Source organism: Alkalihalobacillus bogoriensis ATCC BAA-922 (assembly GCF_000621445.1).
GTDB lineage: Bacteria > Bacillota > Bacilli > Bacillales > Bacillaceae_F > Bacillus_AO > Bacillus_AO bogoriense.
Genome location: NZ_JHYI01000034.1, coordinates 1 through 53,484, shown reverse-complemented (window position 1 = coordinate 53,484; position 53,484 = coordinate 1). Strand labels below are relative to the sequence as shown.

The 53,484-nt window shown below is 37.6% G+C and carries 41 protein-coding genes, 1 rRNA gene and 1 pseudogene; 29 read left to right on the top strand and 14 right to left on the bottom strand.

Translation table 11 applies throughout. The features are described 5' to 3' along the window. The 3 genes and pseudogenes from T323_RS26695 to T323_RS0113330 all read right to left on the bottom strand — a co-directional run. Positions 1–208 (bottom strand): annotated as a pseudogene (locus tag T323_RS26695) (IS110 family RNA-guided transposase); the annotation flags it as partial. A gap of 372 nt (positions 209–580) precedes the next feature. After that, a complete protein-coding gene (locus T323_RS0113335) occupies positions 581–5,077 on the bottom strand; it encodes a glutamate synthase-related protein (RefSeq protein WP_026673741.1) in 4,497 nt (1,498 codons plus the stop codon). Between the two features lie 413 nt (positions 5,078–5,490). After that, entirely contained in the window at positions 5,491–6,780 is a 1,290-nt protein-coding gene (locus T323_RS0113330) for a glutamate-1-semialdehyde 2,1-aminomutase (RefSeq protein ID WP_026673740.1), read from the bottom strand. 149 nt (positions 6,781–6,929) lie between these two features. On the opposite strand from T323_RS0113330, the gene T323_RS0113325 reads away from it, so the two are divergent. The 4 genes from T323_RS0113325 (at position 6,930) to T323_RS0113310 (ending at position 10,686) form a co-directional block, all read left to right on the top strand. Further along, entirely contained in the window at positions 6,930–7,940 is a 1,011-nt protein-coding gene (locus tag T323_RS0113325; RefSeq protein WP_026673739.1) for an ABC transporter ATP-binding protein, read from the top strand. Beyond that, positions 7,930–8,724, top strand: coding sequence for an ABC transporter permease (locus tag T323_RS0113320; protein ID WP_026673738.1), 795 nt, complete (start codon positions 7,930–7,932; stop codon positions 8,722–8,724). The genes T323_RS0113325 and T323_RS0113320 overlap by 11 nt, the downstream gene beginning before the upstream one ends. 4 nt (positions 8,725–8,728) lie before the next feature. Next, positions 8,729–9,514 (top strand): ABC transporter permease, encoded by a 786-nt coding sequence (locus T323_RS0113315; protein WP_026673737.1) that lies wholly within the window; start codon positions 8,729–8,731, stop codon positions 9,512–9,514. A gap of 266 nt (positions 9,515–9,780) precedes the next feature. Further along, complete coding sequence (locus tag T323_RS0113310) at positions 9,781–10,686, top strand: cation diffusion facilitator family transporter (protein WP_035178654.1); 906 nt, start codon at positions 9,781–9,783, stop codon at positions 10,684–10,686. Between the two features lie 53 nt (positions 10,687–10,739). Here T323_RS0113310 and T323_RS0113305 read toward each other — a convergent pair whose 3' ends face one another. Continuing rightward, positions 10,740–11,153 (bottom strand): PH domain-containing protein, encoded by a 414-nt coding sequence (locus tag T323_RS0113305; RefSeq protein WP_026673735.1) that lies wholly within the window; start codon positions 11,151–11,153, stop codon positions 10,740–10,742. 352 nt (positions 11,154–11,505) lie between these two features. On the opposite strand from T323_RS0113305, the gene T323_RS0113300 reads away from it, so the two are divergent. Further along, entirely contained in the window at positions 11,506–12,651 is a 1,146-nt protein-coding gene (locus tag T323_RS0113300) for a tetratricopeptide repeat protein (RefSeq protein WP_026673734.1), read from the top strand. A gap of 201 nt (positions 12,652–12,852) precedes the next feature. Here the strand turns inward: T323_RS0113300 and T323_RS0113295 are convergent, their stop codons facing one another. The 3 genes from T323_RS0113295 to T323_RS28435 all read right to left on the bottom strand — a co-directional run bounded on the left by T323_RS0113295 (position 12,853) and on the right by T323_RS28435 (position 14,334). Next, on the bottom strand, positions 12,853–13,140 hold the full coding sequence (locus T323_RS0113295) for a hypothetical protein (protein WP_026673733.1): 288 nt from the start codon (positions 13,138–13,140) through the stop codon (positions 12,853–12,855). Between the two features lie 304 nt (positions 13,141–13,444). Then, entirely contained in the window at positions 13,445–14,074 is a 630-nt protein-coding gene (locus tag T323_RS26690; protein ID WP_035178651.1) for a VC0807 family protein, read from the bottom strand. Positions 14,075–14,163: 89 nt separating this feature from the next. Next, positions 14,164–14,334 (bottom strand): MerR family transcriptional regulator, encoded by a 171-nt coding sequence (locus T323_RS28435; protein WP_084309275.1) that lies wholly within the window; start codon positions 14,332–14,334, stop codon positions 14,164–14,166. Positions 14,335–14,492: 158 nt separating this feature from the next. Here T323_RS28435 and T323_RS0113280 point away from each other — a divergent pair, with 158 nt between their 5' ends. The 7 genes from T323_RS0113280 (at position 14,493) to T323_RS0113255 (ending at position 19,829) form a co-directional block, all read left to right on the top strand. Next, positions 14,493–15,965, top strand: coding sequence for a methyl-accepting chemotaxis protein (locus tag T323_RS0113280; protein ID WP_026673731.1), 1,473 nt, complete (start codon positions 14,493–14,495; stop codon positions 15,963–15,965). A gap of 144 nt (positions 15,966–16,109) precedes the next feature. Continuing rightward, the gene (locus T323_RS0113275) at positions 16,110–16,823 is read left to right on the top strand and encodes a 4'-phosphopantetheinyl transferase family protein (RefSeq protein ID WP_026673730.1); all 714 of its coding nucleotides are present in this window, start codon (positions 16,110–16,112) and stop codon (positions 16,821–16,823) included. 187 nt (positions 16,824–17,010) lie between these two features. Beyond that, positions 17,011–17,601 (top strand): hypothetical protein, encoded by a 591-nt coding sequence (locus T323_RS0113270; protein WP_026673729.1) that lies wholly within the window; start codon positions 17,011–17,013, stop codon positions 17,599–17,601. Between the two features lie 148 nt (positions 17,602–17,749). Further along, positions 17,750–17,869, top strand: coding sequence for a DUF3953 domain-containing protein (locus T323_RS29765; RefSeq protein WP_373279336.1), 120 nt, complete (start codon positions 17,750–17,752; stop codon positions 17,867–17,869). A 142-nt stretch (positions 17,870–18,011) separates the two neighbouring features. Continuing rightward, the gene (locus T323_RS0113265) at positions 18,012–18,362 is read left to right on the top strand and encodes a PadR family transcriptional regulator (RefSeq protein WP_026673728.1); all 351 of its coding nucleotides are present in this window, start codon (positions 18,012–18,014) and stop codon (positions 18,360–18,362) included. After that, entirely contained in the window at positions 18,349–19,167 is an 819-nt protein-coding gene (locus T323_RS28865) for a permease prefix domain 1-containing protein (RefSeq protein WP_026673727.1), read from the top strand. The genes T323_RS0113265 and T323_RS28865 overlap by 14 nt, the downstream gene beginning before the upstream one ends. A gap of 230 nt (positions 19,168–19,397) precedes the next feature. Then, positions 19,398–19,829, top strand: a complete 432-nt coding sequence (locus T323_RS0113255) for a DinB family protein (protein WP_026673726.1) — start codon at positions 19,398–19,400, stop codon at positions 19,827–19,829. Positions 19,830–20,050: 221 nt separating this feature from the next. Here T323_RS0113255 and T323_RS0113250 read toward each other — a convergent pair whose 3' ends face one another. From T323_RS0113250 to T323_RS0113235, 3 genes are all read right to left on the bottom strand, one after another. Continuing rightward, complete coding sequence (locus tag T323_RS0113250) at positions 20,051–20,581, bottom strand: GNAT family N-acetyltransferase (RefSeq protein ID WP_026673725.1); 531 nt, start codon at positions 20,579–20,581, stop codon at positions 20,051–20,053. Positions 20,582–20,793: 212 nt separating this feature from the next. Further along, entirely contained in the window at positions 20,794–21,318 is a 525-nt protein-coding gene (locus T323_RS0113245; RefSeq protein WP_026673724.1) for a GNAT family N-acetyltransferase, read from the bottom strand. A gap of 492 nt (positions 21,319–21,810) precedes the next feature. Beyond that, positions 21,811–22,437: a Type 1 glutamine amidotransferase-like domain-containing protein gene (locus tag T323_RS0113235; RefSeq protein WP_026673722.1), complete on the bottom strand. Its 627-nt coding sequence runs from the start codon at positions 22,435–22,437 to the stop codon at positions 21,811–21,813. 832 nt (positions 22,438–23,269) lie between these two features. Here T323_RS0113235 and T323_RS0113225 point away from each other — a divergent pair. Further along, entirely contained in the window at positions 23,270–24,046 is a 777-nt protein-coding gene (locus T323_RS0113225; RefSeq protein ID WP_026673721.1) for a hypothetical protein, read from the top strand. Positions 24,047–24,214: 168 nt separating this feature from the next. Beyond that, positions 24,215–24,610 carry a DUF3888 domain-containing protein gene (locus tag T323_RS0113220; RefSeq protein ID WP_245613727.1) on the top strand — a complete coding sequence of 132 codons (396 nt, stop codon included), beginning with the start codon at positions 24,215–24,217 and terminating at the stop codon, positions 24,608–24,610. A 102-nt stretch (positions 24,611–24,712) separates the two neighbouring features. On the opposite strand, the gene T323_RS0113215 is transcribed toward T323_RS0113220, so the two are convergent. Continuing rightward, positions 24,713–25,096 (bottom strand): RidA family protein, encoded by a 384-nt coding sequence (locus T323_RS0113215; RefSeq protein WP_026673719.1) that lies wholly within the window; start codon positions 25,094–25,096, stop codon positions 24,713–24,715. 107 nt (positions 25,097–25,203) lie between these two features. Between T323_RS0113215 and T323_RS0113210 the strand changes: the two genes are divergently transcribed. From T323_RS0113210 to T323_RS0113195, 4 genes are all read left to right on the top strand, one after another. Continuing rightward, positions 25,204–25,542, top strand: coding sequence for a winged helix-turn-helix transcriptional regulator (locus tag T323_RS0113210; RefSeq protein ID WP_026673718.1), 339 nt, complete (start codon positions 25,204–25,206; stop codon positions 25,540–25,542). A 149-nt stretch (positions 25,543–25,691) separates the two neighbouring features. After that, positions 25,692–26,186, top strand: coding sequence for a hypothetical protein (locus T323_RS0113205; RefSeq protein WP_026673717.1), 495 nt, complete (start codon positions 25,692–25,694; stop codon positions 26,184–26,186). Positions 26,187–26,340: 154 nt separating this feature from the next. Then, positions 26,341–26,805 (top strand): hypothetical protein, encoded by a 465-nt coding sequence (locus T323_RS0113200; RefSeq protein WP_026673716.1) that lies wholly within the window; start codon positions 26,341–26,343, stop codon positions 26,803–26,805. Positions 26,806–26,918: 113 nt separating this feature from the next. After that, positions 26,919–27,158, top strand: coding sequence for a hypothetical protein (locus T323_RS0113195; RefSeq protein WP_026673715.1), 240 nt, complete (start codon positions 26,919–26,921; stop codon positions 27,156–27,158). Positions 27,159–27,374: 216 nt separating this feature from the next. Here T323_RS0113195 and T323_RS26685 read toward each other — a convergent pair whose 3' ends face one another. Beyond that, positions 27,375–30,455 (bottom strand): efflux RND transporter permease subunit, encoded by a 3,081-nt coding sequence (locus T323_RS26685; RefSeq protein ID WP_051556522.1) that lies wholly within the window; start codon positions 30,453–30,455, stop codon positions 27,375–27,377. Positions 30,456–30,507: 52 nt separating this feature from the next. Next, the gene (locus T323_RS0113185; protein ID WP_026673714.1) at positions 30,508–31,134 is read right to left on the bottom strand and encodes a TetR/AcrR family transcriptional regulator; all 627 of its coding nucleotides are present in this window, start codon (positions 31,132–31,134) and stop codon (positions 30,508–30,510) included. A 499-nt stretch (positions 31,135–31,633) separates the two neighbouring features. Between T323_RS0113185 and T323_RS0113175 the strand changes: the two genes are divergently transcribed. From T323_RS0113175 to perR, 9 genes are all read left to right on the top strand, one after another. Continuing rightward, on the top strand, positions 31,634–32,353 hold the full coding sequence (locus T323_RS0113175; RefSeq protein ID WP_026673712.1) for a thioesterase II family protein: 720 nt from the start codon (positions 31,634–31,636) through the stop codon (positions 32,351–32,353). A 20-nt stretch (positions 32,354–32,373) separates the two neighbouring features. Then, positions 32,374–46,518 carry a type I polyketide synthase gene (locus T323_RS26680; protein WP_035178644.1) on the top strand — a complete coding sequence of 4,715 codons (14,145 nt, stop codon included), beginning with the start codon at positions 32,374–32,376 and terminating at the stop codon, positions 46,516–46,518. A 177-nt stretch (positions 46,519–46,695) separates the two neighbouring features. Next, entirely contained in the window at positions 46,696–47,787 is a 1,092-nt protein-coding gene (locus tag T323_RS26675; RefSeq protein WP_051556521.1) for a saccharopine dehydrogenase family protein, read from the top strand. A gap of 100 nt (positions 47,788–47,887) precedes the next feature. Continuing rightward, on the top strand, positions 47,888–48,559 hold the full coding sequence (locus tag T323_RS0113160; protein ID WP_026673711.1) for a TIGR00266 family protein: 672 nt from the start codon (positions 47,888–47,890) through the stop codon (positions 48,557–48,559). A 78-nt stretch (positions 48,560–48,637) separates the two neighbouring features. Beyond that, complete coding sequence (locus T323_RS0113155) at positions 48,638–49,033, top strand: potassium channel family protein (protein ID WP_035178661.1); 396 nt, start codon at positions 48,638–48,640, stop codon at positions 49,031–49,033. Between the two features lie 100 nt (positions 49,034–49,133). Next, positions 49,134–49,601 (top strand): thioredoxin-dependent thiol peroxidase, encoded by a 468-nt coding sequence (gene bcp / locus T323_RS0113150; RefSeq protein WP_026673709.1) that lies wholly within the window; start codon positions 49,134–49,136, stop codon positions 49,599–49,601. A 69-nt stretch (positions 49,602–49,670) separates the two neighbouring features. After that, positions 49,671–50,621 carry a D-2-hydroxyacid dehydrogenase gene (locus T323_RS0113145; protein WP_026673708.1) on the top strand — a complete coding sequence of 317 codons (951 nt, stop codon included), beginning with the start codon at positions 49,671–49,673 and terminating at the stop codon, positions 50,619–50,621. A gap of 23 nt (positions 50,622–50,644) precedes the next feature. Continuing rightward, a complete protein-coding gene (locus T323_RS0113140) occupies positions 50,645–50,938 on the top strand; it encodes a cyclic-di-AMP receptor (protein ID WP_026673707.1) in 294 nt (97 codons plus the stop codon). Between the two features lie 190 nt (positions 50,939–51,128). After that, on the top strand, positions 51,129–51,560 hold the full coding sequence (perR, locus tag T323_RS0113135; protein WP_026673706.1) for a peroxide-responsive transcriptional repressor PerR: 432 nt from the start codon (positions 51,129–51,131) through the stop codon (positions 51,558–51,560). A gap of 27 nt (positions 51,561–51,587) precedes the next feature. Here the strand turns inward: perR and T323_RS0113130 are convergent, their stop codons facing one another. Continuing rightward, a complete protein-coding gene (locus T323_RS0113130) occupies positions 51,588–51,932 on the bottom strand; it encodes a YgzB family protein (RefSeq protein ID WP_026673705.1) in 345 nt (114 codons plus the stop codon). Positions 51,933–52,086: 154 nt separating this feature from the next. Between T323_RS0113130 and T323_RS0113125 the strand changes: the two genes are divergently transcribed. Then, a complete protein-coding gene (locus T323_RS0113125; RefSeq protein ID WP_026673704.1) occupies positions 52,087–52,956 on the top strand; it encodes a nucleotidyltransferase-like protein in 870 nt (289 codons plus the stop codon). 273 nt (positions 52,957–53,229) lie between these two features. Continuing rightward, a 16S ribosomal RNA gene (locus T323_RS0113120) occupies positions 53,230–53,484 on the top strand; the annotation flags it as partial.

The following is a 53,484-nucleotide window of genomic DNA, read 5'->3' as shown; positions in this document are numbered from 1 at the left end:
GATAGATTGGATAGCCCGTAGGACCAGCTTCATAACAGACTTTTAAGTCTTCAGGATTTCCTAACGTTTTCATTAATTTTCGAATAGCCTCTGGAGTATTTGGAATCTCCCCACGATACCATGGCTTTTCTCTACCCGGGTATGCAATTGCAACTGCAATATTTTCCTTAGACACGTCTAAACCTACATATTTTGTGTTATCATTCATAGTAATGGCTCCTTTTCGTAATGTAGCTCTGATTTTGGTTTTTTACTTTTCCAGTAAACATTCTAACCGAATTAATCTACGATTTACGAGTAAGGGGCCAGTTTTGTTCATGATAACTATTCACACGAAAACATCGATTATTAAAATTTTATCGGACATGTATTCCGCTATTTGCTTGAAAACAGGACTGTAACTTAGCTGAAAGCAAAAATAGCGGAACAGATGTCCATAAAGATTGCAAAAAAGGCTATTTTGCTATAAATAACGGAACACATGTCCAATAGGACCCGCGTTCCTCGCTCGTGCCGCGGACTAACCCCACAAAACAAAAAAAGCGCTTTGATTCCTAAAATCCAAAGCGCTTCTTCTATATTATTCTGTAGATACAGACGGATCAGCTTGTTGTTTAACTGGGATGACTTGAAGGAAGTTGTCTTCGACGTTTTCAAGTAATCCAGCAATGACTGAAGCTTCTTCTGTGTGACCGAACGCCGTTAAACGCTCTTGATATGCTGTCAGCAATTCAGTGACATCTGTAATCCCTTTATCAGAAAGGGATTCAATTTCCACTTTTGCTCCTTTCGCAATTCGGGCTTGAAGTGCTTCTTCTGTTAAGCCCATTTCTGGCTGGTGACGGAGGTAGACGACTCCACCTGTCATTCCTGCACAAATCCATGGACCAGGGTCACCGAGGACAAGACCACGGCCGTTTGTCATATATTCAAAGGCAAAGCCTTTAATATTTGCATCGGCACCGAGGTTTGCACCACTTGTTTTTACAGGTTTTGTGAGGCGGCCACCGAAAATCATATCGGCACCAGATAACCGGATACCAGCACGTGCGTCAGCATTTCCTTGAATCATAAAGATTCCTTGCTGTGCACCATAACCTGTTCCTTTACCGACAGAACCGTTATAATATTGGCCGTCTTTGCCTTTTGCTTTGAAAATCATAAATGAGCCGCCAAAGGCTGTTTTTCCGACACCGTCTTGTGCTCCGCCATCAACATGAATCGCGATACCGTCACTGTTATAAGCACCAAGACCATTACCAGGGATAGAACCATCTTTAAAGCTTAAGCTAATTTCTGGTAAGTCACGGTAGGAACCGTCAAGTTTTCCACGAACACGGTGACAAGACACACGGCTTCCTAAAATACGTTGTTCTGCTGTGACATTAGAGAATTCACGTGATTTCCCTAAATCTTCAACACGATAGTCTAAATATTCAGCGCCAGCAGCAACCGCAAGTTTTTGCTCTTCAGAAGAAGCCGCTGTTTCAAGCTGTGGCAATACAGCAACATCTTGGGCAGATAAAACATCAAGCATGTTTTGTAAGTCCATTGCTTCTGTTCCGCGTGCTTGCACAAGAAGGTCAGAGCGACCAACTAAGTCTTGTACGCGAGCAACACCAAGTGATGCCGCTAATGCTTGAACTTCTTTTCCGAATGCATTAAACATATTCATTAAGCCTTCAACAGCTAAGTCAAATTGACGAGGAACGAAACGGCGTAAGCCATGTTCTTTCGCTTGTGCTTCTGACTCAATTTGTGTCGCGATTCCAACGTGACACGTATCAAGGTGACAACCACGGCATGTTGTACAACCGACAGCGATCATCGAAAGTGTTCCAAATCCAATCCGGTTGGCGCCAAGAAGCATTACTTTGACAACATCAAGTGCACTTTTAATTCCGCCGTCAGCCCAAAGCTCGACTTTATGACGTAATCCTGACTCGATTAAGGCATTATGAGCGGCTTTAACACCAATTTCAACTGGTAATCCAACGTGTTGAAGAGCATGAACACGAGCTGCCCCTGTTCCGCCGTCAAAACCACTTAATGTAATATAATCAGCACCTGCTTTTGCAACACCGACTGCAATGGTTCCGATGTTTGGAACGATTGGTACTTTCACACACACTTTTGCTTGGTCATTGGCTGTTTTAATTTCCGTAACCATTTGCGCTAAGTCTTCAATCGAATAAATATCATGGTTATTAGAAGGAGAAATTAAGTCAGAACCAGTTGTCGCATTACGAGCAGCGGCAACTTTATCTGTCACTTTTGAGCCTGGAAGATGACCACCTTCACCTGGCTTCGCTCCTTGACCAATTTTAATTTCAATTAAGTTTGTTGAATTAATGAGTTCGGCATTCACACCAAAACGTCCGGACGCAACTTGTTGTCCACGAGTATTTGGATATTTGCCAAGCATATCTTTAATTTCTCCACCTTCACCGTTGAAGCTAATCATATTTAAACGATCAGCGGCTTCGGCATACGCGCGGAATGCAATTTCATTTTGTGAACCAAACGACATCGAGCTAATAATAAATGGCAAGCTATGGTTTTGAACAGCAAGATCAACAGATTCCGGATTAACTGAAGATGACACTTCTTTTAAATCAGTTAAATGACGAATGGAAATCGGATTGTTTTCTTCTTGTTCTTTTAATTTATCTGCATAAGCGCTATATTCACCATTGCCAGAGGCGATGTCACCGATTGCTTTCCAAATGCGAGGGAAGAAGTGGAACGTTTTTCCTGGTCTCGCCTTTTCATCAGAAAAGTCTTCACGACGGCCAACGGCATCTTCTTTCATTTTGTCAAAATTAAAGCTTAATGAATCAGAGCCTAAAAAGTTCACGATGTTTAATACATCTGACACTTCATTGTTTAACCCGATAGCTGAGAACAACCGTCCATATCCACGAAGTTCATGAATGCCAATTGTGGAAATGACTTTTTCAAGGCCTTTATTTAATGCTTCAAATAATTTTACACCTGGTGCTGCATCTTCACCTGTTACAGTCGCAAACATTAAATATGGATTAACAATGTCTGCACCTAAACCGAAAATAACAGCGATGTCATGAAGCGAACGAATAGAACCTGAACGGATTGCAATCGAACAGTCACGACGAATTTGTTTTTCTGTTAACCCTTGGTCAATAGCAGAAACAACAAGATGTGGGTCAAGCCATAAATGATTGTCACTATGTGCTTGTTCATCATCTAATACGATTAATTGTGCACCGTTTGCAATCGCTTCAGCGGCATCGTCAACAAGGCGTTGTAAAGCTTCAGCGACCGTTTCATTTTCACCAAATGTTGCGGATAAAATATGAGAAGCTTGTAAATCTTCATAATACGAAACAACTTGGTTATAAGACGGCTGTTCACCAGCTTCTGCTAGTTTCGCACCAGCTGCTCCTTCAAGTACGATTGGAGACACTAATTCTAAGTTTGTATGGTCTGTTTCATGGTCAAATAATGATGGACGCTTACCTAAAATGACACGAGTGGAGAAATGCTCCATTTCACGGTCACGGTCGATCGCCGGGTTAGTAACAACAGCAACACTTTCTTTAATAAAATCTGCAATGTTTTTGCGACCTTGGTGAAGTGTTGCAAGTGGTGCATCGTATCCTAGGGAACGAATCGGCTCTACGCCTTTATCTGCCATTTGCTCAACCATTTGAATATGCTCACGATCCCAGCCAAAAGCAGAATAATGACCATTCGTCACTTTTAATGGTAACGAAGTAACGGTATTTTTTTCGTCTTTCATTTGTGGTGTACTTAAACGCTTACGACTTCCTTCGACATTCACACGCTCACTCATGCGATTAAACACAAGCTCTTGGTACACGTCTTGGAAAATAACTTGTAAGCTATCTTCTTTCCATTGCAAACCGACTTTTTCTCCTGGTGCAAGAGGTTTTGGCTCAGCAACAAACTCGCTCGACGATACAATTCCTTGCTCAGATGCAAAGTAAAAAGAAGATTCTGTTTCTGTCATCCACACAGGACGTAAGCCTAATGCGTCAACACTAAATGCCGCTTCATCTCCGAAACGAGAAATGATTCCAGCAGGGCCTTGGGCAAAATGACCCCAAGCTTCACGTACATACGCATATAAATCTTGAAGATGATCTGGCATTCCCTTAATTTCGTTCACGATAGGAGGGAAGAGAACATCTAACGCTTCGAATAAGCTGAAATTGTGACGGTAAATTAATGTTTCAATCACACGGTTTAAATCTTGAGAGTCACTCGCGCCATCTACAAGTGGAATATCTAGCATTCTTGCTTCATCTCGTAGCTTTGCAATCGTGTTAATTTCCCCGTTATGTCCGATAATGCTAAACGGTTGAACACGGAAGAAATTTGATAATGTGTTTGTAGAATAACGATTATGACCAAGTGTCATTGTTGATGCGACAAGTGGGTTCGCTAAATCATGGTAATAGCGAGGTAACACATCGCCTGCACCCATTACTTTATAAATCGCATAGTAATTGCTTAATGAAGCAACATGAACTAATTTATTTTCTTCAATGTCAATAACAAGTTTAAAGAGTGTTTCATTTAATTGAGAAAGTTCAAAGGCTGGCAATAGTGCCACTTGCCAGAAAACAGGCTCTTCTTTTCTTCCTAATGGACCAAGTGCATCGGTGTTTGTGACGTTGTCTGTTTCATACACAAGGTCGAATCCACAGGATGCCATTTTTGCTTTTATTTCTGTTTTTGTTGCTTGAGCATTGGCTGTTTGGTCAATAAAGAAATGACCAACAACAAAATCAGGACGGTCAGCAATGGAAGCATCTTGATTTGCTTCTGTTAATTTTTCTTTCCACACTGCTTTTGGAATATCAATGTGAATACCAACCCCGTCACCTTCTTCATTAATAAAACCAGCGCGGTGATTCATCGTAATTAAGGCGTTAATACAGTCATCGATGTTTTTCTTTGTTGGGATCCGTTTTTTCTCCATGACGGAGACAATACCACAGCTATCATGTTCAACATGCTTTTGAAAATCTCTAAATGTACTTGGACTCCAGTTTCTCATCTGTTTGGTCATTGGTATGACCGTCACCTCCCGATTAATAAAAGTCTGTTCGAAAAGTCGGCAAAGCAGAATCATTGTGAAAAAATCTGACACTATTAAGCTGCAAGTAGCCAGGGTCGCTCTAGGTTACGTCTGTTTGTTAACTTTTCGAACACCCTTTGTTTGTAACGCAGCGTATGCATAGATAAAAAGAATCTGACAACTATTTGAAATTGTCAGAACTTTATAACATAATAACATGTTCACTGAATAAAATCAATTATTTTTATTCACATGAATGGTGGAATTATCCAATATTATAAAGGAAAAAGGAAAGAGAAAATGCTATATTTACAAAGAAGTTGTAAGCGTTTACATGATGTGAGAGTATAAAAAATGCAGGGGAGTGAATTCTTCCCTGCACTGTATACTTGCATAAATATACATTATTTTAATTGGCTAAAGGCATGTTTAACAGCTTGTAATGCTTCTTCAATATCTTGTTCTGTATGCGCGATCGTAATAAACCAAGCTTCGTATTTAGATGGCGCTAAGTTAATGCCTTGAGCAAGCATCAGTTTGAAAAAACGAGCAAACATGTCGCTATCACTATTTTCTGCTTGTTCATAGTTCGTTACTTTTTCAGTATTAAAATAAATCGTTAACGCACCTTTTAGTCGATTCACCGTAATCGGAACATCATATGCTTTTGCATGGGCAAGTATGCCTTGTTCAAGGTGAGCACCGAGTTTGTCTAATTTTTCATAGACACCAGGTTCTTGCAGTACTTCTAAACAAGCAATCCCCGCGCTAATCGATGCAGGATTTCCCGCCATTGTGCCTGCTTGATAAGCAGGGCCAAGTGGAGCAACTTGTTCCATAATCGCTTGCTTCCCACCGTAAGCTCCAATCGGTAATCCGCCCCCGATAATTTTCCCTAACGCCGTTAAATCAGGTTCGACTTGAAGATAATTTTGGGCACCACCATACATAAAGCGGAAAGCTGTAATCACTTCATCATAAATGACAAGTGCCCCTGCTTTATGGGTTACTTCATTCACTTCTTCAAGAAAGCCTGGGAACGGCTCTACAATCCCGAAGTTTCCAACAATCGGTTCAACTAGCACCGCAGCAATTTCTTCGCCCCATTTTTCCATTGCTTCTTTAAATGCACTAATATCATTAAAAGGAACGGTAATCACTTCTTTTGCGATGTTTTGCGTTACCCCAGCAGAGTCCGGCGTCCCAAGGGTAGATGGACCAGACCCAGCCGCAACTAAAACAAGATCAGAATGACCATGATAACACCCAGCAAACTTAATAATTTTATCACGTTTCGTATAAGCACGAGCAACGCGAATAGTCGTCATAACCGCTTCAGTCCCAGAATTGACAAAGCGGACTTTTTCTAATGAAGGAATTGCTTGCTTTAACATTTTCGCAAACTGATTTTCAAGTCTTGTTGGTGTACCGTATAATGTTCCGTTTTCCGCCGCTTTCGTAATGGCTTTTGTAATATGTGGGTGAGCATGTCCCGTAATAATCGGTCCATATGCCGCTAGAAAGTCAATATAACGATTGCCATCTACATCCCAAAAGTACGCCCCATTTGCTTTTTCCATAAAAATTGGTGCCCCACCACCAACCGCTTTAAACGAGCGTGACGGACTGTTGACCCCACCAAGAATGTGCTCGGTCGCTTCTTCGTATAATAATTCAGATTGTTTTACATTCATTCGTTTTGAAGGCCTCCCTTTTATGTACCCCTGTTTCTTCCTATTTATTTTAGCATGTCATTCCAATTAGGAAAAATCGGAGGCGTTCGTCTTGTAGAAATCGTGTTTTTCCGATAAACTATCAAAGTCAAAATACCGAGGTGACGAGAATGAATATGATAGAAGTAAAAACATTACGAAAAGAATTTAAACAATACTCAAGCCGGTCTGGATTATCAGGGGCATTTCGCGATTTATTCACACGAAATTATAAAATTTTTTCTGCCGTCAACGATATTTCGTTTTCTATTCCAAAAGGGGAAATGGTCGGCTATATCGGGGAAAATGGGGCAGGGAAATCAACAACCATTAAAATGCTAACAGGCATTTTAACACCGACATCAGGAGAAGTCATTGTAAATGGAATGAACCCACATAAACAACGAGAGCAATTCGTGCGTACGATAGGTGTTGTGTTCGGACAACGTTCCCAGCTATGGTGGGATATTGCCGTGCAAGAATCATTCCGTCTTTTAAAAAAAGTTTACAATGTACCTGATGAACAGTATGAAACCCATGTAAAAGAAATCATTGAAACATTAGAGTTAGGGCCGCTTCTAGATAAACCGGTCCGCAAACTGTCACTAGGACAACGAATGCGTTGTGAACTAGCCGCAGCTCTCATTCACAATCCACCATTATTGTTTTTAGATGAACCAACGATTGGGTTAGACGTATTAGTCAAACTGAAAATTCGTGAATTTTTAAAAGAAATCAATCGAAAATATCAAACTACGATTCTATTAACAACACATGATTTAGCTGATATCGAAGCATTATGTGAACGCGTTATTATGTTAGACGAAGGAAAAATCATCTATGACGGTGGCTTAAAACAGCTACAGCAAAATTGGGGTGCAGGAAAAGAAATTCAATTTAATTTTCAAGCTGAAATTTCAAAAGAAACTTTAGAACAACAATCAACAGGACTCACAGTTGAGTGGAAAAAAGGCGAAAATAGCAATCAGTGGATTGCGGTTACAGAAAATGACAAAGATGTCTCCCTTATCATTAGTCGAATCGCAGCCGAGTGGACGATTCTTGACATGAAAATCGACCAAGTCTCAACAGAGGAAATTATTCGTAACATTTATGAAGAAGGTGTCTTTCATGTCAGGTAAATACCTTGAAATGATTCGGATTCGCTTCTTAATGATGTTAGCGTATCGAACAAATTATTACAGCGGAATTTTAATTTATTCGATTAATATCGCAGCGTATTATTTCCTTTGGACCGCGATTTACGGAAGCCAAGAAGAAATTCAAGGATTATCGGTCGTGCAAATGACGACTTATGTCGCTGTCGCATGGATGGCGCGGGCGTTTTATTTTAACAATATCGACAGAGAAATTGCCCAAGAAATAACCGAAGGAAAAGTGGCGATCGAAATGATCCGCCCGTATAGCTACTTGGGCATGAAAACGATGCAAGGGCTAGGGGAAGGCATTTTTCGACTGTTGTTCTTCTCAGCTCCGGGATTACTCATTGTATGGCTCATTTTCCCAATCGAATTTTCAGCAAGTTTGTCGGTGTGGGGTTTGTTTTTCGTGTCGATTTTATTTAGTTTTATGATTAACACACAAATCAACTTAATTACCGGAATCCTTACGTTTTTCTTATTTAATAATAATGGCTTAATTCGCGGGAAACGTGTTGTCATTGACTTGTTCTCAGGGTTATTGTTACCAATTAGCTTTTACCCGTTATGGGCCCAAAACGTCATGACGTTCTTACCGTTCCAGGCGATTAGCTATATTCCAAGTATGATTTTCACCGAAGGCTTTGTCGGAGCAGAAGTTTGGGCGGCGTTAGCGACTCAACTCGTGTGGACGCTTATTTTATTTATTCCAATTCAAATCTTATGGGTAGTTGCGAAAAAGCAGCTTATCGTGCAAGGAGGCTAAGCACATGTATTATTTTTCAATGTTCTTTCAATACGCCTCACAATATTTAAAAACGAGATTAACGTATCGCGTTGATGCTGTTGTTGAAATTTTATCCGACTTATTATTTCAAGCCGTGAACCTCGTCTTTATTCTTGTCGTTTTCGGCCATACCCAATTTTTAAGCGGCTGGAACCGCGAGGAAATCATTTTTATTTACGGATTCTTTTTAGTTCCATTTGCGATTTTTCAAGCGTTTTTTAATATATGGGACTTTAACGAACGGTATATCGTAAAAGGAGAAATGGACCGAATTTTAACACGACCGATTCACAGTTTGTTTCAAATTATATTAGAACGAATGGAGCTTGAATCGTTATTCGGTGTCATTACTGGTATCGCAATTATGGTGTACGCCGCTATGCATTTAGATTTAACCTTCACATGGTATGACCCGTTTGTTTTTATCGTCTTTGTATTAGGCGGAGCATTTATTTACGCAAGTATTTTCATCATGATTGCAAGCATCTCCTTTTGGTCAGATAGCCGTACTGACATCATGCCGATGATGTACAATATCGGCAACTACGGCCGATATCCGGTTGATATTTACAATCAAGTCATTCGCTTTGTCCTCACATGGATCTTGCCGTTCGCCTTTGTTGGTGTGTATCCTGCTGCTTACTTTCTAGGACGAGAAGAATGGTATGTATTTGCGTTCTTAACGCCAGTGATGGCTGTCATCTTTTTTGTGATATCGATAAAATTATGGAATAAAGGCGTCACAAAATATCGCGGCGCTGGGAATTGAGTGAGAAAGCTGAGCCTTATGGGTTCGGCTTTTCTTTTTCGAGGACACTGAAGCCGTTATTTGTGAACTTTACTAGCGATTCAGAAAATAAGCGGCCACCAGCGCCGTTATTTTACAAAAGTTTCCTACTGGCAAAAAAATAGTCTATGTTCAGGTTAGTTTACCACCGTTATATTAGTTGTTTTCGCTTAAAAACGTTGCTCTAGACCCACACGATAGTCATTTGCTAGGATGAAAAAGTAGAATACTAAATGGTGGTGTCGATGATGGAAAACAATCGTTTCAAGCAAGCGGAGACAGCAACTTGGATCGGAATTATAGCAAATGGAATGTTAGCGATTATGAAAGGAATCATTGGATGGATAGCAGGAAGTCGAGCATTAATAGCCGATGCGGCTCATTCGGCGTCCGATGTAGCCGGTTCATTTGCTGTACTAGCTGGGTTGAAAACCGCAAAAAAGCCACCGGATAAAGACCATCCGTATGGTCATGGCAAGGCTGAAAACATTGCGACAATTGTTGTGGCGATTTTATTAATTGTTGTCGGGCTGGAAATTACGCTTTCTTCACTTAAGCTATTTTTCGAAGAAGCACCAGTGGCCCCAAAAGGCATTGCCTTACTTGCCATTCTCATATCGATTCTCGTAAAAGAAATTTTGTTTCAATATAAATATCGTTTAGCGAAAAAAATCAACAGCCAGGCTTTACTAGCTGAAGCATGGCATCATCGTTCTGATGTCCTTTCTTCTGTTGCAGCTTTTATTGGAGTGTTTGGAGCGATGCTCGGTCAGTATTATCAAATCCCAGTTCTCTTATATTTTGACCCTCTTGCTGGACTAATTGTAGCTGTCATCGTCATCAAAATTGGCTTTTCTCTAGCCAAGCAATCAAGCTCAGTAATGATGGAACAAGTGTTAGAACAAGAGGAAGTCCAACCGTTTTACGAAACTGTCTCAATGATAGAAGGCGTCAAAAACATAGATGAGATTTTAGCAAGAACACACGGGCATTACGTCGTTGTTGATATTAAAGTCGCTGTTGATGCAAACTTAAGTGTTGCAGAAGGCCATATGATTTCAAAGCAAGTCAAAGAGAAGCTACTAACCGATCATGATAAAATTAAGAAAGTGTTTGTTCATATTAATCCGTATCAACGTGAAGTTGTATTGTAGTTTGGATGAAGAAAGAGCCTGAATCGTGTGAAGTGATTCGGGCTTTTTCTGTTTTAACGAGTAGATTGGTCGAATGTAATCGTAGGATTTCTCTTTAAGAGATGTTCAATGAATTCTTGTTGATTTATTGGTGAAATCTGAACCGTTCGATAGGGCGAATATTGGATTTCAATTTTCTCCATTGATAAAGCCGGGGCCGTAAATGGATTTTTTGTTAAACGAATCTGTTCAATATCCGTTATCTTAACAAGTGATTTAATCGGGCCACATTTAATGAATAGCGTTTCCGCTTCAATCGTGTAACCGGTCTGAAACCAAATCCAGCCTAGGAATATCGCACATATGACCGGAATGAGCATCCCCCAAATCGTAATTTCAGCAACAAAAATTGGCGGAAAAACAAACGCAAGTATATATACCCATATGAGAACCGTCATCCAGGCATCTTTTTTCGATGGAAAATACATAGATGGAACCCTCCTTATATATGTTGTACGGAAAAGGGGATGGAAACGTTTCAATCTGGATTGATAGTTTTCTCACGGACATCTGTTCCGCTATTTTTAGAAAAAACATCGATTCACAAAAGTTATCGGACATCTGTTCCGTTACTACTTGAAAAATCGCTGTTTTCGTCACCAAATAGATCAAGTAACGGAACAAATGTCCGAACGGGGGGTGAAAACTTGAGTTTCTGATGAATTAGCGGAATAGATGTCTGTTACAAATAGCAACTTCTGTTTTTTAAATAAAAAAACAATTCCCTTTTCCTATATTTGGTATAAAATGAAAATATCGATAAAGAAGGAGGGAAAGCGCTTGAAGACTAGAAATCTTGTTCTTCTAATACTAGGGGTACTCACTGGTCTTTTTATTATTTTTACAACAACGGTTTTTGGCATTTATTATGTTATTAAAGAAAAAGGACTTGAAATGGTGGTCTCTATTTCGACTGAAGAAAAAATAGAAAGGGATTCATATTCAATTCATCATTCTGTCAGCGAGGACCGTGTGAAGGAAATAGAAGAAGCGTTAGCAAGTATGTTTGAATTAGGAGAAACATGGTTTGGACAAGTAGACATGAATGAAAAACTAATTATTAAAATGGTAAGCAATGATGAAAAGTTGTTAACCGCGAGTCGGACTGGTGAATACGACATCATACAAAATGCCATTAGGATTAATCAAAACTTAAATCAGGAATCTTTTTATGGGACACTAGCACACGAAGTTGCACATGCTTATACACAAGGGTACATATATAACAAAGAAAAAGTAATGATGTCAGATGTTCTCCCGTTATGGTTTATTGAGGGAATCGCGGATACATTTTCTTATCAATTGTATGATCGTTATTACAGTGATTCACCATACGAAGAATGGAATGAGATTGTATCGTTTCATAGCATTCCGAATGAGGCGGTCGGATTTAGCCATTATGAGTTGTCACGTTTTGCTGTGGAACACCTAGTCTCTGAATATGGGATATCAATCATTACCGATATTATCGACGAGACGCTCGAAACAAATGATTTTGAAGCTGTTTTTAATGAGAAGACAGATTATTTGCTATCAGACTATCATGAACTATTTGAATTTGAAGAAGATGAATATGAAACTATTTTAAAGCTACTTGAACAGAAAGAGGATGACAAAGCGGAAAAGGAAATCGTAAAGGTATTGGAAGAAAAACCAGGGTATTTTATGGGGGCATCCTTTTTTTATTCGCAGTATATTTCTATATTAGAAGAACAAAATCGACATGAGGAAGCGTTAGAAGCTGTACAAAAACTATTAAAACATGATTACACCCCAATATCATTATTAAGAGCTTCAAAAATTGCGGTTAATTCCGATAAGGACCTTGCATTAGAATACGGAAAACAAGCTTTACATCGAGCTGAAGTAAGTGGGTATGAGTTGGGGCTGTATCAAAAGTGGTTGAAGGATTTGAGTGAGGAGTAGGGGATTTCGTAACGGACACCAGTTCCGCTAATCATGCAAAATCAATGATTTTTACAACCCGTTCGGACATCTGTTCCGTTACTTACCGAAAATCAAACTGAAAAGTTGAGAATTTCGTAAAGTAGCGGAACGAATGTCCGATAGGTTCGAGAAAACTAGTGTTTTTGGCAATTTAACGGAACAGATGTCCGATACGAATTTCTAACTATATAAACTTGGTAAAACCACAAGCAGTACCAATAAAAGAACAGCAACAAACAAACCTATTCCTACTAAAAGAATCCACCAATGATATTTGTTCTTCATTTGAAAAATGTAATTCCCCAGCCAAAACAAATATAAGAAACCAAGTAAACTAAACATTTTTGGATTAAATGGTGAAATTGCCCCCGCAGAAGGGTTGGAGAACAAAGCGACTGTTACAATCCCTAGTACAACAAAGAAAATAATATTCACAAGATGTATTAAGATTGACCAAGATGTTTTCAAAATACAACCTCCTAATAGTTTTATATATGAGGACTATATTTTAAATCAATATTATTGTAAATATGATAAGTGGCCTAATAATGATGACGGTTTGCTTGCTAAGTGTCATCGTAACGGACATCAGTTCCGCTAATCATGCAAAAACAGTGATTTTTACAACCCGTTCGGACATCAGTTCCGTTATTTGCTAAAAGTCAGTCTGGAAAGTAGAGATTTTCGTGTAATAGCGGAACGGATGTCCGATAGGTTCGAGAAAACTAGTGTTTTTGGCAATTTAGCGGAACAGATGTCCGAACACATGACTTCACGCCGCTTCCCCAGAAAGATACTTGTTCACCTTTGACCCCACATACAAAAAACTAGCAATAATCAAACCGGTAAACAGCCATCCACTAATTTGCAAATAAATAAGCATATAATGATAGCCATCAACACCATAAACGGACAAAAGCCATGCTTTTCCGCCATTTTGGACGACTCCTCGTAACACAAATAATAAGGTAATGCCTTGATATAGCCGATAAAATGTTTTTTGCGAAAATAGTTGAATGCTTTCTTTTTTCGATATACCTTGCAATGCTGCGACATCCGCGGCAAAGTATAGGGCCAATGGTCGCCTAAAGAAAATTGATAGTAGAAACAAACTCGCAAAGACGAAGCCAACATAAACTTGATTCCATAACATCGTTTCGGCGGTGCTAGATATAAGGTTGATAGTTGTTGTAACTAGAAGGGAACTAATAATAAAGAAACCTAGTAAATTAAATTGTCGATATTTTACAAAACGAAATCCGGTGTACACAATGCCTGGGACGGTTGATAAGAGCAGTGCATAATAATCACCAAGTGGTTCGCGTCCATATGTCCAGATGAAATATGGAATGACAAAATAACAAAGAATGTCGAGTAACATCGTTGCTTTCGATTGTTTCATGCTTGTTCACCTTGATAACAATGAATTATCGCCCTTTCAATAAACTTAACAACGTCTTTCTGGAATGGATAGAATCCAAATCAATTGAACTATCTCTTCAAGTATTGAATCATATGTAATGTTGCTAATGCCTGTTCCTCATACAGTCGATGACCTTCTTCACTTTTGGCAGAAGGCGTTAATAAGCCAATTTCATAATAATAACGCACTGTGCGCACAGTTACTCCGTTCAACTTTGCTAATTTACCAATCGTATACAAAAGCATCCCCATCTTTTTTTTGACGTCTCTCTATTATATAATCCTACCGTAACGGAAGATTCAACAAAAGTTAATTAATAAAACTAATTGACGAAACTGACATTTACTAGGATAATAGACCTATACAATAAAATAAAACATATAGGTGGCGAACGAAAGTGGACAAGGAACTTATTCTTCATAAGAAAAATGTACTAGTAGTGAGGTTATTTTGGTTCTCAGTATTGTTAGGAGCCCTAGCTTCCGTTTTAGCGGGTAGTTATCAAGAAACATTTACGATTGCTGTTGTCGGTGGTGGGATTTCAGTTATTGTAACAGTCTTAGTACTAAAGAAGTGGGCGACGGAATATGTTCAGTATATTTCCGCTGTTGGCTTAGCAATTTTAGTTTATTTTTTTGCGATTACAACACCAAATTTAAATTCAATGATTCTTATTTTTTATACGATTGCGATTATTTCTTTGTATCATAATTTTAAATCAATTATTTTTAGTGGCTTATTAGGAATGAGCTTAAGCTTCTTTTTATACACAAACTATCAAGTTGAAGTATTCAGCGGGATGGGGTCAGTTGGCTATATCTTTTTAAATATATTATTCGTTCTTATTATTACGATTTTAGCGTTCCAAACAAAAATGGGTGAAAAGTTGCAGCGTGAAACTGAAGAAAAAGGAAATGCAGCTGTAGCCGTTCAAGAAAATCTTCAAAATGTTGTCGATGAAATTCACCGCTCAGTCGATTCTTTAACGAATGTTGGTGACTCGCTTGACCGCAACATTGCGGAGTCACGTGAAATTTCAAACGAACTTTCCCAAACATTCCAAGAAGTTTCAAGTGGCATATCCTCACAAACAAATAGTGTGAATGATATTAGTGCTTCGATCCAAGAAATTGATTCAAAAGTCACAACGTCGAATGAAAGTTCGAAGCATGTCATTGATTTGGCGAAACAAACGACAGAGCTGACAAGCGAAGGAAATGAAGAAATTAGTCGTTTGAATGTAAAAATTAATCAAGTGAGTGAAACGATAGAACATGTTGGCGATTTAATGAAGGGCTTGCAAGAGCAAAGCAAAAACATCGGGAGTATCCTTTTGCAAATCGGTGAAATCTCAGACCAAACAAATTTACTTGCTTTAAATGCATCGATTGAAGCAGCAAGAGCAGGTGAACACGGAAAAGGCTTTGCCGTTGTTGCAAGTGAGGTAAGAAAGCTAGCGGAAATGACGAGAAGCTCAGCAGACGAAGTCGAACAAATGATTACAGGTATGGTGGAAAAAACAAATCAAGTTTCTTCGTTTGTCGCTGATGGGCAAGCAGAAATGAAAGAAGGCTTGCAGTCTACTGAACGTGCAAATCAAGTATTCACTGGAATTTTACAACAAGCAAAAGAAGTAGAAACACAATCAAAGCAACTAACCGATATGTTGCAATCACTTCAAAAAGATACAAATGTCATTGTAAATGAGTCAGTGTCAATTGCAAATGTCACGGACCAATCAAGTGCCGCGGTTCAGCAAGTTCTAGCCTCTGTTGAACATCAAAATGAGCGAATGGAAACATTGGCATCAAACTTCACAGAGCTAATGACCGTGACCAAACAATTAGAACAAGTTATGACAAAAAAATAATAGAATTCCCCCAATATCCTACTGTGAAAAAAGCAGTAGGATATTCTCATTTATTTGAAATTGAATCGTTTCTATCATTGTTTTAACAGTGTCTCATGTTATATTATTTACGCAATCACAGAAACGAAAAAATGGAGAAGAATGATGACAAAAAAATTCTTGTACGCGTTGCAAATACCAGAAGCAATAGAGCAATCGGAATATGAATGGCTGCTACAACAAGTCTCTGCCAAAAAAAGAGAAAAAGTCGAGCGCTATAGCCATATACAAGATTCCTATCGTAGTTTATTAGGTGAACTCCTTGTGCGCTCATTCATTACTGAACATTACCAAATAAATAATAGCCAAATTTCTTTTACATATAATCAATATGCCAAACCAGAGCTTGCTCTTAATCTCCCGTTTTCTTTTAATCTTTCCCACTCAGGTTGCTGGGTTGTCTGTCTTTGTTCACCACACACACCATCTCCAGTAGGGGTAGATATTGAAAGGATAAAAAACGTCAATCTCGATATCGCTCGGCGCTTTTTTACAAACATAGAATATGAGGATTTAATAAGCCGACATGAATCAGAACGAGTTCCTTATTTTTACACGTTATGGGCGTTAAAAGAAAGTTATATTAAATATACAGGAAAAGGTCTTTCCGAGCCGCTAGATTCATTTTCGTTTCGTATTGATCGTAATCAGATTGAGTTTGAGAGCCATCAAAAAATGGAGGAGAAGCCTTTGTTTTCCTTATATAATCTTGATCCAAACTATAAATTAGCCGCTTGTGCGGAAAACGATCTCCCGAAACATGTAGTGAAGGTAACGTATGATGAATTTAAGTTGAGATACATAATGGAAAGTCGATAGGAGAAACCATCATGGTAGACTGCTCATAAACAATTACGAGGAAGCTTTCGGTATTCTTGTTCCACAAACGGTGAGTTCGGTTGTAACCTTAGAAATATAAAGTAAATCAATGATAAGTAAAACAACACCGCTATAGGAAGGGATTAATGGAACAGCATTGTACGCAAAAGGGAGAGGTGTTCTAAGTATGTTTTCTAATGAACAATTACAAGCCTTAATTAAAGGGGAAATTGTTGGGGATACATATCCCTATGATACAAATAACGAGCAAGAAATTGAAGCCCATATTAGACAGTTATTCTATACAATTAACCGTATTCCAAATCTAGTATGCGAAGCTGAGTGGAATCATTTTGGCAGTGGGTACGCTTCCTTTGTTGAATTTTTTTGTTATCGACAAGAAGATGTTACAGTCGTCGAAGAGAAGTTTGGTTTCAAAGGGGTTGAGACAAATGGAATTATTCTTGATATTTGTCGCTTAGCCCCTGTAGCAATCATGGGCGAAGATGACAGATATAAAAAAATCTGTATTGAAACCAATGAAGTAGTGAGTGGAGCATACGGTACTTTACTTGATGGTGCAAATCGATTAGTTGTTAATGAGAATTTTCAAAGTATGGCAGAACAATTGAAAAAATCATTAATAGAGTTTGGTTATGTACTACTAGAAGCTGAAAAATTAAATCAATCTCTGTCATTTCAAACAAAAATCCCAACAATCTATCGAAAGCCTAATCAGTATAAAGTGATGGATGCCATTTTCTATTGGGAGGATTAAGGCAGATATAGATATAAAATGTCTACAAGAAACGGGAGATTTACTGAACAAAGAAACATTTAGAGGTGTTTGTGTTTCAGTTATTTAGGAGGATAAAGGTGAAATTATGCATTAGCATTTACTGGATTTCTTTATCGGCTTATAGTTTATTAACGAGGGATATGGAGTACTGCTACACACACTATTACTCATTGAAATTCAAGAGAAACGCAAAGTAACAGGGATTTTTGCTTTTGTTTCTTCTGAGTTTGTTTTTTTGTCAGTATAAATGATTTATTAAACTAAACCAGCTAATAGTAAAAAGATTAAAGCTGTCATAACGACAGTTTTAATCTTTTTATATTTTAATGAAATAATACCTCGCTTTATTAGGTAATGTATTTTATAATCAATTTAGGAGGTGGACAAATTTGGAAGTTAATAAAGAAGTTTTAAAAGGTCATATAGATACATTGATACTTTCACTTTTACATAGTAGAGATATGTACGGCTATGAGATAGCGAAATTAGTCCGAGAGAAAAGTGAAGAGCAATTTGAATTGAAGGAAGGTACGCTATACCTTTCATTAAAGCGATTAGAAAAAAATAAATGGATTTCTTCTTACTGGGGTGACGAACAAGGACCAGGAGGAAGAAGAAAATATTATAAACTAACCTCTTTAGGTAAAGAAGGCTTTGAAGAAAAGCGAAAGGAATGGCAATTTGTAAAAAAAATGATCGATTCGTTTATAGAAGGGGAGGAAAAATATGAAACAAATTGAAGCGTTTGTTAATGATGTTTACCATAGTGTTGGTGGAAATAGAGAAGAGATAGAAGAGTTAAAAGCGGAAATGAAAAATCATTTACTAGAAGCTGTTCTTGAGCTGAAGAATGAAGGAAAAACGGAACAACAAGCAATTGATATTGCTATTGAACGATTTGGCGGGGAAAAAGAAATGCGTTCAGTTGTCGAGCAATTATTTCGAACACAAAAAGTATTCGCTAAACGAGTGCTTTATATAGCATTAACATTCTTTGCTCTTACTTCTATTGTTTGTGGGGTTTTATGGATGCTTGATGAAGCACATATGAACGAAAATTTAATTGTTGCTAAAGAAATAATCAATAGGTTAGAAGGGCAAGAGGCCATTTCGGAAAATACGAAAGCAGGAATATTTACCCTAGTTGAAGACAAAAGCCAAATCTTAAATCTTCAAATTTATAAAATGGCTGAGGTTGAAAGGGTTTCAGAAACTGGTTCTGTTTCGTATCATAGGAACGAGTCTATACCAGCTTACGAATATGGAGTTTTCAATTCTCTTAGTAAACCAAATTGGATGTTAATTGATTTGGGTTATTCATTAGGAAGTACGGAATGGTATGTGCAAATGGAATCAGTAACACTTTTTGGTTTTATCCCATTCATTTTTATTGCAGGTCTTGCCATTTATGCAACGTTGTTTACGATTTGGACAACAATTAATGCGTATCATCATAGACGATTACATGCTGGTTGGGTCATTGCCTTTTCTTTATTGAACGTTGTTGGTTATTTGATTTATGTTTTAGCGGGAAAAAGGAAGTAACGGCTTAATAATGGGAATAATAATTTTTAAGGTTATACCGAAGTGAAACCATTCCCTAGACAGTTTATTTCAGGGGATACGCTCACAAGAGATGATTTTCCAAAAGAAACGGGATCGTTTAATATCAAGTTCTAATCATTAAAAGAGTAAATTCGGCATTCAACTAACATGATAATACAAACGAGCAGGAATCTTTAGAAGTACGTTACATCATGCAAAGGGGGATAAATATGGATACCAATGGGCTTATATACGCTGCAAAAATGACTAACGTATTAGCAAAAGAAATTCCAGAAAGTAAATGGGATATCAAACTAGTACAAGAATTAGGGACGTTAAGAAAGTTCTTTAAACATATGGTTCGTGTAAGGGATGTTTATCGTGATGGGTTGAAAACTGGAAATATTCAATTTCCTGGTGTTTTGACATCAGATGAAAAAAGTTTAATAGATGAATTAGAACGAAGTATGGAAGAATTAGTTTTTGAATTTAAACAAACAAAATTTGATTCTATACAAATGGGAACAGAGTACCTATCTATAATGGAATTATTAGCTACGGTAATTCAACATGAGGGTATTCATCAAGGACAATACTATGTTGCACTTAAACAGGCAGGATTTGAATTACCTAAACAGTGGACTCAGGATTGGAGTTTGTAATCCTTAAAAAAATCTTGTGAAAGATAACCTAATTGGGCGTTCCTGTTATAGAGGGAGCGTTTTTTTATTAGGTCAAGTAAATTAATCAAGTGCCTATGTTGTAAATCTTCATTAGTTGGAACTGAACTCTATAACCTTATTTTCGCAGCTCTGGTAGTCCAGTATACTCTCTCGTTTTTACTCTCCGTTTGTTTAGTTAAGTATTTTACATCCGAATTCAATTACTCATTTACTAATTTTATTGAATCATCAATATTAAAAGCAACTTGAACAATTTGTTCTTCTCCATTTTTCTCAAATTTCTTATATTCTTGCATCCCTATTTTTTTTGCTACCTTTTGTGATGGAATATTTTTGACGGTGGTGTATGAAAATACTTTTGGATAATTTAATATCTTAAATGCATAATCTTTACAAGCATTAGCGGCTTCTGTTGCATAGCATTTATTCCAATAGTCTTTTATAATGTGAAATCCTATCTCAGGTACTGTTTCTTTCTCAATAATTTGCATTGTGATTCCACAATCTCCTATGAACTTATCTTCATCTTTTAAAATTACAGCCCATAAACCATGGTTATATCTTTTATAATTATCAATATTCCATTTAATCCACTTTTCCACCTTGTCTTTACTAAATGGTTCAGGATAGAATTGCATAGATTCTGGTTCAGAAAGAACCTTAGATAACGATTCTGTATCTTCTAAGACCAGTTCCCTTAAATACAGTCTCTTCGTTTCAATTATTTTCAAGATTATCATTCCTTATCTACTTTTCGTAAATGTAACATTATATGTTATTTATTGTAACTTATTGGATAAAGGGGTTATTATTTTCTTTTTCTTGTACTAATCTACTCCTTTGGTAACTAATCACTATAATTTCAACATTAATTTCCTTTTCATTGAAAAAATTTCGTTCCTGCCTTATTGCGGAAACGCACTACGTTAGTTCAATAAAAAAATTAAAATATATTTTTTATATCTTCCCAACCATACACAAGCTCAGAAAGTTTTTTCCCTGCAATATCGATTTCAACAGCATCTATTTTTTTTGCACCATGTGCTTCGTAAAAAAGACGAGAAATGTTATCTTTTAACACAAGAACAAGCATTGAATTTAGTCCCATTCCTTTAATTTCATCTACGATTTGTTTTAGAAGTGCTTTTCCAATACCTTTCCCTTGATACTCTTTTAAAATATAAATTGCATATAACTCCCCATCATAGCCATTATATTTACCACTTCTTTCTTTACCTCCAGAAGAAAAGCCAACAATTTCCCCTTCATTGTTTTCTGCTACATATACACCGCTATTAGGAATCTCATTTAACCATACTTGTTCACGTCTTTCATAAGTTAAATTTCTTAAGTAATCGTCGGGAACAATATTTGCATATGTTGTTTTCCAACTGTCAACATGGACTTTACCTATACCTTTAGCATCTGTAGTAACTGCTTTTCTAATTTTAAATAACTCTTTATCCATATATTTTGCCCCTATCTACCAAAATAACTATTATTTTTTTAGTGAACAAACCTGCTCGTTACTTTAATAAGAATCAAAGCTTATGTTAAAAGATGATAAACTTTGCCAAATGGCGAGACCTAAAAAGAAAATGATTATTATCAAAGAGAACCAAGAGTAACCGTTCCATTTATCTATTAATATATTGTGAATAAAGAATAACAAAACACATATCAACGTAACCATACCCACCATTGATAATATAAGAAGAGTTAAATACATAAGCAATCCCCTTTTATGTAACTGTACTATTCCACTGTTCCTATTCATTAACAACCGTACAACCAAAGTCCAATTCTTTACAAAGTCTTTATTAAACAATCCTGCTCCGTTAGCGTAACAAGACAAGTGATAACCTCTTAAATTATCGCACCCGTTTAGCTTAAGTATATCTTTTCACAATCCTAGCTTTAATCAGGAATGCGCACCATAGTGGAAGACCGCTTAGGTAACTCATTCAATTATAATTACTTCTCCGTCCTTTAACGCTATAAAAGGGATTTTATTATTAATCATATATTTGATTGATTTGTCTATATCCTCAGATTCTGGATGGTCCGATTTGTAATGGGGAGCAATTGCATATTCCAAAATATGTAGTCCATCCCAAATAGTATGATATTCTTCCCCATACGGTTTTTGTTCTGGGTCATCAGTTAAATGAATACCTTTTAGCGTCGGTCCAAGGATACAAACGCCAGCACTATACCCTCCATATAGAATGTTCCTATTTTCATTAAAATACTTTTTCATAATTTTATCGAAACCACTTAAATTCATAGCCTGAGCAAGAACGAAAGTATTGCCGCCCCTTACCCAGATAACATCATACTGATCAAGTATTTTCTCTAATCCATCTGGATTATGAAAATACTTTTTCAAATCTAAAATATCCACAGTAAAACCTATTCTTTGAAGGTCTGACACATCAGCTGCATCACTTTGATTCTTTCTTACTAAGTCAGTCGCAAAGTCTAATGCATTGTTGATATAAGCAACTTTTCTGTTGCAGTTTTTCGTGATTTCCATTAATTTTTGTACTTCGTTCCCAATTTTAAAAGATGATAGATAAAATTTCATATTATCCTCCTTTTTTGCTTTATATGTCCGATTATAAAACGATACGCTTTAGCTAACCTGTTCAATTGTTGAAGAAGCGACAGTACTATTCAGCTAAACCTGTTTTAATAAAGGGAAAATTGAAGCAGTCGGTATTTTTCTGTCAGCTAATGTGTGATACATGAAAATCCTTCTATATGTATTCAGCAAACCATTTTAAGAAATACTCTCAATGTAAAACACTAAGAGTGGTAAGAAATAAAATAGGACAACTAAGCCTAAAACTGTGATTGAAAATACCCATACTTTTTTTAGCTTTAGTTGTACAAAAATCGATATTATGACAAGGGTATTAAAAATGGAAATAGCTGTAAACTAAACTTCGAATGTTCTACTTGGGTCTGGTGGGGCAGGATTATATACTCCTCCCAAACCAATAATAGTTGCCAATAGGAATATTAAAACGTGTATGAAAATAACCACAATTTTAAACATCCAATTCTCTCCTTTCATATGTATTAAACTAGCCTACTGGTGTTAGTTTAACATTAATTTCCTTTTCATTACCAAAGAAAAAAGTACTCCTTTTTTGTAGGAGTAAGCCTGTTGCTTTAACAAGAGATTTTCACCTTATCTGCTTGATGTATTTTAACATTTTTTGAGAAGTGAGTACCTGCTTTTTCCAGACAACTTATATTTTTAGCATGTTTATGAATCCAAAATCTAAGAAAAAACGTAAATTATACTAACGATAAATAATTAAATGATTAAGAGATTATTACCGATTGAAAAACTGAAAAAACTTGAAGTGCATTCATAAAATCTTTGTTTAACAAATAAGGGGGGGGATTGAATGAATAGAAAATCAAAGGGAAAAATACTATTTATATTTAGTCTCATCTTTGTTAGTGTTTATCTTATTTTCGTTGTCGATTGGGTTGGATATGAAGAAATAACAGAGAATATATTTGAGCAAAATGAAGTCCAGCTTTATGAAGGGCAAGAATTAACAGGGGTCATTCATAATGTGAAGATGGAAGCCTCTGAAAGACCGTCCATGTATCCAATCTATCTTTATTACGATTTGATAAGTGAAGATATCATAACGGAATCCCCTAATCCAACAGGATTTGGCCTAATTAATGATGAAACTGAAATAATTTTTGAATCAGGGAAAATTACAAGTGAACTTGATGAGTTGTTGAGGTATCTATATTTTGGAATGAGGGTAGAAACGGTTATTTCTATAGAAGAGACATATGAAATTGAAAGAGTAAATAACGTTAACAATCCCCATTTTATTAAGCGTATGTATCTATTTGATGATTCTAAAAATAACGAAGCCGTTAGCAATGTTTTATCTGAACAACAACATAGAGTCACCTTGGTTAGTTTTTTTGACAAGAAAACTGACACACATAGTTTTCTTCAAACGATTAATCGGCTTTATCCAGGTTTGATTGGAGATGTCCAATTTTATGACGTGTTTTATGCGAATACCTTAGCGGTTTTAGAGGAGTATGATATAAAAGAGACGCCAACAGTCGCTGTGTTCGGTACTGATGGACTTCTTTATCAGACGGATGATTCAGAACAATTATATGATTATTTAAGTAAGTTAAGTAATTGATTGTTTTGTAATAACAGAAGAGTTCAGGGAAACCCACCATCGGAGAGAGATAGTAAAAGAACAGTAACGGTAGGAATTGTTTCAGCAACTTGTTTAATTTTTTGTAAGCCAAAGCAATGAGCAAGTTTGGAGAATAAGTCATTACACATTTTAGGATACTAAAATGAGGTGATAATTTTGAAAAAGTACTTTGCTCTACTTTGTGTTGTTATGGTAATGCTGATTGGTAATACCACAGTGAACGCCCAAACAATTAATGAAGCTGATACAGACTTATGTAATACGCTTAAATATGCACTAATAACTAGTCTTAGAGAACCGGTAGATAAAGCAATATTTGAAATTTATAAAGATGACAAAGTTGCACCAGAAGGACTTACATGGGCATCTTATGATACAGAACTACTTAAAATCAAACAAGTATTTGGTGTAGGTGGACTGTACGAGATAACTTTAAAAGTCCATCCTTATTATGATGCTCATAATAGCTATGGAGTAGATGAGATCGTTATAAATACACAAGGCGAATTATTAGGTTATAAGCACGTGAAAACACTCCCCTGAGTTTATTATCTTAACTGGTAATATGTATGTTACTCTAGGACAATACAACGGACCTAGAGTAACATACGTAAGCACAAGAAATAGACAATAGTAAAAGTTTACTTAATCTGCATGTGCGATAGCAGAAATTTCAATAAGCTGCTCTGGGAACGCCAAATAGGTCACTCCGATGAGACTCCCGGCCGGACGGTGTTTTTCTAGGTATTCCTTAAATATGTTGATAACTATTTCAGTATGCGCTTGCGGATTGGTTAGATAGATTTCAACATAGGCGAGATTTGACTTCGTAATACGAAACTCCTCCAATACTCGATCTATGTTATTAAGAGTTTGTCGTGTTTGCGTTTCGATATCTCCCTCACCAATGAAAACACCTTTTTCATTGTGGGAAAATTGCCCCGAAATATAAATCGTACCGTTGACACTATAACCTTGAGAAATACCATGATCCCAAAGGTCATGATTGAAGGTTTTAACATGATTCATCACTATCAATCTCCTTTATTTCAAAGTAAAGCAAGTATAAAATGAAAATAAGTAGAAAAATAGTACGCACTTTTTTGATAGGTACTTCCAGAAAGGATAGTGTCAATATGAGCATGAGTGACTTTAAAGAAAAGGGTAATATCCATGAAACCCCTTTTGGTTATACATTGTCAGTCATTGGTGGTAAATGGAAAATGTTAATTCTTTACCTACTTGCTGAAAATAAAGTAGTTCGTTTTAATGATATGAAAAGAAGGATTGGAGCCATTACCTATAAAACGTTAAGTTCACAACTTAAAGAATTAGAAGCAGCAGGAATGGTCACACGGAAAGAGTATCCGCAAATCCCACCTAAAGTGGAGTATAGTCTCACGCAAAAAGCAGAAACTCTAATCCCGATTTTGGAAAAACTATGTGAGTGGGGAGAGAAAAATCAACAACATTAATAGGATTAACAGGAATGTAAGGCCAGAAAGAATAATTGTGAGTAGTAGCTGTAAAATTAACAATGTTTGTTCGTCCACGAATAAAGACTAATAGGGGTTTTAAAGAAGAGTTTTTTTTGACTTTTTAGGTTTACTAAGGAGCGATTAATATGTATTTGTATCATACAATAATGGAACAAGATAGCCACGTCTATATAAGCCCTGAAATTGTACTAGATGAAGGATTAAACAATAGGACAGTAACGAGATGGTATACAAATGGTGGTAACCTATTTCCTGAAATTACCGACCGTTACAAACCGATAAATTCTCCGAAATGGTTGGATTTTAAAATGGCGTTAGGTGCAGATTTAGTTCCACCAACCAAACCTTATTATCGATTTTCTAATTTTAGCAATAAGATACTAGTTTTCAATGGAGAGTTATCAAGTGATTTATTTGCTTATATTGAGGATGGATATATGGAAGCAGAAGTTGGAGCAGGATATTTTACGGAAGGACTTCCTTCCAAAGAAGATTTAGTAAAACTATATTGGGAAAGTATGTTGACTATTGAAGAATACATAAATCATAAGCCATATAAGAATCCAGAAGTGTTAATATTTGAGACAGTTCCTGCAAAGTTAATTGAATATATAAAATGAACTTATTCAAGTAACGGGATACTCTCTCTCAAGCATCTGTCGCTGAACCTGTTCAACAAATTTGATAGCTTCAAGTAGGAAAAGTTATCTAACCTAATGAAAGAAGTAGGAAAGTGGAAGAAAGATATATTAAAAAGATGATAGGAGAAATACCTTGAAAAAATTTCGTGGTAAGAAAAGATACTTTCGTAATCTGTGGCAGGAAGTTAATACTTGTGATCTAAAGATCGATAATGAATCATGGTTTGACTTTTGGCATGTTCACTTAGATCTATTTGGAGTTGGCGAAAATAGTGTAAAAATTAGAAGAGAACATATTAAAGCCCATGTCACATTATACAATAAGTTATTAAAAGAACTAAAAGGATTTGAAAAACTTTACCAAACATGGATTTGCATTCACGAACAAGACCCAATGTTTGATGCGGTATATGTTCACACACCAAACCCAAATGATGGCTACTCCCCACATAAGGTGGAAGAGTTAGAGTGGGGTTGTGAGTTACCCAATAGTTTAAAGGATTTAATTGACCTTCATCACTTTGATGTTGCCTATTGTAAATCAGAAAATGAAGAAGTCTACTTTATCCAGTCAAAACAACAAGGCATTAAACTGTAAACCATTGTTGATAACTAGAGCTTTTCTGTAATAACAATTTTTATTAGCAAATATAGAAACAAATAAGTGATTTACAAGCATTGTTCAAAAAGTGGGGAGGTTCCGGTAATCAAATGGGAATATTTATCATGATTTTATTAGTATTTTCACTGGTTATTAGTTTTTTCTTATTTCTTATTTATAATGATAAGAAATCTGAAACAGAAATGATTGCTTTTTCAATCCTTTTGGTGTTGACTGGCTTTGTGTTTTATTACATTGACTCGCATGGGATGTTTGGATTTTATATTGGTTTAGGATTAGTGTTAGTAGGATTCTTTTTGGGAAGTATGCGTTTTCTGTTTAAAACCTAACTTAGCGGAATAATGGTGGGGAATTTACAGGTGAATGCATTAAATTTTGAAACTAAGTCAGTGTATTAGCAAAACTAGCAAATATGAAAAAGGTAAGAAGAACAAGTTCTTCTTACCTTTTCCTGTGATTTGATTTGTGTTTTACTGTTTCCCCTTCACATCTAACCATGTTAAGAGAAAAATACGGTCAGCAATTATTGATCTCCACTCCAAAAACTAAAATTGTTCCGTCTCATTCCTATCGTGAGTAGAAGTCGCAACCGCCTTATCTCTCACTACTAAGCTATAAAACATTGGAATGAGAAGCAATGTTAAAAACATCGAAACAAGTAACCCTCCAATAATTCCGATAGCCATTGGAGAAAACAGATCACTGCCGAGTAAAGCTAATGGGATTAACCCGATAACAGTTGTTGTTGTACTTAGCATAATCGGACGTAATCGCTTTTGGGCTGCTTCTTTGCATGCGGTTGGAACGGTTGCTCCTTGAAGGCGTTCTTTGTTAATCGCATCAATTAAGACGATCGCATTGTTAACGACTATTCCAAATAAGCTGACGATTCCTAAAAGCCCAGTAAACGATAATGGCTCTTTTGCAATATATAAACCTGTAATCGCACCAATACTCGCCATTGGAATCACAAGTAAAATAATAAACGGCTGTAAGAAAGAGTTGAACTGGATGACTAATACAAGGAATATCGCAAGAATCGCAAACACTCCCATAGCGAGCACGTCACTAAAATTATCGTTCATGCTTTCTTGTTCTCCTGCATACGTCACGACGACGTCTCCTAAATCGAGGTCTTTAATCGCGTCTTGCAATTCAGTTTGAATGTTTACCGAGCTATAACCTGAGCGGACATCACTAGAAACTGTCACGTAAAGATCTTGATTATACTTGTTAATTTCAGGCATTGTTTCAACCATTTGAACGGCTGCCACTTCTTGTAATTCAACTTTTTCACCAGTAAATGTCCGGAGCTGTAGCTGTTCGAGGTCTTTTACCGTATTCACATTTGCATCCATTGTCACGTTGTAATCACTACGAGTTAATTGATCCGATTCAGTAAACGTCGTAATGACACGCCCGCCTAGAGCTAAGCCAATTTCATTTTGAATATCAAAATTTGTGATTCCTTTTTCTCCGGCTTTGTTTAAGTCGACATCAATATCGAATTGTTCAATCGGATCGACTTGAGTTGAATCAACATTAATCGTACCTTCAATTGTGAGCAGTTCATCTTCAATCACTTGACTTACCCTGGCTATTTCAGAAAGGTCATCGCCTGAAACTCGAATCGTAATCGGAGCACCAACTGGGTCCCCTTGCTCTAGTTCTTTAATGGTTGCGGTTCCTTTTGTAAGTCGCTCATCAAATAAATCTTGCACATAATCAGTGAATTCTCCGTTACCTTTAAATCGGTCACTATTTTCTAAATTAAGCGTGACTAAAACTTGAGCATAATCCAATGATTTAACACTTGGCCACATCGTATCCCAAAACTTCGGTAATCCGTCACCGACCGATAATGTGTAGGAAAGAACTTCTGGTTGTTCTAACAAAAGCTGTGTGACTTCTTCAGAGAACTCCTCCGTTTTCTCGATATCACCGTATTCATTAGACTGGAGGTCAATATAGACGAGATTTTTGTCAGCTTTTGGGAAAAACTGTAATCCTAAATTTGTGGATAGAAACACAGTCCCACCTAATAAGAATAGTAACACAAGCACTGTTGATTTTTTGTAATGCATTGTTATATTCAATAAAAAATCTAACACTTTTCTTCCTAAAGATTGCTTTTCTTGCTTTTTCGCTTCGCTTAAAAAAATATACGACAATGTTGGTGTTAAGGTAACAGCGATAATATAAGAGAGTAATAATGAAACGATAATAATAATCGGAATGCTGTAAATATATTCGCCGACGATACTATTAATCATCGCTAATGGAATAAAAGCAACAACGGTTGTTAATGTTGAAGTGAAGACAGGAACGGCCACTTCCCTTGTTCCATCGACACACGCTTTTAAACGTTCAACTTTGTTTTCTAATTGAGCTTGAATCGCATTCGTAACGACAATCGCATTGTCAACGAACATACCAAGCGCCATAATGAGTGCAACGATTGAAACTTGGTGAAACGGAATGCCAAGTAGATTCATCGCTAATATCGTAAGTAACACAACAACCGGAATCGTTGTAGAAATGATGATGGAGTTTCGAATCCCTAGACTTAGCGTAGCAAGTAAGATGACGAGTCCCATTCCGATTAATAAGTTTCGAATGAAATTAGTAATGGAGCTCTCCACATCTTCGTGCTGTAATAGCACATTGTTCGTCTCAACGGTTGAAGGGAGCTCAGAAATAAATTGGTTCATCTCTTCTTCGATTTGTTTGCCAAGGCTGACAATATTGCCATTTTCACTAAAATACAGTGCAAAAAGAACGGCATCTTTATTATCATGTTTAATTTTATGGTCGATTTGTTGTTCGGTAAATGTGACTTCAGCTATGTCACGGAGGAGGGTAACATCTTCAGAATCGAGCGAATATTCGATAACCGTATTTTTGATATCGTCTATTGAGTCATAGGCACTTCCGGCAGTAACACTTAAGACGGACTCATCATTAGAAGTAAGGGTCCCAAGTGGAAGTTCGATGTTTTGTGCTTGGATGAGGGTGGCTAAATCAGTTAATGTTAGCTGGTGATCGTTTAATTTTTCAAGATTAGGCTTAATTTGTACTTCATTAGGACGGTCACCATGAATGTCAATTTTCGCTACACCTGGGAAATAGTCAAGATGTGCTTTTAAATCCTCCGCATAACGGACAAGGTCTTCATGGGACTCTTGCTCGCCAGAGAAACTGAGGATAATCCCAGCAGTTCTTGATGTTTCTGTATTAATTTGATAGATTTCTGCTCCTTCTGGGAAGGACCGCTCTACTTCATTCATATCATTTCGTAAGTCATTCCATACTTTATCGATATCAACACCATAGTTCAACTCCAATGTAACAGTTGCAATCCCAGCACTTGAAACAGACCTTGAATATTGATAGTCTTCCATTTCGGTCATTTTTTCTTCAATTTTACTCGTGACTTGTTTTTCCATATCCTCTGGTGAAGCGCCAGGATAAATCGCTGTAACCATAGCGATCGGAGCTTCGATTTTGGGTGCCTCTTGCTTAGGAGAAGTATAGTAACTGTATACGCCAAACAATGTTAAGACGAGAATCGTTAGCAATGTAATTTTTTTATACGCAATCGCTCGGGTAATCATGCTTTTTAGCAATGAAATTCACTCCTCAAAATAGTTAAATAGAAATGATTTAGAGAACACCTTACTAAATTTCTGTATATTTCCCATCAAAAATAAAATAGATTTGTGATTTAATTCGTTCATAAAGCTCTTCAGTCGTACATTCAGAGCGATAAATGTAAAAAATAAACTGAGTTAAGACAACACTGTAAACAGCATAAGCCGCCTCTTTTTCAGCAAAAGAATGGTGGAGTAGCTGTTCTTTTTTTAATTGCTGAAACATCGCTTCTGTCTTATCGATAAATCGATCATCCATTTGAAACATGCCATCTAATAATGTTTTCTCTGATTTAGGATTACTAGTTGCTGCACCGAGAAGTTCCTGCCACACTTCTTTTTGGACAAGCTTAATGACTTGTAAATAACGAGAGACAAGAGTGAGTACACAATCTATAACAGAATTTGGTTTTAAATGACCTACTAAAGACATAGGAATGTCAGTTTCATCTAACACTAGTTCATCCGACATGATTGTGATAAATATATCCGCTTTAGACTGAAAGTAATTGTACACCGTGCCAACTCCGACATTGGCTTTTTCAGCAATTTCATCAATGGTCGTTTGTGCATAGCCTTTTGTCAGAAAGACGTTCTTTGATGCGGATAAAATGGAATGGCGAGTTTCTTTCTTTTTTCGTTCCCTTAATGTCAATGGTTTCACCTCGTTTTGACTTATTTATGATTAATTTTATAGCGGATGAAAGGATATAAAAATCAAATCAACCCCTTTAATTCTTTATTTAGATAAAGTAAGTGAACTAGCTCATTTACGAGCATGCTCACTTACTATAAATGAGTACTCAAAAAAAGGATAGGTACTTTATTCCTTCTTTTTAGAAAAAAATGTTAGTTTATGCAATTCGGTTTATAATGACGACTAGTAAATTGTTCATCATCCAATAGTTTTAAGTGCAAAATGTAAATGTTTTTTCAGATGTAAAGGAAATGTTATTTTATTGTATATATCTTTAAATAGGCTTTTCTTTAGCGCTTTTATGTTATAAGTTATTTTTAGTAAAAAAATGAAAAAACAAATCAAAATAGAAAAATAAATGATTTGTTTTTTTTTGTGTGCCATCATCTTTATTCATCATTTGCATGAAATGTTAATTTAAAAGTATGGAGAGTCTGTGGAAAAGGAGAGTCGCTAAATGGAAAAGACAAAACTATTTTGTTTTCCTTTTGCTGGTGGAAGTAGTTTAGCTTATAACCCGTGGCGGAAGGAAGTAATACCATCAATTGATCTAATTCCTGTGGAGTTGTCCGGTCGAGGTGTTCGTAATCAGGAACAATTGTATCCGAGTTTACAAACGGCGGTTGATGATTTGTTCGCGCAAATTTCACCTCAAATTGTCCATTCAGAATATGCACTATTTGGACATAGTATGGGGAGTTGGATTGTGTATGAGCTAGTAAAAAAAATTCAAAACGAAAACATCAAGCTGCCAGAACATGTGTTTTTTTCAGGGAAAGAAGCTCCACATGTGAAAAAAGAGCGGTTCTACACCGATGGTTTGGACGACAAACAACTCATTGAGCATATTCGGCCTTATGGTGGGATTCCCGATGCTTTCTTAGATTCAGAGGAATTTATGTCTGGCTATTTGCGAATATTACGCGCTGACTTACAACTCATTGAACAATATGAACCGACTACGGTTGAAAAGGTAATGTGTCCGATATCCGTTTTAAATGGGATTGATGATGACCTTGATTTAGCTGATTTATTGGCATGGGAGTCACTCACAACAGAATCATGTCGAATATATCACTTTAATGGAGGACACTTTTTTATACGCGAACAAATGAAACAAGTCATTGACACGATAAACGATACGTTAAAAAAACGCACACCACATGTACTGATGTAATCAGATAAAGGAGGAGCGGAATGTATACGAATTTAGTAGAAGTCGTGAACAACCGAAAGGACGATACGGTTAGAGGAATTACATATATTCATCATTCTACTGAGGAAGTATTTGTGTCATATGCTCAATTATACGATGATGCGATCAAAGTTCTAGATTATCTTCACAAGCAAGGACTTAAACAAGGAGATGAACTTATTTTTCAAATTGATGAAAAAGATCCGCAATTGTTTATCACTTTATTTTGGGCTTGTATAGTAGGAAAGATTATCGCTGTTCCTGTTACACCAGGAAATACAAAGACAAACCAAGAAAAACTTGAAAAAATTTGGGATACACTCCAACGCCCATATATAGCAATAAGTGAAGAACGATTTGAAAAATTACAATTGCAACAAAAAATAGCTGTAGATTATGTCGTTTTCACAGAAGCACTTTTTGAAGGTAAACAAAAAAAATCGAATGTAGAAATAACGCTCCAAGATACCTCAACGAATCCAGATGACATCGCTTTTATTCAATTTTCTTCAGGTTCTACAGGTGATCCAAAAGGGGTCATCCTTACACATGAAAATCTCCTTACTAATATTTATGACATTATCGAAGGTGCCCAAATTACCGAACAAGACTCGATATTAAGCTGGATGCCGTTAACACATGATATGGGATTAATCGGCAATCATTTAACACCAATGACATTGGGCATTCAAAACTATATTATGCCGACAACTTTATTTATTCGTCAGCCGCTTTTATGGCTCTCAAGTGTAAGTAAACATCAAGTGACGATGATTTCTTCACCAAACTTTGGTTACAGCTATTATTTGAAACGGTTTTATAAAAAACGTCCGCAAAATTTAGATTTATCAAGTGTACGTTTGATTGTAAATGGAGCAGAACCGATTTCAAAAGAAATATGTGATGAGTTTTTAACGGAATTACAACCGTTTGGACTTAGGCAGCAAACGATGTTTACGGTATATGGGTTAGCAGAAGCAAGTTTAGCTGTTACGTTTCCTTCTGTTGGAGAACCCTTATCTGCAGTTCATGTAGACCGTAACCAACTGATCATAAATGAACAAGTTCACTACATTGATCCTGCTCATGATAATAGCGCTACTTTTGTTGAATTGGGCAAACCGTTACGACATGTCAGTGTCAGAATTGTGGATGATGCAAAAAAAGAAGTAGCTGAAAATACGGTTGGTCATATTGAAATTAAAGGGAAAAATGTCACAAAAGGATATTACCAAAATGAAGAAGCAACAAAAGCGTGCATTTCTGAAGATTGTTGGCTCCATACAGGGGACTTAGGATTTGTTCGCGAAGGCAAGTTAGTCGTAACAGGAAGAGCAAAAGATATTATTTTTGTGAATGGACAAAACTTCTATGCTCATGATTTAGAAAGATTAGCAGAACAAGTTGAACCGATTGAGATTGGTAAAGTTTGTGCGGTTGGTGTTTTTAGTGAAACACTCGGGCGCGATGAAGTGATCTTTTGTGTTGTTGAGAAAAAGAATGATATGAACACATTTATCGACTTATCCAATAAGCTAAAAGAGCATATCGTTTCGAAAACAGGAGTAATGATTGATTATGTTATTCCTGTCAAACAAATACCGAAAACATCGAGCGGCAAACTCCAACGTTTTAAGTTAGCAAAAGCATATAGTTCAGGAGAATATGAAGAAAGCATTTCCGTCATAGAACAAGAGCAACAACAATTATATAAAAAGCAGTCAGTCCCAGAGATGTCAAAAGAAACGATTATGACGATTTTGCAACAAAAGCTAGCAGGAATACTCGGTTTTGTTGTGACTGATACTAATCGAAGTTTGCTAGAAATGGGCGTAGACTCCATTAAAGTTCCTGAACTGCAACGGGAATTAGAAGAAGCATTTGCGATTGATTTGCCTGTTACTCTTGTGTTTGATTATCCTACTTTATCGAAAATGACGAATTATATTAATAATAGGTTAAATCTAGAAAACTACGCAGGAATTCAGCAGTCCGAACATGTCCAACGAAAGCAGGAAAATCTAACAGAAAAAATTGCAATTGTTGGTATTGGTTGTCGTTTCCCAGGCGGAATGAATACACCAAAGCAATTTTTTGAAAAATTACTTCAAGGCTATGATGCCATTGAGGAAATACCGCTAGAACGGTGGAATATTAACGACTATTACGATGAGTTGGGACAAACCGAGGGAACGATAAATACGAAATATGGTGGCTTTTTAAAACATGTTGATTTATTTGACCCACAATTTTTCGGAATAACACCTATTGAAGCAAAACAAATTGACCCACAACATCGTTTGCTTCTAGAAGTATCTTTTGAAGCACTGCAAGATGCGGGCTTACCGCTGGAAAAACTCGAAGGCAGTCAAACCGGAGTATTTGTCGGGATTTCAAACAGTGATTATCTTGACCAAGTCCACTCAGTCGGTCAAGAGGTTGAACATATTGAAGGCTATACGTTGACGGGGAATATGCATAGTGCTGCAGCCGGACGAATTTCGCATACATTTGGATTTGAAGGACCCGCGGTGGCGGTCGATACAGCTTGTTCATCTTCGCTTGTTTCCGTTCATCAAGCAATGAATGCGTTAAAGCTAAACGAATGTGACAGTGCCCTTGCTGGTGGCGTGAATTTAATTTTCTCTCCAAAAGGACATGTTGGTTTAACAAGATTACAAGCTCTTGCACCAGATGGACGTTGCAAAACATTTGATGATGCAGCGAATGGCTATGTCCGAAGTGAAGGGTGTGGCATCGTTGTTCTAAAACGGTATGAAGATGCTGTTCGAGATGGCGATCGGATTTATGCGACTATTGTTGGGAGTGCAATTAACCATGACGGAAAAAGCAGCGGGTTAACTGTACCAAATGGGGTAGCTCAGCAACGCTTAGTACAAGATGCGTTAAGGCAAGCTAAGCTTTTTGAAGACGATATCGACTATATTGAATTGCACGGAACAGGAACAAAGCTGGGTGACCCGCAAGAAGTGAATGCGCTTAGTGCTGTTTTTGCAAATCGCTCAAAAGAAAAACCGATTCAAATCGGCTCTGTGAAATCAAATATTGGTCATTTAGAAAGTGCAGCGGGAATTGCCGGATTAATAAAATCAGCGCTTGTCGTCCATACAAAGGAAATTCCTGGAAATCTTCATTTTCAAACACCGAATCGATTTATTCAATGGGATACGATTCCTTTTGCGGTTGCTTCAGAAAACGTTCATATGGAAGAAGGGAATAAACCGAAAAGAGCAGGAGTTAGTTCATTTGGTTTAAGTGGAACAAATGCCCATATCATTGTGGAAGAAGCAAGTCGCTATCCAGCTACATTTGAAAAAAACAATGAAGAACCGAAGATTATGACACTATCCGCACAAAAACAGGACACGCTCACTCAAATGGTCGCTCAATATTGCTCTTTTTTAGAAACGACCGATGAGCGACTTGAAGATATTTGCTATAGCACAACAGAAAGAAGAGATCATCTTGCACACAGAGTAGCGATTGCAGCTAGTACGAAGCAACAAATGCTAGCTTCTTTACAAGAGTGGCAAAACAAAATGAGTGAACATCAAACCCAAAAAGACATCTTCGTCTTGTTTTCTAGTGAACGGAAAGCAGAAACAGAATGCTATTCCCGATTATACGAAAGATATGACTCTTTTCGCGAATCAGTAGCAGAGTGCCAACAACTCATTGAAAAGCTAGTAAGAGAATGCTCAGGAACAAAAGGTGAGTATTATGATAATAAGCTAGCTGAGCAATTAGCTTTATTCAAATCAGAATATGCATTTGCGAATCTATTACGTTCATTACACATAACCCCCCATTATGTGAGCGGGAACGGTATTGGTATTCTCGTAGCGGGTTATATGGCAGAAACGCTCACATTACATGATGCGTTAGTTCTTCTTTTCGCTTTGAACCAAACACAACAAGTCACCGTTGAAGTAAAGGCATCAAGTACAACAGTTGACTCTCTTATAAAAACAATAGGGATAAACGAGAAAGAAATAGAGCGAAAGCACGAAATGGGTAATACCGAACAAGTAACTGGACAAGTGGCTACTCTCGTCCCTCTTGTTGTCACTTTAAGGAAAAAGAACATATCGTATGTCGTTTTACAAGAACAGCTAAAAACAGAAGGGATCAATCTCTCCCTAGAAAGTCTAGTAGAGAAACTTATTAAACTAGAACTAAAACAACCTATAATCCCAATTTACAACTTTAAAAGGGGACGAGTTATCTCTGAACCGGAATGGAGTCAAGTAAACGATTGGTTAACACAATCAGCTTTACAAGAAAGAACACCTTACAATAAAGAAATGGAAAAAGAAAGCTTTATGCTTACGTTGCCATTAATGGAGGCAAATAGCTGGGAACAAATGATTTGTTCATTATATGAACATGGCGTTCAAATCAATTGGCATTCTTTCAATCAATATTACACAGGTCATCTCGTCTCGTTACCGTTGTATCCTTTAAATAAAAAACGTTATTGGTTAAAACGAAAGGTAAACAATCGACAAACGATTGCTTCAGAAATAGAACAGGCGTATGAAGGAACTTTAAAGGAGAGTGGAAAAATGGAAGCTTATATCAAAGAGATAAAAGAAATGATTCATGAAGTGTCAGATTTAGATGTAGCAGAAATTGACCATACAGCCAATTTATTTTCATTTGGACTAGACTCATTAATGCTAGTGCAAATTAAAAAGCTCGTGGATAAAAAATATGATATCGATTTACCGATTAATCGATTAATGGATGATATGGATACCGTTGAAAAAATTTCTAACTATATTGCTAGTGAAGCAACGATAGCGGCGGCGAATGTCGAAGAAATGAAAGCGAGAGCGGAAAGAGAAGTAGCAACAGCTTATGAAGTTGTTGAGACACCTAACGAACAACAATTTCGAACAGAAGCACCTGTGCATTTCAACAGCGAGAAGTCTATCGAACAAATGATCGAAACACAGACGCAGTTATCTCCTGTAGCAACAAGTTTAGAGTCGGTATTTGAAAGTCAGTTAAAGTGGATGGAAACGAGCATGAACAAACTAGCCAATCAACAACTTGAAACGATAAAGATGATTCAAACGCCTGTAAAAACAAATCCATATACACCGCTTGTTGAAACTAAACAAGAGAATGTCACACAAGCAGCGATGCCACTAGCACAAGAAGAGCAAAAGCCACTAAAAAAAGAAGTGCCTAAAATTAATTTTCGCGCCATGAAGTTAGACCGTGATATTTTCACGAACGAACAAAAAGCGTTTATTGAGCAATTTATTTCTAAATACAATATGAAAACAAAAGGTTCAAAACAGTATGCACAAGCAAACCGAAGAGTGCTTTCAGATTGGATTGCTTCTTTAAACTTCCGAATGAGCTATAAAGATTTAATTTATCCGATTGTCTCTGAACGCTCTCAAGGAGCAAGGTTTTGGGATGTTGATGGAAATGAATATTTAGATATGGCGATTGGGTATGGAGTGCATTATTTTGGTCATCGGCCACAATTTGTTATTGATGCGATTCAAGATCAATTAGCAGAAGGATATGAGACAGGTCCACAAACCGATTTAGCAGGAGAAGTGGCCACACTAGTGACACAATTGACAGGGGCAGAACGAGTTGCGTTTTGTAATACTGGGTCAGAGGCAGTAATGGCAGCGATGCGAATTTCACGTACAGTAACGAAACGGAAAAAAGTCGTTATATTCCGAGGGTCATATCACGGTAATTTTGATAGTGTGTTAGCGGAAATGGACCAAAATCAGTCATTCCCGATTTCACCGGGAACAATGCCAGGAATGGTTGAAGATGTCATCGTGTTAGATTATGGAACAGAGGAAGCTATCCAAGTCATTAAAGAACGTCATGCTGAAATTGCGGCCGTCATGGTTGAACCTGTTCAAAGTAGAAATCCGGGATTACAACCGAAAGAGTTTTTACACGAAATTCGTCACCTTACAACTCAAATCGGAGCATTGTTAATTTTTGATGAAATGATCACAGGATTCCGTTGCCATGTAGGGGGAGCCCAAGCCCATTTTGGGATTGTCGCTGACCTTGCTACATATGGAAAAATTGTTGGTGGTGGATTACCGATCGGGATATTAGCCGGGAAGGCGGAGTTTGTTGATACCGTTGACGGGGGCTATTGGGAGTATGGCGATGATTCTTACCCTGAAAAAGAAATGACATTTTTTGCAGGAACATTTTGTAAGCACCCGTTAAGTTTAGCAGCATCAAGGGCAGTTCTTCAATATATGAAGGATAACGGTCCTGCTGTTCAAGATAGAGTAACCGAGCTTACACGCTATTTTGTACAAGCGGTTAATGACTTTTTTGAGCAGGAAGCTGTGCCACTTCGAGTTCGCCATTTTGCTTCACAGTTTAAGTTTGAAACATATGGAAAATTTAATATTACAATGATGCCAGCGGAAATGGATCTGTTTTTCTATATGTTAATGGAAAAAGGAATCTACACATGGGAGAAACGAATTTGCTTCTTCTCAACTGAACACACAATTGAGGATGCGGACTATTTCTTACGTTGCATTCATGATGCTGTCGTTGAACTACGAGCAGGCGGCTTTGAATTTAGAGATAAACAACAAATCCCTGCTAAAAAAAAACGAAACAATGGGTATTTTAACATAACAAATAAAGCGGAAACGACTAACTATTTCCCTGTGTCTGATGCACAAAAGCGAACATATATCATTAACCAAATGGGTGAAAATGAACGAGCGACACATTTGCCAATGGCGATGATTGTAACAGGCAACTTAGATTTAGAAAAAGTCGAACAATGTTTTCAAGCCATCATTCAACGCCATGATGTGTTTAGGACGAGCTTCACTGTGAAAGATGGGGAAATTGTTCAGTCAATTGCTAGTCATGTAGACTTCTCAATTGATTATAAGGATGGTACAACGATGAGTGTTGAACGGCTCATTACACAATTTATGGAGCCGTTTGACTTAGCAAAAGCGCCACTGATTAAGCTTGGAATCGCGAAGCTAGAGGAAGAGAGTCATTTATTCTTTATGGATTTCCATCATATTATCGCAGATGGGTATTCTGCCAATATCGTGGCACAAGAATTTATGAGCTTGTATAAAGGAGAACGTCTGCCAGAAGTGAAAATACAATACCGCGACTATGTGAATTGGCATCAAGTTTATCTCACATCGAAAGCCTATGAAAAACAACAACAGTTTTGGCTTGAACAATGGAAAGATGGTGTGACGGAGCTCGTGCTGCCTACTGACTTTCCGCGTCCACCGATTAAAGAAATAACAGGAAAGACGATACGAGATCAACTATCATCTGAGCAGTTGCAACAACTGAAAAAGCTAGCTCGGGAAAATGGTACATCGCTTTATATGGTGTTAGTAAGCTTGTTTAACGTACTGTTAACAAAGCTTACGGGTCAAACAAAAATTGCGGTCGGAACACCGGTTGTTGTTAGAGGGCAAGAACAATTTGAAACGATGGTTGGAATGTGCACAAACACGATCGTCCTTCAGAATGAAGTACATGAGGAAGACTCGTTTTCAAATGTCGTAACGCGAGTGAAAAAAACATGCTCACAGGCGTTTGCAAATTTGGACTATTTATATGAAGATTTAATCGAAAATGTGAAGTATCAAACACCGCTTAATCGGAATCCGTTATTTGATGTGATGTTTATTTATGAAAATGGCAATGACCGTGTCGTCAAGCTTGATGAGCTTCAGTTTACGCCTTATCATGTCGAGTTAGATGTTTCACTTTTTGATTTAACATTTGAAGTCATTGAAGAGAACGATATGTTATCGATTAATCTGTATTATAGTAATCAATTATTTAAAGAAGAAACGATGAAAACATGGCTTGAGTATTATCAGGATATGATTGAACAAGTAATGGCAGATGACGCTGTTGCTGTAGGTGCGATTCTAAAAGAAAAACAAGCAGAAATTCAACGCTTCCGTGAAAAAGCCAACACGCTTTCATTGGAGGTCGGCGAAAATCTGAAGGAGCAAGCTAGCGAAGAGACATCAAGTCGAGAAAACAACCCGAAAATCAAAGAAATTGAACAAAAGCTCGCGTCGACGTTAGCGAAGGAGTTAGGGGTGTCTTCTGTCCATGTCCACGCCAATTTCTTTGAACTTGGCATGCGTTCATTAACCGCATTAAAAATCGTAGAAAAATTAAAAACGGAATTTGAGATGAACATTATGGATGTCTTCCATTACCCGTCAGTAGCAAAGCTTGCCCGTCATTTAGCTGGTGAATCAGAAGGGGAACAAAAAAATGAACTGAGCAAACGGCGAATCGAGCGAGTGAAAGATGCCAATGCCACTGTCAAAACTCGAGACATTGCCATTATCGGGATGGAAGGGAAGTTTCCAGGTGCGAATACACTTGAACAATTTTGGAACGTACTAAAAGAAGCTCGTGAAACGATTTCCTTTTTTAGTGAAGAAGAGCTCCTTGAAGCGGGTTTAACGAAAGAAATCATTTCTAAACCTCATTATGTAAAGGCAAAAGGCGTGTTAGAGGATATTGAATATTTTGATTCGCACTTTTTTGATTACTCTCCACATGATGCAAAGCGAATGGACCCACAAATCCGCTTGTTTCATGAATATGCATGGAAGGCTTTAGAAAGCGCGGGGTATGCAACTGAACAGTATGAAGGATTAATTGGTGTGTTTGGAGGAAGTGCATCAAACTACGAGTGGATTTCCCATATTTTTAAAACAACGAACAGCATTAGTGAAAAATTAGAACGAGTATCACTTAATGATAAAGATTATATGAGTACACGTATTTCCTATAAGCTGAATTTATTAGGGCCAAGCTACACCGTGCAAACCGCTTGCTCCACGTCATTGACTGCGTTAAACCTAGCATGCCAATCGATTTTAAACGGAGAGTGTGATATTGCGTTAGCAGGTGGTGTGTCCATCATGCTTCCAAACAAAACAGGCTATGAATACCAAGAAGGATTAATGTTATCAAAAGATGGTAAGTGTCGACCATTTGATGAAAAAGCAAGCGGGACTGTGTTTGGAGATGGGATCGGCATCGTTGTGTTAAAACATCTCGACGAAGCGATAGCGGATGGCGATTATATTCATGCGGTCATAAAAGGGTCAGCTGTCAATAATGATGGTATCCGAAAAGTAGGCTATACAGCCCCGAGTATTGAAGGGCAAAAAGAAGTGATTCAACAAGCGTACGAGCTAGCCGATATCGACCCAGAAACAGTGACATATGTAGAAGCTCATGGAACAGGAACAGAAATAGGAGATCCGATTGAAATCCAAGCGTTAACACAAGCCTTTCAAACAAAAAAACGACATTATTGTGCGATTGGTTCTGTAAAGTCCAATATCGGTCATGTTGATGCGGCAGCGGGTGTCGCCGGTTTAATTAAAACAGTGCTTGCTTTACAGCATAAGCAAATTCCAGCAAGTCTTCATTTTACAAAGCCGAACCCAAACATTGACTTTGAACATAGTCCGTTTTATGTCAATACAAAATTAGTAGAGTGGAAACGTCTACCTCATCCAAAGCGGAACGGGGAATCATTGCCACTGCGAGCAGGAGTAAGCTCATTTGGATTTGGTGGAACAAATGCCCATGTTATTGTTGAAGAGGCACCGGTTCAAATTCAAACAAAGCAAAAACGAGCTTTTGAAAAAGAAACGGAACAGCTCATTGTTTTATCGTCAAAATCAAAGTCTTCATTATTGAAAATGTGTGAAAACATAAAGTCGTATTTACAAGACGCCGAAGAGGTGAGACTAAGCGATATCGCTTATTCGCTGCAAACAGGACGAAAACATTTCCGCCAGCGGGTAAGTGTCGTCGGTTCAACGCCTGAAGAGATTTGCGAAAAATTAACGACTATCATTGATGGGAAACTCACAAACGCAGTCGGCTATCAAAAAGAAAGTGTAAGCCAGATCGTCTTTATGTTTCCAGGACAAGGAGCTCAATATGTCAATATGGGGCTACAATTATATGAAAACGAGCCATATTTTAAAGAACAAATGAAAAAATGTTTTGCGATTGTCGATAAGCTAGCCACTTTCTCGTTAAAAGATATCCTGTTTCCTTATGAGGAAACAGCAGAAGCAAAACATCGATTAAAACAAACATATGTTACTCAAGTTGCACTGTTTGTCATTGAATATGCATTAGCGAAGCTCCTGATGAAATGGGGCATTCGACCAACGGCTATGATCGGACATAGCCTAGGTGAATATGTCGCAGCGACGATAGCGGGTGTGTTCTCATTACAAGAAGCGTTAGCATTAGTAGTCGAAAGAGCAAAGCTGATGCAAGAAATGGAACAAGGTGTAATGGTCAGTGTTCCACTTGCCGAAGAAGAAGTTCTCCCATTACTAGAGTCAATCGAAGGAATTTCAATTGCGGCAGTGAATGGAGCAAAACATTGTGTTGTATCAGGTTATGAGCAAGCAATCGTTCTATTTGAAAATAAACTCGAACAACTTGATATGACAGCGATTCGTTTACAGACGTCTCATGCTTTCCATTCGGCGATGATGGATACTATGCTTCCTGCGTTTGAGGAAAAAGTAAAACAGGTGACGTTTCATCCACCAGAAATTCCGTATGTGTCTAACTTAACAGGAACGTGGATAACTGTCGAAGATATTTTTGATCCTAGCTACTGGTCAAAACATTTGCGCCATACGGTAAAGTTTTATCAAGGTGCAAGTGAACTGCTCAAACAAAAAGAAGCGGTCTTTATCGAAGTAGGACCTGGGAAAACATTACAATCATTTATGATGAGACATCCTCAAAAAACAGAAGAGCATGTGATTTCGAATGTAATTAGACATCCAAAAGAACGAGTAACGGACAATTCCTTTTTATACGAAAAAATCGGTATGTTATGGCGTGCCGGGGTAGAACTAGATTGGCACGCATTTAACGAAAATAAAAACGTGTCAAAAATTCCATTACCAACCTATCCGTTTAAAGGGCAATACTATCCGTTAACGAATATTGGCTTAAATCAAACGCAATCAATCGACGACATTTCTCAGGAAATAACGACAAAACAAAACTATGAAAAATGGTTTTATCGTCCATATTGGAGTATGAGAAATAAACGACCAGTTCGTCAGCAAGAAAGAGAAACGGCAAATTGGCTGATTTTTGCTGATGCGGAAGGGATAGGAGAACAATTGGCTACTCGCCTACAGCAAGAAGGTGATAGTGTAGCGGTACTGCAAAGAACAGAACATGAGTATAACGAGGAAAACGGCCACTATTTTATAAATCCAGCTAATCTAGAACATTATCAACAGGCGATGGAACAAATTTTAAAACGAAACGGTGTCCCACACAAAATACTACATTTATGGGCGATAGACGACCATCATTCGTATGAACACGGGTTAGATGCATATTTTTATAGCTTCATTTACACGATGCAAGCTCTTGAGCAGCTGAGTGCTGATAATCAAGTAGATTTATTCGTCATCTCCAATGAAATGCATACGATAACAGGATTTGAACATAGTCACCATCTTAAAGGAGTAGTACGAGGACCAGCAAAAGTGATTCCACAAGAATTTCCTCATGTCCGTTGTCGTAGCATTGATTTGTCAGTACAAAGTTCACCTGACCAAAGTGTTGTTGTCGCAGCACTATATGATGAAGTGGTATCAGAGGAACAAGACGAGGTTGTCGCGTATCGCGGGAACTACCGCTTCATCGAGAACTATGAGCGATTTACTATGCCAAAACGGGAAGCTAGTGCAACTGACGTCATTAAAGAAGAAGGAGTGTACTTCATTACCGGAGGATTAGGCGGTATTGGACTTACAATTGCAAAGCAGCTGGCGAAGAAATATCGAGCAAAACTCATCTTAACAGGACGTTCATCCTTTTTGGAACAAGAGAAATGGGAGTCTTGGTTACAAGCCAATCAAGGAGACCGAACAAGTGAGAAAATTAAAGCGATACAAGAAATACAAAACAATGGCGGCCAAGTTCTCATCGTAAAGGCCGATGTGACAAGCTCTCTTGAAATGAAAGCAGCACTTGAAGCAGCAGAAGAAACGTTTGGTCCGATAAATGGGATCATTCATACAGCCGGTGTCCCAGGACAAGGCATGATCAGAACAAAAACAGTGACAGAGGCAAATCGCGTTTTACAGCCAAAAGTGGAAGGTACACTTGTCCTAGACGAATTATGTAAAGAGAAAGAGTTAGACTTCTTCTTTATTTGTTCTTCATTAGCTTCCATCACAGGAGAACTCGGTCAAGTGGATTATGTTGCCGCAAACGCCTTTATCGACCATTATGTTGAAACCGAAAAAGCTCACTCGTCACGACATGTCTTTAGTGTCAATTGGGATAACTGGGAAGACATAGGGATGGCTGCAGATGCATCGAAAACGATGTCAGCGAATTTAGCGGAAATGCTAACAGAAGGACTAAAGCCAGAAGAAGGGGCACGAGCTTTTGTGGACATCGTAGAAGCGAAAGAGCCACGTGTCATCGTTTCGGTGAAAGATTTAGATGAGCAACAACAAGCAGTAAAGGATTTCGGTCGATTAGAAAACCTTCCATCTAACACAACAACATACGCGCGTCCGGAATTGTCAACAGAATATGTGGAACCGAAAACCGATGTAGAAAAACTACTAGCGGACATTTGGCAATCGACGTTTAGTATGGACAAAATTGGAATCAATGATGACTTTACTGAACTTGGGGGAGATTCCTTATATGCGCTTTCGTTAGCGACAGCGATGAAAAAACATTTTAAAGTGGATATTACAGATATTTACAACTACCCAACGATTTCAAAATTAGCACAAGCGCTCTCTGGAGAACGGGAAGAGTTAAAGGATACGTTCGAGAAAACAAAGCTCCAATTCAAAAAGTATATGGACAGTCATAATATCGAAGCGGACATAAAAGCGGATTTAGCATTGTATCGCGAACGAAATCAACGGTATACATCATATGATTTGACGAAAACAAAACAGTATGAACATCTTTTACTAACAGGGAGTACCGGTTATTTAGGCATTTATTTATTGCATGAATTATTGACGAAAACAAACGCAACGATTTATACAATGATTCGTGCCAAAGACAAAGCACATGCAAAGCAACGATTATATGAGCAATTCACAACATATTTTAGTGAGGAGCAATATCAAGCATATGAAGATCGAATAGTCATAATCGCTGGTCAAGTAACAGAACCTCACTTTGGGCTCGACTCTCTGGAGTATGAAAGATTATGCGAAACTGTCGATTGCATTGTGAATGCGACAGGAAAAGTCGACCACTATGGGGATTATCAACAATTTGAAACAATAAACATTACCGCCGTTACAAGATTACTTGAATTTGCTGGAGCAGGAAAACCGAAAGATATCCATCATATGTCTACAAAAGGGCTAGCGGCAGGTTATGTTGAAGGAAAAGAAAATGTCTTATTTACGGAATATGATGTTCATGTAGGACAAAAAATCGACAATTACTATGTAGAAACAAAGCTAGAGGCTGAACAACTGCTACTGGCAGCGAGAGAACGAGGGGTTACGACGAATATTTACCGAATCGGGGATATCGTGTTTGACTCAAGAACAGGAGTATTCCAAGAAAACATAACAAAAAATGCTGTGTATTTAATGATTCGCGGATTATGGAAATTAAAGCTAGTGCCTCAATTAGAGTTGAAATTTATTGATTTTACGTTTGTCGACCAAGTGAGTCAATTTATTGTCGCTTTACTAACAAAAGAAGCATTAGCGAATGAAGTATTCCATCTTCACAATCCAAAGAAAATTAGCTTTACGCCATTTCTCAGTGTCGCAGAAAAACTAGGAACAAAGATGGAAACAATGTCATTTGATGATTTTCTCGACTACTTATATGAACATTACGATGATGAGGACAAAGCTACATTTATTCAAGATTTCCTTGTTCATTCCCATTTTCTTGAGGCGGCAGATAATAGTCATTTTGTTCTCGAAAGTGAAAAAACAACAAAAATTCTTGAAGCGTTACAATTAAGTTGGAATGAACCGAATGAAGAACACTTAGTTAAAATGATAGAGTACGGGATGCAAAAGGAATTTTTCTAACCGCAAAATAACTAAAGCCATTTGTTTCACAAAGGCACTGAAAAGGACAATCTCACCTTTTCAGTGCCTTAGATATAAGGGCGCAATTAGACTTTGCATTTCGTCGTTCTAACGACCTCTATCATATTCGAAATGATCATAGTACGATAAATAGTAAAAAAAGGGAGACACTATCACATGAACGAAAAAAGTATCCTTATTGTCGGCGGGTACGGTGTAGTCGGTGGGCAAATTGCTCAATTACTACGAGAAAAATACCCAACCTTACCGATTGCCATTGCCGGAAGAAATCTTGAGAAAGCAACTGAGTTTGCAAACAAGCTTAATTATGCAAAAGGAGTAGAATTAAACGTTGTATCAAAGGAGTCTTTCGCCCAAATCGAAGAATCCTATTCACTCATTATTAGTGTTGTAAACGACCCGGAAAATTATGTCCTTGACTATGCGATTAAACATCAGATTGCCCTCATTGACATTACAAGATGGCCAGAGAAATTTCATGAAGCCGTTGAATTCATAAAGCAAAAACAAGTGAAAGCACCGATTATTCTTTCGTCTGGATGGATGGCAGGATTATTATCGTTATGTGCGAAAGTGTATGCCGAAGAGTTCTCTCATGTCGAACAAATTAACATTAATGCCCTCTATTCATTAAAAGATAAAGCTGGACCGAATTCAGTTGAATATATTGATCAATTAACAAAATCGTTTACCGTAGGAGCAAATGAAAAGAAAAAGACGGTCATGCCATTAACAGACCCTGTAGTAGTCCAATTTCCAAGTGGTTATAAAACGAAAACATATCGGATGGACACCCCTGACCATGTTACACTCCCACTAATGGCAAATACAGATGATGTTAATTTTCGAATTACATTTGATAACGAGCTTTCAATGAAAGGGTTATTGTTTCTAGTAAAAACGAATATATGGAAGTTAATCAGTGGTGACCGTTTCACTTCAATCAGACGATCGGTTTTATACCATCCAGGAAGTGGCGGACCCCACCAAGTTGTCATTGATATTGTTGGAACGGACAAAACAGGAAAGGCCATCAAACGAGAAATCACAATATTTGACCCAAATGGACAAACTCATTTAACAACGGTAGCTGTTGTTTTACAAGCAATTAAAATTATCGAACATCCAAATTGGCCTGGCGACTTATATTTTCCAGAGCAATTTCCAGAAACATTCGAAAACATAAGGCCTTTTGTTGAAACATGGTTAGCGACAAATAAAATTACATTAACCGTAAAAGACAACTAAATTGACCTAACCCTCCAAAACTATGATATTGTAAAAAATGCGACGTACTATGAACATCATTCGTATACATATATATAGGTAGATAGAGGAGGAGAAGAACATGAATTACACAATTGAAGGGTCAACAATGCAAACATTAACGGTCGATTTATTAGCAGGGGATTCTCTTTATGCTGGTCCTGGGAAAATGCTATGGATGGATGAGCAAATTGAGATGAAGGCGAACTTACGAGGTGGACTCGCGAAAGGCATTCGACGCGTATTAAGTGGGGAGTCATTAGCTTTAACAACGTTTAACGCCCCAGACCGACGTGGACGGATTGGATTTGCACCACTTGCACCAGGCAAAATCATTCCACTAGAAGTGTCGCCATCGAAAGAATACATCTGTCAAAAAGATGCATTTATGCTTGCTGAAGATAGTGTGGACTTAGACATACATATCCAACGCAAAATTATGACCGGCTTATTTGGAGGCGAAGGGTTCATTATGCAAAGGCTATCTGGAAGTGGGATGGCATTTGTTGATATTATGGGGGATGTTGTTGAGTTTGACTTAGAAGCAGGTCAACAATTAAAAGTCGATACTTCCCATGTTGCTTTAATGGAATCGACAGTAACGATGGACATCGAACGCGTGAAAGGGGTCCGCACGATTTTGTTAGGAGGCGAAGGTCTTTTCTTAACAAAGCTAACAGGTCCAGGAAAAGTGTGGGTACAATCGTTATCGCTAGCCAATTTTGCGAGTATGGTTAGTAATCAAGGCCAGTAATCTTGTCCTAAAACAAAAAAGCTGTTCATACGATAAGATGAGGTGGTTATCGTGGGGCAGCTTTTTTTATTATTGATTATGACGATTGCTGTAGCGGGAATCGTAATGAGTTTGATTTTATTATTGAAAAATGAACCGATTCGGGGAAAGAAAGTATCGCTCCGCAACTTTGTTGTCCTCTTTCTCGTATACGGGACGATTATTATTGCGTTCGGTTGTTTATATATGGCGCTTGAAATTAGTGGATTTTCGGTATTAACCGAAGATAAACGAAAAGTTGGCGGTAGTGTATTTCATTTAATTGAAGACACGCTTTATTTTAGTGCCGTTACGATGTTATCTGTCGGGTATGGGGACATTACACCGCTTGGCATTGGCCGTCCGATTGCGATGGTGCAAGCGTTAATTGGCTATGTTCTTCCGGCTGCGTTTGTCGTAACAACGGTTATCTACCATGAAAGAAGGACAGATTAGTTGTAACGATCTAAAAGATTCGCTACTCTATACATAAAGAAAAACGCGGAGCGTCTTTTCTCTACCAAAATTTTTCTTATCTTTAAAGGAGGATATCATAATGACAATTGAAATAGGACAAGTTGCACCAAATTTTACATTAGAAGCAAATACAGGAGAAAAGGTGTCGTTAACAGATTTCCGCGGCAAACATGTCGTGCTTTACTTTTACCCGAAAGATATGACACCAGGATGTACAACACAAGCATGTGATTTCCGCGATAAACATGAAAGCTTTGCAGAGTTGGATGCCGTCATTATCGGTGTTAGCCCTGACCCGATTAATCGCCACCAAAAATTTATCGAAAAGCATGATTTGCCGTTTTTATTATTAGCCGATGAAGAGCAAGAAGCAGCGAAGTTATATGACGTGTGGAAGCTAAAGAAAAACTTCGGCAAAGAATATATGGGCATCGAGCGTTCTACGTTTATTATCGATAAAGAAGGAAAACTCGTGAAAGAATGGCGAAAAGTAAAAGTGAAAGACCATGTTGAAGAAGCATTACAATTTATTAAAGAGAATCAATAAAAACAGATACCCTCATCATATGTCCTTCATATAATGAGGGTATTAGTACAAAGAGAAGGAGCAACCACGGTGAAAATAGTATCTTCAGCAAAAATCAAATCTAACATTAAAGAACGACTCGTCTCTACTTACGATAATCTGGATTTTTTCTTTCATGCCAATATTGACGAAGCAAAAGAAGACTTACAAGATGCCGAAGTGCTCATCACATACGGCGAGGACTTAACACCAGAGCATATCGATAGTGCCAAACAATTAAAGTGGATTATGGTCATTTCAGCTGGGTTAGAGAAAATGCCGTTTGAGGCGATTGCTAAACGAGACATCGTCGTCACAAATGCACGAGGCATTCACGCGAAACCGATGGCAGAATATACATTTGCAATGATGCTGCAAGTGGCACGTAATACAAAAACGGTCATCGAACATGAAAAACAAGCGAACTGGGACCGCACCGTACCAATGCGGGAAATTAACGGGAAAACAATTGCGATATTAGGAGCGGGTGCGATTGGCGCTGAAATTGCGAGAATTGCAAAAGCATTTAATATGAAGACAATCGGTTTAAACCGGAGTGGCAAGTCTGTCGAGCATGTCGATCGCATCTTTACTTTTTCTGAGCTCAATGTATTATTAAAGGAAGCAGACTATGTCGTCTCTGTTCTTCCGAGTACAAAAGAAACAGACGGGATGCTCACGAAAGCTCATTTTCAATTGATGAAAGATGAAGCGGTGTTCATTAATATCGGCAGAGGAACGACCGTTGTGGAACAAGAGTTAATTGAATGTTTGCAACAAGGGGAAATCGCTCATGCCGTACTTGATGTATTTGAGGAAGAACCATTACGAAAAGACCATCCGTTTTGGACGATGGACAACGTGACGGTTACCCCGCATTTATCAGGGATATCGGCACAATATCAACCGCGTGCATTTGAGATTTTCGAGCAAAATTTAAAAGCATATACGAACGGAGAATCTAGCTTAATCAATTTGATTGATGTCACTCGCGGATATTAATAAAGAAGAAGGGAAGAAGCGCCATGAAGTTAATGGTTTGTATCGTCAATAATTTTTATGTTGAGAATGTCGAAAAACAGCTTCGTAAAAAAGAATATCGGATGACAGAGCTTGCGAGCACAGGTGGCTTTTTACGAAAAGGAAATACAACGTTTCTTCTCGGTGTAGAAGAACAACATATTGAGTCATTGAAAACGGTAATAAAAGAAGCGTGCCTACAAGTCGAACAAACAAGAGGGAAAAGAAAAGGCAATGAAAGCCGATTCACTTCTTTTATCGTTGATGCGAACCATGGCTTGCCGTTACTTTTTCAATAATTTAATCATTTTCTCATGAGTTTCATCCTATATATATAGTAGAAATATTGACAACCATTCTCAAAATGTCCTATACTAATTATAATATTTATAAAATAAGAATAGTTTTTCTTATATAGGAATATTAATAATAGTAGACAACGTATAGGGCATACATCAGGTTAGTATCGAAAAAGTGAGGTGGATGACGATGGGAAAGCATCACCTGCAAGACGCCATTGATTCATTAAAAAGTACGAAAATACGCATGACACCTCAACGTCAAGCTATCTTAGAGTTTCTTTTTGAATCAATGACACATCCTACTGCAGATGATATTTATAAAGCACTTGAAGGAAGATTTCCAAATATGAGTGTCGCAACAGTCTACAATAATCTACGTGTATTTAAAGATGTTGGGATTGTAAAAGAATTAACGTATGGAGATGCCTCCAGCCGTTTTGATTGTGTCACTTCTGATCACTACCATGTCATTTGCAAAAGCTGCGGGAAAATTGTTGACTTCCATTATCCAGGATTGGATGAAGTGGAAACGTTAGCAGAAAGTGTGACTGGATTTGATGTTGGCAGCCACCGTATGGAAATTTACGGGGTTTGTCCGGAGTGTAAAACAAAACATTAATGAAAAAAGCTGAACGTCTTTTGACATTCAGCTTTTTTTGTTATATTTTTCGTCAAATTCTTTTCCTTCAAGTGCTGGGTCTAATGTGAGTGGAGCACTGCAAAACGAACATGCGTCGACACGACCGAGCATTTTTGTCGTTTTGCTACATTCCGGACAGGTGACTTGCACGGTTTTTGTAGATAGCATCCCAATCCAAAAATAAACGACTGTACTTCCGATGACACATAAAAACCCAAGCGCCATAGTCAGTGACATTAAAATCGGTGAAGGAAAGAAAATACCAATATACATAATGACAATCCCGATAAAAACGAGTAATAATGCAAATGTACGAATTTTATTTATTTTATTAGTTGGTTTACGAGCCATGACATTCCCTCCTAGGACAAAGTATAGCATAAATGCAGAACAAAAATCATTAGAACTCCTCTCGAGTTCATAAAAGGGAAACATTCATTTTCGTCGAATTACTACATTAGAAGAATTATAATGTGGATGATTTACGTGAGAGGGGACCATTGTCATGGAAGTAAAGTTGCGCGAGTTATACCAAGACAGAGCAAGTGAACAAGATACGTTAGGAATATTAATTATTGAAAAAGATAAAGGGCATGAAGCCATTACAGACAAAAACGATGTCATCTTACTTGTCATTAAAGAAGAAAATAGCGAGCCATGGTTTGTGAAGCATTATGAATTTATCGATAAAAAAGTCGCGATGCACCATGTGGATGAGCAATTGCTGCATAATTGGATCATTACCGGTAATAATCGTCGCTTTATTGACTGGCTATTTAATGGAAAGATTATATTTGACCGAAACGAATATTTGGCAGGAATTAAACATCGCCTTCATGACTTTCCACTTGAAGAAAGAAGAAAAAAGATGACGATTGAATTATCAAAGCTCGTTCGTCGGTTTGAAGATGGGAAAGCATTATACCAAACAAATAACTATTTAGATGCGTTTAATCATATTTTACATGCGCTTCATCATAAAGCGAGACTTGCGGTGATTGAAAGTGGCTTTTATCCAGAAGTGACAGTATGGAATCAAATTAAAAACATTGACCCGGAGATTTACAAGCTATACACCGAATTAATAACGGGAGAAGAATCATTAGAAAAACGGATGGAGCTTCTTATGCTTGCAAGTGAATTTGCAATATCACAAAAGCTTGAAGTTGGAAGTGGTCATTTAATTGAAGTGATGAATCGACGCCATGAGCCGTGGACGATTGCTGACTTGATGGCAGTCACTGAAATTGAAGATTATAAAATTGATATTGAGTTGTTAATCGACTATTTAGTTCAAAAAGGAATCATTGCTGTTGTAGCTGTCGAAACAAAAGGAGCAGGGATTTATCATCGATATTACACTGTTAAAAACTAACAGTGTAATTTTCTTGCTAGGATGTTGACGTTCGAAATCACACATGGTATATTAATATTCGTCGCTGAAAACGACATCGCACTTTCCGAAAAAAACATCACTAAAAAGATGTTGACATTAAAAAGTGCACATGATATTATATTAAAGTCGCTGTAAGATAACAACCGCTTACAACGGCGATAGTTCTTTGAAAACTGAACAAGAAAAAGCCAAGCGAATTAAAGAGATAGTAATATCTCGTCAATGAATTATTTTTGAGCTATATCAAACACTTTTATGGAGAGTTTGATCCTGGCTCAGGACGAACGCTGGCGGCGTGCCTAATACATGCAAGTCGAGCGGACTTCATGAGAGAACTTGTTCTCTTTTGATGTTAGCGGCGGACGGGTGAGTAACACGTGGGCAACCTGCCCTGTAGACTGGGATAACATCGAGAAATCGGTGCTAATACCGGATAATAGATGGAATTGCATAATTCCATTTTAAAAGATGGCTCCGGCTATCACTACAGGATGGGCCCGCGGCGCA

Excerpts from the sequence above, each read along its gene's own strand:
- T323_RS0113335 (WP_026673741.1), bottom strand. The coding sequence starts at position 5,077 with ATGACCAAACAGATGAGAAACTGGAGTCCAAGTACATTTAGAGATTTT.
- T323_RS0113330 (WP_026673740.1), bottom strand. The coding sequence starts at position 6,780 with ATGAATGTAAAACAATCTGAATTATTATACGAAGAAGCGACCGAGCAC.
- T323_RS0113325 (WP_026673739.1), top strand. The coding sequence starts at position 6,930 with ATGAATATGATAGAAGTAAAAACATTACGAAAAGAATTTAAACAATAC.
- T323_RS0113320 (WP_026673738.1), top strand. The coding sequence starts at position 7,930 with ATGTCAGGTAAATACCTTGAAATGATTCGGATTCGCTTCTTAATGATG.
- T323_RS0113315 (WP_026673737.1), top strand. The coding sequence starts at position 8,729 with ATGTATTATTTTTCAATGTTCTTTCAATACGCCTCACAATATTTAAAA.
- T323_RS0113310 (WP_035178654.1), top strand. The coding sequence starts at position 9,781 with ATGGAAAACAATCGTTTCAAGCAAGCGGAGACAGCAACTTGGATCGGA.
- T323_RS0113305 (WP_026673735.1), bottom strand. The coding sequence starts at position 11,153 with ATGTATTTTCCATCGAAAAAAGATGCCTGGATGACGGTTCTCATATGG.
- T323_RS26690 (WP_035178651.1), bottom strand. The coding sequence starts at position 14,074 with ATGAAACAATCGAAAGCAACGATGTTACTCGACATTCTTTGTTATTTT.
- T323_RS0113275 (WP_026673730.1), top strand. The coding sequence starts at position 16,110 with ATGACAAAAAAATTCTTGTACGCGTTGCAAATACCAGAAGCAATAGAG.
- T323_RS0113270 (WP_026673729.1), top strand. The coding sequence starts at position 17,011 with ATGTTTTCTAATGAACAATTACAAGCCTTAATTAAAGGGGAAATTGTT.
- T323_RS28865 (WP_026673727.1), top strand. The coding sequence starts at position 18,349 with ATGAAACAAATTGAAGCGTTTGTTAATGATGTTTACCATAGTGTTGGT.
- T323_RS0113255 (WP_026673726.1), top strand. The coding sequence starts at position 19,398 with ATGGATACCAATGGGCTTATATACGCTGCAAAAATGACTAACGTATTA.
- T323_RS0113245 (WP_026673724.1), bottom strand. The coding sequence starts at position 21,318 with ATGGATAAAGAGTTATTTAAAATTAGAAAAGCAGTTACTACAGATGCT.
- T323_RS0113235 (WP_026673722.1), bottom strand. The coding sequence starts at position 22,437 with ATGAAATTTTATCTATCATCTTTTAAAATTGGGAACGAAGTACAAAAA.
- T323_RS0113225 (WP_026673721.1), top strand. The coding sequence starts at position 23,270 with ATGAATAGAAAATCAAAGGGAAAAATACTATTTATATTTAGTCTCATC.
- T323_RS0113215 (WP_026673719.1), bottom strand. The coding sequence starts at position 25,096 with ATGAATCATGTTAAAACCTTCAATCATGACCTTTGGGATCATGGTATT.
- T323_RS0113210 (WP_026673718.1), top strand. The coding sequence starts at position 25,204 with ATGAGCATGAGTGACTTTAAAGAAAAGGGTAATATCCATGAAACCCCT.
- T323_RS0113205 (WP_026673717.1), top strand. The coding sequence starts at position 25,692 with ATGTATTTGTATCATACAATAATGGAACAAGATAGCCACGTCTATATA.
- T323_RS0113195 (WP_026673715.1), top strand. The coding sequence starts at position 26,919 with ATGGGAATATTTATCATGATTTTATTAGTATTTTCACTGGTTATTAGT.
- T323_RS0113175 (WP_026673712.1), top strand. The coding sequence starts at position 31,634 with ATGGAAAAGACAAAACTATTTTGTTTTCCTTTTGCTGGTGGAAGTAGT.
- T323_RS26680 (WP_035178644.1), top strand. The coding sequence starts at position 32,374 with ATGTATACGAATTTAGTAGAAGTCGTGAACAACCGAAAGGACGATACG.
- T323_RS26675 (WP_051556521.1), top strand. The coding sequence starts at position 46,696 with ATGAACGAAAAAAGTATCCTTATTGTCGGCGGGTACGGTGTAGTCGGT.
- T323_RS0113160 (WP_026673711.1), top strand. The coding sequence starts at position 47,888 with ATGAATTACACAATTGAAGGGTCAACAATGCAAACATTAACGGTCGAT.
- T323_RS0113155 (WP_035178661.1), top strand. The coding sequence starts at position 48,638 with ATGACGATTGCTGTAGCGGGAATCGTAATGAGTTTGATTTTATTATTG.
- bcp (WP_026673709.1), top strand. The coding sequence starts at position 49,134 with ATGACAATTGAAATAGGACAAGTTGCACCAAATTTTACATTAGAAGCA.
- T323_RS0113140 (WP_026673707.1), top strand. The coding sequence starts at position 50,645 with ATGAAGTTAATGGTTTGTATCGTCAATAATTTTTATGTTGAGAATGTC.
- perR (WP_026673706.1), top strand. The coding sequence starts at position 51,129 with ATGGGAAAGCATCACCTGCAAGACGCCATTGATTCATTAAAAAGTACG.
- T323_RS0113130 (WP_026673705.1), bottom strand. The coding sequence starts at position 51,932 with ATGGCTCGTAAACCAACTAATAAAATAAATAAAATTCGTACATTTGCA.
- T323_RS0113125 (WP_026673704.1), top strand. The coding sequence starts at position 52,087 with ATGGAAGTAAAGTTGCGCGAGTTATACCAAGACAGAGCAAGTGAACAA.